Genomic DNA, 57,671 nt, shown 5'->3' on the forward strand with positions numbered 1-57,671 from the left:
ACAGCCCTCGGTGTCCGGGGTGGTCAGGAAGCACGCCGGGTACTGCACGAACGACAGCCGGTCGGCCCAGTTCGCGCCGTACAGCTCGGAGAAGTCGCTGTAGTCCAGGGCGATCACGGCGTCGCCGGTGGCCTCGGCGGGCGGGGTGACCGTGAGGGCGACGCCCTCGATGGCGGTGGTGGACAGCTCGTCCTGGCCGGCGAGGGTGACCGCCCACTCGCCCTCCAGGGCGGCGGCCTCGGCCGCGGTGGCCGTCTCCGGCGCACCCACCTCGACGGGGAGCGCCGTGCCGTCGGCCTGGGTGAGCGGGACCAGGTCGCCGGGGGCGAGGCCGGTGAGCTCCTCCGTGGCGGTGCCGCCCGCGGGGGCGGCGACCTGGCTCGGCTCGTACTCCGTGGGCTGTTCGGCCTCGGCCGTGGTCAGTTCGGCGAGCGCGCCGCCGTTCTCGCCGTCGGCCTGCTCGACGTCGGGGAGGTCGACCAGGTCGACCCCGCTGCGGTCGTCACCCGGCGGCAGCGCGTACGCGGCCGGCAGGACGCCCACCGCCAGCGCCACCACGAGCGAGCCGACGACGCCGACGCGCATCCGCGTCCGTCTGCGGCGCTCGGCTCGTGTGCTCACGAGCCTGTTCCTGCCGCTCCACGACAGAGATCCCCACACAGCGGCAGCCCCCGTGCACACAGTTCGGTCCATTGATGAGCACGAATGCTCGGGCACGTGTTCACGGAAAGTCAACAAGCCAAATATGGTGCGTGATTTAGCTCACAGGGCGAAATTCCATAGCCCGCCATAAAAGATATCCGGGCCGTTTATATGGCAAAGAACCGGCCAAAGCATGGTCAATCGGTCGCCAAGTATGCGTAAATTGCACTCGTTTGCCACTCGGCGTCCGAGACGCGAACTCGCTGATGAGACCCACTTGCTAGACGTACGGGCAGACCGGTTCGCTCCATGCCCCAGGTAACGGAACGGCAAAGGGCATCAAGCGGTGTGGCGCGATCCCGCCGCATCGGCCATGCTCTGTGCTCGCTTTCCCTGGCGACCGGAAACCGAAATTCGGACCCAGGGACCGCATAGGCATTTCACAGAATTCCGGGAGTCCCGGAATTTTAGGGGGAGGGACGCACCACCATGGAACGTCGTCGCTTCGGCCTGCCCGCGTCCGGACGCGGGAGGGCAGGGGTGGCCGCTCTGGTCGCCGGCGCACTCGGCGTCGGGCTGCTGACCGTGCCACTGTTCGACGATCCGGGGCCCGCCGACTCCCCCGGCGAAACCAAGAAGGCGGCCGCCGCCCCGCTCACCCAGGACACCGCGCAGGAACGGGCGGTCTCCACGGGCAAGCGCGTCGAGGTGACCGCGCTGCGCGACGAGACGTCCACGACGTACGCGCGCCCCGACGGCAGCTTCGAACTCGTCGCGTACGGCGCACCGGTACGGGCCGAGGTGAACGGCGTCTGGAAGCCCGTCGACACCACGCTGGCCCGGACGGCCGACGGCGGATGGGCCCCCAAGGTGGCGGCCGACCCCGTGGTGTTCTCGGCGGGCGGCGGCGCGACGAAGGCAGGCGGCGCGACGAAGGCCGCAGGCACCGGGACGGCGACCGTACGGCCGGCCGTCTTCAGCGCCGCGAGCGGCGGGAGCGGCGGGAGCGGCGGGTCCGGCGGGAGCGCGCTTCAGGTCGCCGACGCCACCGACGGCTACACCGAGCTCGCCACCATGACCAGCGACGGCCACGAGATCACCCTGAGCTGGCCGGGCGCGGTGCCCGAACCGGTGATCAGCGGCTCCAGCGCCCTGTACCGGGACGTGTTCGACGGGGTCGACCTGCTGCTGACCGCACAGGCCAGCGGCTTCAGCCATCTGCTGATCGTGCACAGCGCGGCGGCCGCGGCCGACCCGGCGCTCACCACGCTGTCCTACGGCCTGTCCTCCCCCGACCTCACCTTCCACCTGGACCCGGTCACCAGGATCGTCACCGGCAAGGACCGCGACGGCCAGGAGATCGCCGTCTCCCCCACCCCCTACCTGTGGGACTCCGCGGGCTCCTACGCCGTCACCGAGGGCGCGGACCCGGAGCCCACGGAGGAGCCCGCCGAGCCGGCCCCGTCGTACTCCGAGGAGCCCGGCGCGGAGGTCGGCGAGGAGAGCGCCCCGCCCGCGGACGGGCTGGACACGGACGCGCCGGCGGCGGAGGCGACCGAGGAACCCGAGGAGTCGGAAGAGTCCGAGGAGTCCGAGTCCCTCGACATCGAGGAGATGCCCGCCGCGTCGGCCACCGCCGATCCGTCTGCCGCCGATCCGTCTGCCGCCGATCCGTCTGCCGCAGAGACGTCCACCGCCGATCCGGCCGCCTTCCGCGGCGGGACGCGGGCAGGGACCGCCGTGTACCGCGAGACGGCCTCGGGCACCGGCGACGCCGTGTACTCCGACGCCGAACCGGCCGCCCTCACCGACGCGCAGGTGTTCGCGCTGCCCGGCCTCGCCGGGCCGGACCCCGGCACCCGTCTGGCCGTCGCCGGGGCCGAGTTGAGCGCGCCCGGCGCCGCCTCCACGGCCCTGTCGATCGTGCCCGACGCCGCTCTGCTGACCGACGAGGACACCGTCTACCCGGTCTTCGTCGACCCCACGATCTACGGCAAGACCAAGAACTGGACCACGGCCTACAAGAAGTACCCGAGCTCCAGCTTCTACGACGGCGCCAACTACAACACCGGCACCACCGAGGCCCGCGTCGGCTACGAGTCGACGACCTGGGGGTTGTCCCGCTCCTTCTTCAAGCTCGGCTGGTCCACCGACATCAAGGGCGCGCACGTGTCCTCGGCCTCCATCAAGCTGCGGGAGACCTACTCCTGGTCGTGCTCCTCGCGGGAGATGCAGGTGTGGCTGACCGGCGGAATCTCCTCCAAGACCACCTGGAACAACCAGCCGGACTGGAAGTCGGAGATCGGCACCAAGTCCTTCGCGCACGGCTACAACTCGTCCTGCCCGGACGCCTACGTCAGCTACGACGCCAAGTCGGTCGCCCAGGACGCGGCCGACGGCGGCTGGTCCTCGATGACCATCGGGCTGCGCGCCAGCACCGAGGACTCGGCGTACTCCTGGAAGAAGTTCCGCGCCGAGGGCGACAGCGCGCCCAAGCTCACCCTCGTCTACAACCGCAAGCCGAAGACGCCGAGTTCGGTGACGCAGACGCCCGGCGGCCAGTGCGACCGCACCACCCCGTACATCCACATCGGCAAGCGCGACCTCGTGCTGTCGGCCGCCTCCTCCGACGCGGACGACACCTCCACGAGGCAGGACCTGAAGTACCTGGACTTCGAGCTGTGGCGCACCGGCTACGGCGACGACAAGATCCTCGACAAGAACGTCACCGTCACCAGCGCCGGCAAGGCGTCGGCCACCGTCTCCAAGTCGTCGTTCACCAACGGCTACCAGTACTCGTGGCGGGTGCGCGCGATCGACTCCAGCGGGGCCGCCTCGCCGTACGCGCCGACCGCCGACCCGGGCGTGTGCCGGTTCATCTACGACAGCAGCGTGCCCAACGAGCCGCTGATCACGTCCACCGCGTTCCCGGCGGCGGACGAGGACGGCTCCGTCTGGTCGACGGTGAAGTTCGGCACGGCCGGCAACTTCACCATCGCGCCGGACGAGGACACCGACGTCACCAAGTTCCAGTGGTCGTTCAACACCACGACCTACGCGAGCAGCAAGACCGTCACCGCGGGCGCCTCGACGACCGTGTCGCTGTCACCGCCGCTCGCCGGGCCCAACGTGCTGTACGTACGGGCCGTGGACAGCGCCGGCAATGTCTCGCTCGGCACGAAGTACCTGTTCTACGTCACCCCGCGCGACACCGCCGACGAGGCCGGCGACACCACCGGCGACGGCGTTCCCGACCTGTTCGCGATCAGCTCGGGCGGCAACCTGCTGATGTACCCCTCGTCGTCCGCCGGTGACCTGCACGTCGGCATGGAGGCCGCCCACGACAACGGCACCGCCCTGCTGTCCGACCCGGACGGCGACGGCGCCGACCACCTGCCCGGCTACTGGAAGGGCACGGACGGCACGGCGGCGCTGATCGCCCACGGCGGCGACGCCGTCGGCGCCGACGGGATCGGCGACGTCTTCGCCCGCATGCCCGACGGCAAGCTGTACGTCTACCCCGGCGACGGCTACGGCGGCGTCGACATCTCACAGCGGATGACCCTCCGGCTGCCCTCCGGCTCCCCGGACCCGGCGACCCTCGACCAGCTCATCGTGGGCGACTACGACGCGGACGGCCGCGCCGACCTGTTCGCCACCGCCACCGGCGGCGCGATGTGGGCCTTCGAGGGGTACACCGGCGCCACCTTCCTGACCGTCACCAAGATCGCCTCGACGGCGTGGCTGGAGCGGGACCTGGTCTCGGTCGGCGACCACGACGCCGACGGAGCGCCCGACCTGCTGTGGCGCTCCGGCTCCTCCAGCCGCCTCTACCTGCGCTACGGCGTCGCGGACAGCGCCGGCGGCGCCACGATCGCCTCCCTGGCGACCGCGGCGGCCTCCAAGACGGGCGCCGACGAGGTCTACGCCGAGGGCTGGTCGACGGCCACGGTGCCCGTGACCCACCTCTACGGCACCCCGGACGTCACCGGAGACGGCATCCCCGACATCTGGGCCCTGTCCAGCGCCGGAAGCATCTACTTCCACAAGGGCGGAGCATCGGTGATCGGCACGGGAACGGCGGTGATCAGCGCGGACAGCGCCTGGGCGACGACGAAGCTCCGCTTCGGCTGACCCGCGCGAAAGCCCGCCCGTCGGCAAACCCCGGGCGCGGGGCCGGAGTCCACCACGGACTGCGGCCCCGCGCCCGTCTCCGGCACGCCGCGCCCGTCTCCGGACCCCGCGCCCGTTTCCGGACCCCGCGCCCGTTTCCGGACCCCGCGCCCGTCTCCGGCACGCCGCCCCCGTCTCCGGACCCCGCGCCCGTCTCCGGGACCAGGGCCGGTGCTAGGACTCGGCCGCCGGTACGAACACGCTCAGCCGGTACGTCGTCGGGTGGGTCGAGCGGCCGCAGAAGGTGTCCACGCGGATCGCCGTCTCGTCGATCTCCGGGTGCTCCGCTCGCAGGCGCCGCAGCTCGGTGCGGAACTCCGGCTCGTCCTGCGTCTCGAAGAGCGCCTCCCAGCGGCCCACGGCCTGTGGGGCGCCGCCGCGCTGTCGGCCCCGCCTGCGCTTTCCCTGTCCCGGCATCGCGCTCAGCGATCCTTGCCGCGCCCGGCGATCTCGCCGCTGCGGGCCGCCGTCACCAGGGCCGCCGCCAGGGGGAGGGACCAGAACACGAGGTGGGTCGACGCAGGGTAGTCGGCGAGGGTGTAGCCGTCTCCGCGGAGGAGGACCAGGGGGAGCGTCGCCAGCGGGAGACCCATGGTGAGTGCCGCCAGCAGGCCCCTCGGCAGGGGGTGGGCGAGCAGTCGGCGGGGCGCCACGGCCAGGGCGAGACCGGTGGCGGCTCCCAGGGCGAGGCACACCGTCAGGCAGGCCAGCGCGGCGCCTGCGCCGATGACCAGGATCGCCCAGGCGGTTCCCCGTAGGTCGCCGACCAGGAAGACGATCGCCGTCACCAGACACAGCGTGCCGACGATCCCCGCCGGCCAGGCGCCGATCAGCGCGCCCAGGCGTGCGCCCCGGCGTATGACGTCTCTCATGCGCGGTCCTCCGGGTCGCGCGGGGTGCGGGGCAGCGCACCCGCTCGGTCCAGCAGGCCGGTTCGGGCCGCCAGGGCGGCTGCCTCCAGACGAGAGCCCACGCCGAGTTTCATCAGGACCCGCTGGACGTGGGTGCGGGCCGTGGAGGGGGCGATGCCCATGCCGGCGGCGATCAGCCGGGTGTCCTCGCCGTCGGCGACGCGGACCAGGACCTCCACCTCGCGCGGGGTGAGCATGTGGAGCAGGCGTTGGCCCTCGTCGTCCGGTTGGGCCGCGGGGTTGAGCAGCTCGCTGAAGGCTCCCTGCAGCAGTTGCGGGGCCACCGCCGCCTCGCCCGCCCTCGCCTTCATGATGGCGCGCTCCACGCCCTCTATGCGCTCGTCATGGCGTACGTACCCGGAGGCGCCGGCCGCGAAGGCCGCCGCGATGCCGCGCGGGCTCGGCACCGGGCCGAGGACCAGGACCGCCACCTGCGGGCGCTCCCGCTTGATGCGGACCACCGGATCGAAGATGCCCGGCTCGGCCGGGGTCGCCGTGCCCAGCAGGCACACCTCCGGAGCGCGGGTGATCACCAGTTCCGCCGCTCCCGCGGTCGGCGCCGCCGCGGCGAGCACCCGGTGCCCGCGCAGCTTGAGCGCCGAGGCCAGTGCCTCCGCGAGCAGTCGGTGGTCGTCGACCACCATCAGCCGCACTCCCATCGAGCAACCCCCCAGTCCCCCCACGACAAACAAAGGGTGCCCCCCGGCACCCCGTTCTTCATGCCCCCGGAAGCTACACGCTTGTTCGACGTTGCGCTCCCCCTACTCGTGAGAAGTGCCCCGGATCGTCGAAATTCCTCGCATTCGAGGGTCATGGGCGGTAAGTGCACGGCCCCGCCCCTGAGCAGGGACGGGGCCGAGGCCGCAATTAGGACGATCAGCTGCCCGCGATCAGCTGCCCGCGCCGAACGCGACCGCCAGGTACTGCGGGTCGCCGCCCGAGGTCGCGCCGTCGTCGGCGTACACCTCCGACATGAACAGGCGGCCCTGGGCGAAGAGGACCTCCGAGTACTCCGGGGACATGGCCGTCTCCAGGTCGCGGACCGACTCCGTGGCCGGGTTCTGCAGCAGCAGGGTCTCCTTGAACGTGCCGCCGTCGATGCTGACGACCTGGCCGCCCTTGTCGTACGGGGGCCGCTTGTAGGCGATCAGATTGCTGCCGTCCATGCGCAGCGGGAAGATCGTGTAGCCGTCGCCGGCGTCCGCGCGCTGGCCGGTCTGCTTGCCGGTGGCCAGGTCGAAGGCGACGACCTCGTTGGTGCGGCTGTACTCGCCGGTGCCGTCGTGCTCCTCGGTCGGCACGTAGATCCGGTCGTTGCCGACGGCCAGCATGGTGCAGGCCTCGACCTTGGTGATGCCGTCGCAGTCGGCCGCGTAGTCGTCGCCCGGCACCGAGATGCGGGTGCGCAGCTTGCCGGTCTTGTTGTCGATGGAGAAGAAGTCCGAGATGCCGCTGCCGTCGCCGGCGCTGTCGCCGACGTCGGCGGCCACCACCAGCGGATCGGTGGACACGACGGACGCGTATTCGATGCCCGTGGCCAGCTTGTACTCGGAGATCACCTTCCCGGAGACCGGGTCGATGGTCTGGATCTGCAGCTGAGGGTTGTCGTAGTCGCCGCACTTGCGCACGGCCACCAGCTTCGGGCCGCCGCCGTAGCCGGCGTCGTAGCAGGTGTCGGCCGGCTTCGGCGACCACAGCACCTTGCCGGAGTCGATGTCGAAGGCCGCGCCGCCGTCCGTGCTGCCCAGGGCCACCGTGTTCGCGCTGACCGTGACGTTGTCGAAGTCGATCGGGTAGTCACCGGAGGCGACCGTCTTCGTCCACAGCTGCTTGCCCGCAGCCATGTCGATCGCCCCGATCTGATCGCACCGGGCCGTTTCCGCCGCGCTCGCCTGGAAGACGATCGCGGTGCGGTAGTCGTCGGTGGCGAACCGGCTGGTCTCGCAGACCGGGCCCGGCAGCTTGATCGTCCAGAGCTTGGCGCCCTTGTCCAGGTCGTAGCCGCCGATCTCGCTGACGCCGGTCTTCACATAGGCCTTGTCGGTCACCCAGGAGCCCTTGACGCCGACGCTGTCGTCCTTCTTGACCACCGGCATCGGGACCTTGAAGAGCAGCTTGGAGGCGGGGTCGGCCGGCGCCTTCTCGCTGCCGCCGGAGGACGTGCCGCCGGTGCCGCCCGAGTCGCCCTTGTCGCCTCCGCCGCCGGTCGGACCGGCCGAACTGGTCTCTTCCTTCTTGCCCTTGTCGCCGGACGCGTACCAGATGCCGCCGCCGACGATCAACGCGATCGCGACGACCGCCGCGACGATGATCAGCATCTGGGCGTTGAGCTTCTTGCCTGCCGCGCCCTGCCCCTGCCCGCCGGCCTGGCCGTACATGGGCACGGTGGGCTGCCCGGGGTAGCCGGGACCCGGCTGCCCCGGGTACCCGTAACCGGGCTGCTGCCCGTACGGACCGGGCTGCGGAGGCTGCCCGTACGCCGGGGTGCCCGGCTGGGGCTGCGGAGCCGGGTACCCGTATCCGGGCGCGGGGGCCGCAGCCTGCGGGTAGCCGTAACCCGGCTGCGGCTGCGGCGGCTGCCCCGGGGCCTGGGGCGGTTGGCCAGGTGCCTGCGGCGGCTGCCCCGGGGCCTGGGGCGGTTGGCCGGGTGCCTGCGGGGGCTGGCCCGGTGCCTGCGGGGGCTGGCCCGGGGCCTGCGGGGGCTGGCCCGGGGCCTGCGGGTAGCCGTAGCCCGGTGCCGGGGGCTTCGCCAGGTCAGGGGCGGGGGGCTGGGGCACCGCGTCCGCGGGAACGGCGTCCTGCGGCGGCGTGGACGGCGGCGGGCCGAAACCGCCCTGTTGCGGAGGCTGCGCAGGCTGCTGCGGGGGTTGGTTCGGGGGCGGGGGCGGCGGCTGGGTCATGGTGTGGGTACCTCGGGAGAACGCTCGAAAGCTCGGGAGACGGGGGCTGGGACGACGGCGGTTCGCCTCACTTGCCGTAGGCGAGCATCAACTTCTCCTTCGTGTCGTCGTTGCCCGTCAGCCGGGTCGAGGAGAGGTAGAAGCGCCCGTCGACCCAGTCGAGGTCACGCGAGTAGAAGCCGTCCTCGATGTCGACCGTGCTCTCGGGCAGCTGCATCAGCTTCGTCGTCTTGTGCGCGGACCCGGCCGTCGGGATCGACACCACCTGACCGGCCGCGTCGTACGACGGCTCGACGTACGCGACGAGGTTGCCGCCCTCGACCTTCACCGGCAGCATCGACTCGTCGGTCGGGGACTTCACCCGCCACTTCTCCTTGCCGGTGGACAGGTCGATCGCCACGATCTCGTTGGGCCCGCTGCTCGCCTCGGTCGGCAGGTACAGCGTGCCCGCGTCGGAGGCCGTGCCCACGCAGCCGGTGAGGTCGCGCTGGAGGAAGCTGGAGTCGCACTCGGGGGCGAAGTCCTCGTCGAAGCCGACCTGCGAGCGGTACGAGCCGTCCGGCTTGAACGTCGAGATGTTCCAGGTGTTCTTGTCGTCGTTGGTGCTGTAGACGACCAGCGGGTCGACGGAGTACGTCTTGGCGACCGTCCATCCGGTGTCGAACTTCTGGGTCCACTTGACCTTGCCGGTCGCCGGGTCCAGCTCCTGGATCTCGTCGTGCTCGGTGGTCTCGGAGGCGTCGCAGGACGCCACCTCGATCAGCCGGGTGCCGCCCGCGAACGCGGTCGGGAAGCACGCGTCGCCGTACTTCTGCTTGTCGTACAGCTTCTTGCCGGTGCGGACGTCGTACGCCGTCCCGGACTGCGAGCGGCCCACCATGAGCGTGTTGCCGGTCAGCGACAGCTCGATCGTGATCGCGCTGTCGAACAGCGCGCCGTCCGCGACGACGCCCTTCCAGCCCTTGGCGCCGGTGCCGAGGTCGATCTGCTGGAGCTGGTTGCACTTGGCGCGGTCGCTGGTGCCGCTCATGTACGCCACCACGACCTTGTCGTCCGCCGTCTTCTGCGGCGTGACCGCGCAGATCTCCTGCGGGAAGCTGATGGTGTCCCAGGTCGGCCTGCCGTCGCCGACGTTGTACGCGACGACGTCCTTGTAGGCCGCCTTCACCGCCGACTTGGCGGTGATCCACATGCCGGGGGCGTCGGCGCCGGAGGCGGGCGCGTCGGGCGCCTCCTTGTACCAGAGCACCTTCGCCTCGCCGGCCTGGCGGCTCGCGTTGAAGTCCTCGGTGTCCTCGCCGCCGTCGCCGCTGCCGTCACCGGGGTTGACCGGGCCGCCGCTCGACGTGGCCGTGGCCTTGGCGTCGTCGCTGGGCCCGGCGAGCGGCTTCTTGCCGCCCTCGTCGCCGCCGCTCGTGACCGCGAACACCAGCCCGCCGATCACCGCCAGCGCCGCGACCGCGGCCCCGACCACCAGCGCGGGCCGCCCCTTGAAGGGGTTGCGCCCGCCGGGCGGGGTCGCGCCGGGAGCACCGGGGGCGCCCGGGAACTGGGGCGGCTGCGGGTAGCCGTAGCCGGGCTGCTGGCCGTAGGGGCCTGCGGGCGCGCCGTACGGACCCGGCTGCGCGCCGTAGGGGCCGGGCTGACCGTACGGTCCAGGCTGCCCGTACGGTCCGGGCTGCTGCGGATAGCCGTACCCCGGCTGCGGCTGCGGCGCCTGCGCGGGCGGGCCCTGGGGCGGCTGGGGCGGCTGCGCGGACGGGCCCTGCGGCGGCTGCGGCGGCTGCGCGGACGGGCCCTGCGGCGGCTGCGGCGGCTGCGCGGACGGGCCCTGCGGCGGCTGCGGCGGCATCTGCGGCGCGCCGAACCCGCCCTGCGGCTGATCCTGCGGTGCTCCGAAACCACCCTGCTGCGGCGGCTGATTGGGCGGCTGAGCCATCAGCGTGTTCCCCCTATGTCACTGTTTTTTAGCCACGCCCCCAGGTCAGTGACCCACCCGAAGCCGTCTTCAGAAAGTTCTCAGACGGCTCTTTCTATCACCCGTGACGGACGGCTCCCGGGGCCGATCCACCCCTGTTCCCAAGGGAGGACCGGCCTGTGATGCCGTTGTTATGCGCCTTCACGCACCCTTCACGCGTCCTCGGCGAGTTCCAGCCACCGCAGCTCCAGTTCCTCGCGCTCGCCGACCAACGCCCGCAGCTCGGCGTCGAGTTTGGCGACCCGCTCGAAGTCGGTGGCGTTGTCGGCGATCTGGGCGTGCAGCTTCGCCTCTTTCTCCGACACCTTGTCCAGCTGCCGTTCGACCTTCTGGAGCTCCTTCTTGGCGGCGCGCTGGTCGGCCGCGCTCTTCTCCGCGGGCTTCGGCGCGGTCGCCGGCAGGGCGGTGGCGGCCGCGGCCTCCTCCATGCGCTGCCGGCGCTCGATGTACTCGTCGATGCCGCGCGGGAGCATCCGCAGGCTGGAGTCGCCGAGCAGCGCGAAGACCCGGTCCGTGGTCCGCTCGACGAAGAACCGGTCGTGGGAGATGACGATCATCGAGCCGGGCCAGCCGTCGAGGAGGTCCTCCAGCTGGGTGAGGGTCTCGATGTCGAGGTCGTTGGTGGGCTCGTCGAGGAAGAGGACGTTGGGCTCGGCCATCAGCAGCCGCAGGATCTGCAGGCGGCGGCGCTCACCGCCGGACAGGTCCCCGACCGGCGTCCACTGCTTGTCCTTGTTGAAGCCGAACGTCTCGCACAGCTGCCCGGCGGTCATCTCCCGCCCCTTGCCGAGGTCGACGCGCTCGCGCACCTGCTGGACGGCCTCCAGGACCCGCAGGTTCGGGTCGAGTTCGCCGACCTCCTGGGAGAGGTAGGCGAGCTTGACGGTCTTGCCGACGATCACCTTGCCCGCCGCGGGCTGGGTCTCGCCCTCGCTGCGGGCGGCGTCGGCCAGGGCGCGCAGCAGGGAGGTCTTGCCGGCGCCGTTGACGCCGACGAGGCCGATGCGGTCGCCGGGGCCGAGGTGCCAGGTGATGTGCTTGAGCAGCACCTTCGGACCGGCCTGGACGGTGACGTCCTCCAGGTCGAAGACCGTCCGGCCCAGGCGTGAGGAGGCGAACTTCATCAGCTCGCTGCTGTCGCGGGGCGGCGGCACGTCCTTGATCAGCTCGTTGGCGGCCTCGACGCGGAAGCGCGGCTTGGACGTCCGCGCGGGCGCGCCGCGGCGCAGCCAGGCCAGCTCCTTGCGGACCAGGTTCTGCCGCTTGACCTCCTCGGTCGCGGCGATGCGCTCGCGCTCCGCGCGCGCGAAGACGTAGTCGGAGTAGCCGCCCTCGTACTCGTGGACGGCGCCGCGCTGGACGTCCCACATGCGCGTGCAGACCTGGTCCAGGAACCAGCGGTCGTGGGTGACGCACACGAGCGCGGACCGGCGCTCGCGCAGATGCCGGGCGAGCCAGGAGATGCCCTCGACGTCGAGATGGTTGGTCGGCTCGTCGAGGACGATGAGGTCCTGCTCCTCGATGAGCAGCTTGGCGAGCGCGATCCGGCGGCGCTCACCGCCCGAGAGCGGCCCGATGACGGTGTCGAGCCCCTGCGGGAAGCCGGGCAGGTCGAGCCCGCCGAACAGTCCCGTCAGCACGTCCCGGACCTTGGCGTTGCCCGCCCACTCGTGGTCGGCCATGTCCCGGATGACCTCGTGCCGGACGGTCGCGGCGGGGTCGAGGGAGTCGTGCTGGGTGAGCACGCCCATGCGCAGCCCACCGGAGTGGGTGACCCGTCCGGTGTCGGCGTCCTCCAGCTTGGCGAGCATCCGGATCAGCGTGGTCTTGCCGTCGCCGTTGCGGCCGACGACACCGATCCGGTCCCCTTCGGACACGCCGAGCGAGATGCCGTCGAGCAGCGCACGGGTCCCGTACACCTTGCTGACGTTCTCGACATTGACCAGATTGACGGCCATTTCTCTCCTGCCCGGGGGGATCGATCGACCCTCCAGGGTAGTCCGGCGAGCCGCGGTGCCCCTCAGCCCGTCCGGGGGTACCCCCTCCGGGGGAGTTCGAGGACGAGGCGACGAGGCCTCTTCGGGGCCGAAGCGGGGGTCTGGGGGCGGCAGCCCCCCGCAACGCCCACACGGGCTAGTGCCGCGGGAGCCAACCCCCGGCCCTCGGCAGCATGGGGCATGTCGTCGCGCAACAGCCCCTCGGGGATCAGCACCGCCGCGGTGACACCCCCGTTCGGCGAGGAGCGCACCTCCACCCGAAGCCCCTGCCGCTCGCGCAGCCGGTTCACCACGAACAGCCCGATCTGCTGGGCGGCGAGAACGAGGTCGCGTTCTCGACGAGCTCGGCGAGCAGATGGATCACGTCGGCGACCGAGCCGCCCACCAGCGACACGCGCGGGGTCGCCCAGGTCTGGACCCGCTCGGCGCCCTCGATCTCGGCGACGGCGGCCCGCAGCACGTCGGCCAGCGGGATCGGGTCGCGCCAGCCGCGGCCGGGGGCGATGCCGGAGAGGATCAGCAGGCTCTCGGAGTGGCGGCGCATCCGGGTGGCGAGGTAGTCGACGCGGTAGAGGTCGTGCAGCTCGGCCGGGTCGTGCTGACGGCGTTCCATGGCGTCGAGCAGGTCGAGCTGGCGGTGCAGCAGCACCTGGCTGCGGCGGGCCAGGCTGACGTACACCCCGGAGATCCCGCTGAGCAGTTCGGCGCGCTCGGACGCGGCCTTCAGCGCGGCCCGCTGGACGGCGGTGAGGGCGGTGCCGACCTGGGCGAGCTCATCGCCGGCGAGGCGGCGCATGGGGGCCTCGGCGTCGATGTCGACGCCCTGTCCGGCGTGCAGCTTGCGCATGGCCTGCGGCAGTCGGCGGCCGGCCACCTCCAGGGCGGAGTTGCGCAGGTCGAGCAGTTCGACGATCAGGCCGCGGCCGACGATCACGGAGACCAGCAGCGACAGCAGCACGCCGATCAGGCCGAGCACCACGGCGATCCCGGACGCGCCGAGCGTGTCCCAGCCGAACGGGTCGGCCTTCGCCGTCTCGCCCGTGCCCGCGCCGTCCTCGGCGGCGGTGAGTCCCTTGAGGACACCGGACACGGCCGTGTCCCAGCCCGTCAGCGCGGACGCCGACACGGCCTTCCCGCCGGGGCCCGCGGCCTGCACCGCGTCCTCGACGCTCCGCACGCGCGCGTACGCGTTCGCGTCCAGTACCTCGTCGTAGGCCGACCGGTGGGCGGCCCGGAGGTCAAAGACGCCGGGGGCGAGCAGTTCGCGCTGGGTGGCGACGGCGCCGACGAACAGCGCGTACTCGTCCTTCGTGAGCTTCCCGCGGGCCTGCGCGGCCCCGAGCAGCGCCTGCTCCCGGGCCACCGCCTCGCGGGCCCGGCCCAGTTCGAGCAGCACGCGCGCCTCGGACGCCGAGTCGGTGGTGTCGTCGCCGGTGAGCGCGCCGATCGCGGCGAAGCCGTGCTGGACGATCGCCGAGTACCGGGTGTACGCGACGGAGGCCGCGGCGTCCTTGGCGGTCGCCTCGTCGCGCAGTGCGGTGAGTCCGCCGGCGTCGGCCTCCAGGGCGTCGAGCCGCTCGGGGAGCGCGGTGTCGAGGAGTGCGGCGTCGGAGCTGGAGGAGTTGATGCCGTCCACGAGGTCGGCGGCGGCCTTGTCGGTGACCGTGTCGGCCTTCCGGAAGGCGTCGGGCGCGTCGGCGTACCGCAGGGCGGCGGTCCGCTCGGCCTGCACGGCGTTGATGAACTCGCCGACCGGCTGGAGCAGTTCGGCGTTGACGTCCTTGGCCCGCTCGGTGTTCCCGATGCTGGAGGCGGTCGTCACCGCCGCGAAGCCCCACAGGGCCATCAGGGACACGAGGGGAAGCATGAGCAGGGCGACGATCTTCGCCCGCACCGATCTCGGGCGCAGACGGGCGGAGGTGCGGAGGATGCGCATGGCGCCTCGTTGGGTGGGTGAGGTGAGGTGAGGTGAGGTGGCGATGTGGGGGGGCGGGCGCGGTGTTCCGTGGGGGCGCGTGACGGGCGTGGGCACCGCTCAGGACCAGCGCGTGCGCAGGCGGTTCACGCCTGCCCCGGCTCGGTGGGCGGCCGGTGGCTCACGGTCGGCGGCGGTCGGTCGCGCGCACCGGGCGGACGGCTGAGCGCGCGCCCGCGCGCACGCTCGCGGGCGCGACCGGGTCGGCCTCGAACTTTGCTCAGGCCGTGGTCAGTTCGACCTCGCGCAGGAGTTCCGCGGCGACGGCCGCCTCATGGCGCTTGCCGGTCGGGGAGAGGGCGACGTACGCGGAGGTGAGGAAGAGGAAGGAGCCGAGCACGACGGCCAGCGGGAAGATGAACTCCGTGGCGGTCGCGCCGGGCAGGGCGGCGCTGCTGGGGGCGAGGTTGATGCTGACGGCCCACATCGCGGTGTAGTGCATGCTGCTGACCGCGAGCCCCATGACGAGGGCGGCGACGGCGGCCAGCACCGACCCGCGCACGATCAGCGTGAGGGTGAGCGCGGCGGTCGCGGCGACGACGGCGATCGCGACCGAGGCGATGACCAGGGTCGGGTCGTAGCCGATCCGGCCGTGCAGGTTGAGGGCGGCCATGCCGGTGTAGTGCATGGCGGCGACGCCGAGCCCGGCGCCGAGGCCGCCGAGGACGACCGACGTCACGCGCGAGCGGCCGTAGCCGGCGGTGAAGACGCCGGCCGCGACCACGCCGACGGCCATCAGCAGGCTGAGGACGGTGAGCGGGACGTCGAAGCGGATCGGGGTGCCGTCGACGCTGAAGCCCAGCATGGCGATGAAGTGCATGGTCCAGATGCCGGACCCGATGGCGAGGGAGGCCAGCAGCAGCCAGTTGCGTTTGGAGGCGCCGTCCGCCTCGAGTGCCCGGACGGTGCAGCGCAGTCCGAGCGCCGAGCCGACGCAGGCCATTGCATAGGAGAGGACGGGGGTGACCCATCCGGCGCTGAAGTGATCCATGTGCCCCATGGGGACTTCCTCTCGGCCGTGGCGCGAAACAGGGCGCGCTCACGCGGTACCGCCGGTAACAGCAGACGGGGGTCGGCTGATCATGCCATCCGCCACTGAGACGCAGACGGCGCGAAAGGGACCATGGAGATCAATGTTGAACATTAAGTCATCGTGACGTGGATTACACCTCTGCACGCATAAACATGCAGGTCAAAGCCATCCTCCCGCACTCCCCGAGTCCTTCACCTTGCCTTCCTCGTACCTCCACATCGCCCGCACGAGGTCTGAATCCGGCCACCCTTCGGGATCGAGCGGCCGCAGCCTGCGCTCGGCCTCCACACAGCGCGGATCGCCGCGCAGCGCGAGCCCGCGGGCGGCGTGCACCCGGGTCGCGCGCAGTTCGTCGTCGACGAGTCCGGCCAGCACGTCGGTGAGACCGGGCGCCTCCTCGCGGAGTTGCGTCAGCCAGTGGGCCGCGCGCTCGCGCACGGCGGGTTCGGGGTCCCGCGCCAGCGCGTACACGGCGTCCAGCTTGTGCCGGGGCATGCTCGTGAGCTCCCGGCGCAGGGTCTCCACCGCCTCGCGCCGCACCCGAGGATCCGGATGCCCGACGTACGACAGCCCGACGGCGTCGATCTCGTCGGACCGGTCCGAGTCCCCCGCCTCCTCGCTCAGCCCGCGCAGCACCTGGGCGAGCACCTCGGGGTCCCGTTCCTCCCGCGCCCAGGGCAGGAACACCTCGGACGCCTCCTTCTCGACCACCGTCGAGGACCGCGGGAACATCCCGCCGAACCCGATGACGAGACACCGCAGCACATCCGCGGCGAAGAGCCTGCGCAGCCGGTCGGGATGGTCGCGCAGCGCCTCCGCCGCCGCCCAGTCCTCGGCCCCTGGACAGCCGGCGAGGTGGACCACCGCATCGGTCCAGACCCCGTGGTCCCGGTCCGGACGGGTGAGCGCCCGCGCGAGCAGCTCGTCGAACGGCGCAGGCATCCGGAAACGCTCCTCCAGGACGGTCAGGACGCCGAGATGGCCGTCCCGGACGGTCCCGTCGCCGAGCGAGAAGCTCTCGTGGAAGGAGGTGCGCAGGGGCTCCTCCCACACCCGCCGCCGTTCGACCGGCCCGTCCGCGCCCGTGCTGCGGCGCAGCTCGGCCTCGATGTCGGCCTCGGCCCAGTACCGGGCGCGGGCGAGCAGTGCGGCGCGGGCGTCGGCGTCGAGGCGCACGAGTTCCGGCAGCAGCCGCACGCTCATCGTGGACGAGCCGCCGTCCACCGCCCGGGTCAGCGCGGTGTCGCCGCCGGGCAGTCCCGGATCCCCGCCCGGCACCCCGTCCAGCGGGCGCAGCGGATCGGCCCCGGCGTCCAGCAGCGCCTCGGCGACCGGTTCGTCGTAGGCGGCCACGGCCAGGCAGAGCAGCGGAACACCGTCCGCGGGGTCGCAGCGCTCGGGGTCGCCCCCGGCGTCCAGCAGCTCCCGCACCGCGTCCGCGTCCCCGCGCCGAACAGCCGCGACGAGTTCGGCCGACCCCATGCGCCACCTCCCCCACGCCGGCTCCCGACGGAACCGGCAGCCGAGGGATCCTAGGGCGCGCAGGCCCTTCGAGGCAGCCGAATCAGCGGCCGCCGCCCTCGATCACCGTCGCGCCCGGTGCCGGACCCGACGCCAGGCGCACGCTCCTGCACGTGCCCGACGCGGTCAGCGCTTCCGCGATCTTCGCCGCGGAGGCGGCATCGCGGGCGAGGTGGGCGGTGGTCGGGCCCGAACCGGAGACGAGGGTGGCGAGGGCGCCGGCCGCACGGCCCGCGGCGAGGGTGTCGGCGAGTTCGGGGAAGAGGGACAGCGCGGCAGGCTGCAACTCGTTGGAGAGGGTGGCCGCCAGGGCGTCGGCGTCGCCCTTGGCGAGGGCGTCGAGGAGGTCGCGCGAGGCGACCGGATCGGGAATGTCCCGGCCCTCGGCCAGCCGGTCGAACTCCCGGAACACCGCCGGCGTCGACAGCCCCCGCTCGGCCATCGCGAACACCCAGTGGAAGGCGCCGCCAACCTCCAGGGCCGTCAGCCGCTCGCCGCGCCCGGTGCCGAGGGCCGCGCCGCCGACCAGGCTGAACGGCACGTCGCTGCCCAACTCGGCGCAGATCTCCAGGAGTTCGTCACGGGACGCGCCCGTGCCCCACAGCGCGTCGCAGGCCACCAGCGCGCCCGCGCCGTCCGCGCTGCCGCCCGCCATGCCGCCGGCCACCGGGATGTCCTTGGCGATGTGCAGGTGCACGTCGGCCGCGCGGCCGTACCGCTCGGCCAGGGCGAGCGCGGCCCGCGCCGCCAGGTTCGTGACGTCCAGGGGGACCTGGCCCGCGTCCGGGCCCGCGCAGGTGACGCGCAGTTCGTCGGCCGGGGTCACGGTGACCTCGTCGTACAGACCGACCGCGAGGAAGACGTTCGCCAGGTCGTGGAAGCCGTCCGCGCGGGCCGCGCCCACCGCGAGCTGCACATTGACCTTGGCGGGCACCCGTACGGTGACGCTCACTCGGAATCCTCGTCCTTGTCCTCGTCGATCTGCTTGTGCTCGGCGATGGCGGCGAACTCCTCGACCGAGAGGGCCTCGCCGCGGGCCTGCGGGGAGACGCCGGCCGCCACCAGGGCCGCCTCCGCCAGCGCCGCGGAGCCCGCCCACCCGGCGAGCGCGGCCCGCAGGGTCTTGCGGCGCTGCGCGAACGCCGCGTCGACGACGGCGAAGACCTCGCGCCGCGACGCCGTGGTCCTGATCGGCTCGGCCCGCCGCACCAGCGACACCAGCCCGCTGTCCACGTTCGGCGCGGGCCAGAAGACGTTGCGGCCGATCGCGCCGGCCCGCTTGACCTCCGCGTACCAGTTCGCCTTGACCGACGGCACACCGTACACCTTCGAGCCGGGCCCGGCGGCGAGCCGGTCGGCGACCTCCGACTGGACCATGACGAGGGTCCGCTCGATGCTCGGGAACATCTCCAGCATGTGCAGCAGCACGGGCACGGCCACGTTGTACGGCAGGTTCGCGACCAGCGCGGTCGGCACGGGCCCCGGCAGCTCGGTCACCTGCATGGCGTCGGAGTGCACCAGCGCGAAGCGCTCCGCGCGCCGCGGCATGCGCGCCGTGATCGTGGCGGGGAGCGCGCTCGCCAGGACGTCGTCGATCTCGACGGCCGTGACCCGGTCGGCGACCTCCAGCAGCGCGAGGGTGAGGGAGCCGAGCCCCGGGCCGACCTCGACGACCACGTCGTCGGGCCGGACCCCCGCGGTGCGGACGATCCGGCGGACCGTGTTCGCGTCGATCACGAAGTTCTGGCCGCGCTGCTTGGTGGGCCGCACGCCGAGGACGGCCGCCAGCTCACGGATGTCGGCGGGGCCCAGAAGGGCGTCGGAGGCGGGGCTGGTACTCACGTGACAAGGGTACGGGGCCGTACGGGCGCCTCCCGTCCCTCACCCGTGCAGCCGCTTCCCGCAGTGCGGCCAGGGGCTCGCCCCGCGTCGCACGTACAGCTTCTTCGCGCGAAACGTCTGCTCGGCCGCCGGTGCGTCCTGGGGGCGGCCGCTGCCGCCGAGGCTCTGCCAGGTGCGGGTGTCGAACTGGTACAGCCCGCCGTAGTTGCCCGAGGGGTCGACGGCGTTCGGCCGACCGCCCGACTCGCAGACCGCGAGCCCCTGCCAGTCCAGGCCGTCGGCGCCCTGCACGGACATCGGCAGCGGCTTCGTGCCGACCTTCACCACCTGCTCGCGCGGCTCGCGCACGACCTCGTCCCGGATCCGCCGCGGCTTCTGCCGCACGCCGTTGACCGTGCGCAGCGAGTACGTGATCCGCCGCAGGCCGGGCTGTCCGGCCCGCTCGACCGCCTCCGTGCCCTTGAACAGCGAGGGGTCGTCGGCGCGGCGCACCCGGAACGGGATCTGCTCCTCCCGCACCTCCTCGGCGCCGGTGATCCGCAGCACGGTGACCGTCTGTCCGTCGCGCGGGAAGCTGCCGGGCGCCACGGACGTGGTGTCCTGCCCGCGAAGGGTGATCCCGGCCGCCTGCACGGCCTCCTGCACGGTCGCCGCGTTGGTACGGACGGTGCGGGCCCGGCCGTCGGCCATCACCGTGACGGAGCGCTCGGTGCGCACGTCCAGCGCGAGCCCCGCCCGCCCGATGGTCTGGGCGCGCGAGACGGACATGTACGCGCCCTCCGCCCGCACCCCCAGCTGCTGGAGCGTCTCCTCCACCGTGCTCGCGGTCGTCCACAGATCGTGCCGCTGACCGTCGAGGGTGAGCCGGACGGGACGCCCGTAACGCACCGCGATCTCGTCGCCGCTGGCGAGCTCCGTGCCGGGGGCGGGCGCCACCACGTCGTGCGCGCCCACCCGCACGCCCTCCTCGGCCAGGAGTTCGCTCACGTCGTCGGCGAAGGTGTGCAGGGCGCGCGGCTTGCCGTCGACGGTCAGCTCGACCGCCTTGTCCTCGGCGACGAAGGCGGTGGTGCCGCCGGCCAGGAAGGCGACGACGAGCGCCTGCGGGAGCAGCCGGCGCATCGTGGACTCCGGGCGCTCGGCGGAACGCGTCCTGCGCCGACGCGCGGCCCGCCCTCCCCCGCCCGCACCGGTGCTCTGCCGCGGGAACAGCGGCTCGGACAGTTGCACGGTCTCGGGCAACTGGAGCGTCTCGGGCAGCTGGAGCGTCGGCTGCGGCGGAGCCTCGTAGGCCTCATGGGCCGCGTACGCCCCGTACTGCTCCTCGTACCGCTCCTCGTACCGCTCCTCGTGCTGCTCCTCGTACGCGGGCCGATAGGTGTCGTCGTAGGTGCCGGGGGCCGCGTACACGCCGTAGGCGACCGTCTCGGCGTTGTGCAGGTCCACGTACGGCCCGCCACCGCCGTACGGCTCGTACTCGAGGTGCTGGGAGTTGCTCACGCCGACACGCTCCAGGAGTGGGGTCCGGATCGGGCCCCCAGAACCTAGCGGAGTGACGGTCACTCTCCAAAGTGGCACGGCTACCGAGAGTTGTGTTCGAGCTGGTCGCCTCGGGGTCAGTAGCCGAACGCGCGTGCCGTGTTGGCGGCGAGTGCGGTGGCCAGGACGTCCTCGTCCAGGCCCCGGGCGGCGGCCATGGCGCGCACCGTGACCGGAATGAGATACGGGGCGTTCGGCCGTCCGCGGTAGGGCGCCGGGGTCAGGAAGGGCGCGTCGGTCTCCACCAGGAGCAGCTCCAGCGGGGCCACGGCGACGGCGTCCCGGAGCTGCTGGGCGTTCTTGAAGGTGACGTTGCCGGCGAAGGACATGAAGTACCCGGCGCGGGCGCAGATCTCGGCCATCTCGGCGTCGCCGGAGTAGCAGTGGAAGACGGTGCGCTCGGGGGCGCCCTCCTCCTTCAGCACGCGCAGGACGTCGGCGTGGGCGTCGCGGTCGTGGATGACCAGGGCCTTGCCGTGCCGCTTGGCGATCTCGATGTGGGCGCGGAAGGAGTCCTCCTGCGCCTCCTTGCCCTCGGGGCCGGTGCGGAAGTAGTCGAGTCCCGTCTCGCCGACGCCCTTGACGTGCGGAAGCGCGGCCAGGCGGTCGATCTCGGCAAGCGCCTGTTCGAGCGCCCCGGAGCCGCCCGGCTCACGCGTGCCCTGCCGCGACCAGCCGTCGGGGTCGCCGTGCACGATGCGCGGAGCCTCGTTCGGATGCAGGGCGACGGCGGCGTGCACGCTGTCGTGCGCCGCCGCCGTCTCGGCCGCCCACCGGGAGCCCCGTACGTCACAGCCGACCTGGACGACCGTCGTCACCCCGACCGAGGCGGCCTTCGCGAGAGCCTCCTCCACCGTCCCCGACTGCATGTCGAGGTGGGTGTGGGAGTCGGCGACCGCCACCCCGAGAGGAGCCGGAAGCGGCGGCGCGTCGGTCTTGTCGGAGTGCGAAGGCATGCCCCGATCCTACGAAACGGGCGCGGCGAAGCCGCGCGGCGGGCACCGGCCTTCCGGCCGAGCCCTCAGCCGGCCTTGCGGAACGGGTGCAGCAGGTCCGACAGATGCCAGTGGTGGTGCTCCCCCGGCCGGTCCCCGGACCGCTCCTCGGCCGCCGTCCGCACCGGCCCGGCCGTCGGGGGCACCGCGCGAGGCCGCGCAGCGCTCTGCACCGACGACACCTGCCCCGCCCGCATGATCCGCACGACGTGCCCCTCGCAGTTCTGGCACGCCGGCTGGCTGAGCGGCGACGGCACGACGCGGCCGTTCGCCACGTAGAGGACGAACTCGTGGCCGTCGGCGTCGGTGTGGTGCTCTATCTCGTACGACTGCTCCCAGCCGTGTCCGCAGCGCATGCACGCGAAGGAGTACGACTCGTCGACGACGGCGCTCGCGCCGCTGCGGAGGCCGGTCTGCCCTGTGATCTCACTCATGCCAGCTCCTGTGGAAGCGAGGGACGGGTGCCGTCCCTGTCACCCAGTGGACTCCTCGGCCGGGGTGAACGCAGCAGGCCTGTGCACTGTTGGAGGCGATTTGGGCTTTCCTTGCCGAACGGGCCTCGCGCAGGGGGTCGGACTTTGCCTTCGGCGACAGCCCTTTGCCCGCACATGGGGCGCACGCTCAGACGGCATGCGCCCTGCTCAGAGGGGGTGTGCGCCGGGCGTGAGCCCCTTCACGACCGCGCGGTGACAGCCGTCACAGAGCCCCGGCGTTCTTCGCCGCGACCACCGCGTCGAACACCTCCCGCTTGGGCAGACCGGCCTCCGCCGCCACCGCCACGATGGCCTCCTTGCGGCGCTCGCCCGCCTCCTCGCGCACCCGCACCCGCCGCACCAGCTCCGCCGCGTCGAGCTCCTCGGGCCCGCGCTCGGGCGCCCCGGTGACGACGACGGTGATCTCGCCGCGCACGCCCTGCGCTGCCCACTGGGCGAGCTCGCCGAGCGGCCCGCGCCTGACCTCCTCGTAGGTCTTGGTCAGCTCGCGGCACACGGCGGCCCGCCGGTCCGCGCCGAACACCTCGGCCATCGCGGCGAGGGTGTCGTCCAGCCGGTGGGGGGCCTCGAAGTAGACCAGCGTCCGGCGTTCCTCGGCGACCTCGCGCAGCCGCGACAGCCGTTCACCCGCCTTCCGCGGCAGGAACCCCTCGAAGCAGAACCGGTCGACGGGCAGTCCGGACAGCGCCAGCGCGGTGAGCACCGCGGACGGGCCGGGGACGGCGGTGACCTTGATGTCCTGCTCCACGGCCGCCGCGACCAGCCGGTACCCGGGGTCGGAGACCGACGGCATCCCGGCGTCGGTGACGAGCAACACCCGCTTGCCGCCGACGAGTTCCTCGACCAGCTCGGGGGTGCGGGCGGACTCGTTGCCCTCGAAGTACGACACCACCCGGCCCTTGGGCGTCACGCCCAGCGCCTGGGTCAGCCGCCGCAGCCGGCGCGTGTCCTCGGCGGCGATCACGTCGGCGCCGGTCAGCTCCTCGGCGAGCCGGGGCGGGGCGTCGGAGACGTCGCCGATGGGCGTCCCGGCGAGGACGAGGACTCCGGGCGGGGTTCCGGGCGGGGTTCCGGGCGTGGTTCGGGGCATGGCTGTCACGTTTCCATCCTCCCAGGGGGACGGACACGGGACTCACACAGCCGTGTTCCCTACGATGGCGCGGTGACCAGTACCGCGTCCTCCACGGACTCCACGGACTACCGGCCGGGCCGGCCGCCGCACGATCAGCGGCCGACATGGCAGCAGCGACTGCGGCGTTTCGGATACACGGCGGATCCCTCCGCCGACGTCCGGGAGCGGCTGATGCCACCGTTCGCGCAGCCCAGCCCGCGGTTGTGGCAGGCGCTCGGCATCCCGCACGGGTGGGCGGACCGGATCGCGCGCTGGTCCTCCTGGATCGGCCCGCTGCTGGTCACGCTGCTGGCGGGCGTGATCCGGTTCTGGCACCTGGGCAGCCCGAAGAAGGTGATATTCGACGAGACGTACTACGCCAAGGACGCGTGGGCGGTCGTCCACCGCGGATTCGAGGTCAACTGGCCCAAGACCACCGACGCCCTGCTCGCCAAGGGCGGCGACGTCTCGATCCCGACGGACGCGGCGTACGTGGTGCATCCGCCGGTCGGCAAGTACGTCATCGGGCTCGGCGAGCTGATGTTCGGGTTCGATCCGTTCGGCTGGCGCTTCATGACGGCCGTCCTCGGGACCCTCTCCGTGCTGCTGCTGTGCCGGATCGGCCGCCGGATCTTCCGCTCCACCTTCCTCGGCTGTCTCGCGGGCGCGCTGATGGCGGTCGACGGGCTGCAGTTCGTGATGAGCCGCACCGCGCTGCTCGACGGCGTGCTGATGTTCTTCGTGCTGGCCGCGTTCGGCTGCCTGGTGGCCGACCGGGACTGGGCGCGCCGCAAACTCGCCGACGCGCTCCCGCCGGACGTGGACGGCCGCTACCGCCCCGACGCGCACCTCGCCGAGACCACCCGCATCGGCTGGCGGCCCTGGCGCTGGGGCGCGGGCCTGATGCTGGGCCTGGCCATCGGCACGAAGTGGAACGGCCTGTACATCCTGGTCGCGTTCTGCCTGATGGCGGTGTTGTGGGACGTCGGCTCGCGCAAGGTGGCGGGCGCCCAGCACCCGTACCTGGCGGTGCTGAAGCAGGACACGCCGCTGGCGTTCCTGTCGACGGTCCCGGTCGCGCTGGCCGTCTACCTGGTGTCGTGGACCGGCTGGATCCGCTCCTCGGCCGACGGCTCCGGCGGCTACTACCGCAACTGGGCGGCCACCGACGGCAAGGGCGGCAACTGGACCTGGCTCCCGGACTGGCTGCGCAGCCTGTGGCACTACGAGCACGAGGTGTACGAGTTCCACACCCACCTCACCTCGCCGCACACGTACCAGTCGAACCCGTGGAGCTGGCTCGTCCTGGGCCGCCCGGTCTCCTACTTCTACGAGTCCCCCGCCCCCGGCGTGGACGGCTGCCCGACGGACGCGGGCGAGAAGTGCGCCCGCGAGGTCCTGGCCATCGGCACCCCGCTGCTGTGGTGGGCGGCCTGCTTCGCGATCCTGTTCGTGCTGTGGCGCTGGCTCTTCCGCCGCGACTGGCGCGCGGGCGCGATCGCCTGCGGCATCGCGGCCGGCTACCTGCCGTGGTTCATGTACCAGGAACGCACGATCTTCTTCTTCTACGCCGTCGTCTTCCTGCCCTTCCTGTGCCTGGCGGTGGCGATGATGATCGGCGCCCTCGTCGGCCCACCGGGCTCGACCGACACCCGCCGGGTCGCGGGAGCCACGGGCGCGGGCGTCCTCGTCCTGCTCATCGCCTGGAACTTCATCTATTTCTGGCAGCTCTACACGGGGCAGGCGATCCCGATCGACGACTGGCGATCGCGGATGTGGCTGGACACCTGGGTCTAGTGCCGGGGCAGGCAACGTTTGCCCGTCAAGGAGCGGCGTCCGGTGCGTGCTCTCGGTGTGCCGGCCGGAAGTCCTCGTACTGGACGTACTTGGGCTTTCGGCCGGTGCGGCGAGAGTGCGTGCCGGGCGTCGCGACGGGGCGAACGTTGCCTGCCGCGGCACTAGCCCGGGGGACACGACCGACGGCTCGGGCGATGCCGGTGGGACGCGGGGCTGGGAAACACCGGGGTGTGCCTCTGATAATGCAGCCATGGATCAGGGGATTGCCGCGGTCCTCGCCGGTGTGGCGGGTCTTGCCGGAGCCGGCATCGGCGGCCTGGCCACGGCCTACGGGGCCCGCATCGGGGCTCAGAAGTCGATGGAAGCCGTGCAGGTGCAGGTGCGCAAGCAGTCCGAGGCGGAGCACCTGCACTGGGCCCGGGAACAGCGCAGGCAGACGTGCATCGCCCTCACCGACACGTTCGGCTTGTTCGCAAGGTCGGTCGTCTCCTGCAATGCGTTCATCTACGACAGACGGCCTCTCCCTCTGGAGGAGATCGACAGGATCACAGCCGAAGCGCAGTCACTGGTCATCCAGAGGGGACACGTCGAGCTGTGGGGTCCGCTGCCGCTCACCGAGGCGGCCACCGCCCTCACCGACGCGGCGGAGGAGCTGCGTCGCTCGACTCAGCAGTGGCCGGCCGTCCTCGACCGCAACCATCAGAGCGAGATGACCCGATACATCCGTGAGCATCGCAGCAGGGTGCGCCCCCTCAAGGACTTGAGGGTGAGGTTCACGAGCGTCGCCCACCGCATCCTCACCGAGCCGGCCTGAGCAGGAACCGCATGCCCTGGCGGTCGCGGCTGCGGCTGGCTAGCTTCTTCGGCATGACTGAGGGAGAGGCGGCTCTCATCGCCGCGGGGGTATCTCTGATCGTCGGGGTCGTCACCGTCGCGACATCGGTTCTCGTCGCCCGCATACAGGCGCGGCAGGCCATCGAGCTCAAGCGCGAGGATCTGCGGACCGAGTACATGGCGGAGGCGGCGATCCGGCGGCTCCTCCAGCACACCCGGTTCAGGAAGCGGTCGTTCGGAGCGATCAAGGAACGGATCGGCGACGGGTTCGACGACACGGAACTGCGCAAGCTGCTCGTTCGCGCGGGCGCGGTGCGGCTCCCGGACCCGAGGCGGGAGGGCAGGGAGCTCTGGGGGCTCGTCGAGCGCAATGAGGACGAGCTCAACTGACGGACGAGCTCGGCTGACGGACGAGCTCGGCTGACGGACGAGCTCGGCTGACCGGCCCGCGAAGGCCGGTACCGGGACGGCGATCCTGGTCGATGACCGATGTTCGCGTATGTGACTGGATACGCGGGTCTAACGATTCAGGAAACTCCTGCCTCAATCGCCGCCCCTTGCCCTTACTGTGAGCCTGAGCAGAGCTTTCTGAACGCGTTCAGAAATGCCCGGATCCGCTCAGGGCGGGGAGGGCGACAACGGGGAGGGTGCACAGCATGCGCAAGGGGGCCAAGGCAGTCATAGTCGGCTCGGTCTTCACCGTGATGGTGGGCGGAGCCGGGTACGGCGCCTTCAACATCGTCAACGCGCTGAACGGGAGCGGCGGAGGCGGCGGCACGGCCGGATCGAGCGAGCCGGCGGTCGTGAAGACCGGGCCGCCGAGCGGTTCCGAGGTCAAGGACACCAGCACCAAGTTCTTCGCCGCCTGGGAGAAGGGGCAGGCCGCGGCGGCCGCCCAGCTCACCGACAACGCGGCGAAGGCCGAACCGCTGCTGACCTCGTACGGCGAGGCCGCGCACATCACCGGAGTGAAGATCACACCGGGCGCGGCCGTCGGCGACAGCGTGCCGTTCAGCGTGCGGGCGACGGTGTCCTACGGGGGGAAGTCCAAACCGCTCGCCTACAAGAGCGAGTTGACGGTCGTACGGGGCGTCACCACCGGGAAGGCGCTGGTGGACTGGGAGCCGTCGGTCGTCCATCCCGAGCTGAAGAGCATGGACGACACCCTGGTGACGGGCGCGTCGTCGGCGCCGCCGATCGAGGCCGTGGACCGGGACGGCAACGTGCTGACGAAGGAGAAGTACCCCTCCCTGGGGCCGATCCTGGACCAGCTGCGCGCCAAGTACGGCGACAAGGCGGGCGGCACGGCCGGCGTCGAGCTGGCGATCAGACACGCCACCCCGGACACCGCCGACACCCCGCTGCTGACCCTCGCCGAGGGCAAGGCGGGCAAGCTGCCCACCACTCTCAGCGCGGGCGTGCAGGCGGCCGCGGAGAAGGCCGTGACGAAGTACGCCCAGTCGTCGGTGGTGGCCGTCAAGCCGAGCACCGGCGAGGTCCTCGCGGTCGCCAACAACCGGACGGACGGCTTCAACGCCGCGTTCCTGGGCGAGGTCGCGCCCGGCTCCACCATGAAGATCATCAGCTCGGCCACCCTCATCGACAACGGGCTCACCACCGCGAGCGGACCGGCGCCGTGTCCGTCGTCGGCCGTGTCGGAGAGTCAGACCTTCCAGAACATCAAGGGCATGAAGCCGAACGAGAACGCGACGCTCTCCGAGAGCTTCGCCCGCTCCTGCAACACCGCGTTCGTGAAGTTCGCGGACGAGGTGAAGGTCGACTCGCTGACGAACGAGGCCCGCGACCGCTTCGGGATCGGCCTCGACTGGCAGACCGGCATCCCGTCCTTCGACGGCTCCGTCCCGGCCGCCGGCGGCCCGGACACCGCGGCCGGCCTGATCGGTCAGGGCAAGGTCCAGATGAACCCGCTGAACATGGCCTCGGTCACGGCGACCGCGATGACGGGCGCCTTCCGGCAGCCGGTGATCGTGCCGCTCAGCCTCGACGACCGCACCCCGGCCAAGGCGAGCGGACTTTCGTCGGGCACCGTGCAGCAGCTGCGCTCGATGATGAACCGGACCGCGACGAGCGGCACCGCCGCCGAGGTGATGGCCGGGCTGAAAGGCCGGATCGGCGCGAAGACCGGCTCCGCCGAGGTCGACGGGAAGGCCACGTCCGACAGTTGGTTCACCGGGTACCGCAACGACATCGCCGCGGCCGCGATGACCCAGGGCGGCGGCCACGGCGTCGACGCGTCCGGCCCGATCGTGGCGCAGGTGCTGCGCGCGGGGTGACCCGGAGCCGGGGGTGGCCTGAACCGAACATGGGTGGCTGACGTCACACGTGACGTCACCCCCACAGGACGGGACTCTAGGGTGGTAGCCGTCGTTGGGGTCAGTGAGGGCAACGAGGGCAGCGGGGCTGGGGGGAAAGCCCCTGGGGATCCGGAGGATCTGGCAGTGGGCAAGAGAAGGCGTGTCGAAGAGCAGCGCAGGAAGCGGCGTCCCGCCGTGGCCGGCGGCATGATCGCCGTCGTGGTCGGCGGGGCCGGGTTCGGCGTCTACGCGCTGTACGCGGGCGGCGCGGCGGCCGACGAGGGCTCGGCCGTGGCGGCCAACGGCAGCCAGGTGCCGAGGGTCCGGGCCGACGCGCCGTCGGCGGCCGAGGCGAAGTCCGCCGCCGCGCAGTTCCTGACGGCGTGGCAGCAGGGCAAGGTGACCCAGGCGGCCGCCGCCACGGACGACACCACGGCCGCCACCGCCCTGCTGACCGGCTACACCAAGGACGCCCACATCACCGGCGTCACCCTCACCGCGGGCAAGGCCACCGGCGCCAAGATCCCGTTCTCCGTGAAGGGCACGGTCAAGTACAAGGACGTCAGCAAGCCGCTGGCGTACTCCAGCGCCCTGACCGTCGTCCGCAACGCCAAGAACGGCAAGGCGCAGGTCGACTGGCACGCGTCGGTCGTCCACCCGGACCTCCAGGACGGCGACACGCTCGTCACCGGCGAGGCCGGCACCCCGCCGGTCAAGGCCGTGGACCGGGACGGCGGGGAGCTGACGACCGCCGAGTACCCCTCGCTGGGCACGGTGCTGGACGGGCTGCGGGAGAAGTACGGCAAGAAGGCCGGCGGCAAGGCGGGCGTGGAGCTCCAGGTCGTGCGCGGCAAGGCGGCCAAGGCGAAGAAGGCCTCCGACAAGACGCTGCTGGAGCTCAGCAAGGGCACGCCGGGCACGGTGAAGACCACGCTGAGCCCGACCCTCCAGGCGGCGGCCGAACGGCAGGTGGCGGCCACCGCGCGCTCGTCGGTCGTCGTGCTGCGGCCCTCCACGGGCGAGATCCTCGCGGTGGCCAACGCGGGCAAGGGCTTCAACACCGCGTTCAACGGCTCGCTCGCGCCCGGCTCCACGATGAAGGTCATCACGTCGTCGCTGCTCATCGAGAAGGACCTGGCGTCGGCGGACAAGGTGCACCCCTGCCCGAAGACGTTCACCTACGGCGGCTGGAAGTTCCACAACGACGACGACTTCCAGATCGACGGCGGCACCTTCAAGGCGAGCTTCGCGCGCTCCTGCAACACCGCCTTCATCAGCCAGGCCCCCGAGCTGAGCAACGACAGCCTGACCAAGCAGGCGCAGCAGGTGTTCGGCCTGTCCATGAACAACTGGGCCATCGGCGTGCCGTCCTTCGACGGTTCGGTGCCGGTGCAGTCGGCGGCCCAGATGGCGGCCTCGCTGATCGGCCAGGGCGGGGTCCGGATGAACCCGCTGAACATGGCGTCGGTCGCCGCCACGGTCAAGTCGGGTTCCTTCCACCAGCCGTACCTGGTCGCTCCGTCGATGGACGGCCGCACGCTGGCGACGGCCTCGCGCACGATGTCGTCGTCGACGCTGTCGCAGCTGCGGGAGCTGATGAACTACACGGCCGCGGCCGGCACCGCCGCCGATGCGATGTCCGGTCTGGGCCCCGACTACGGCGCGAAGACGGGCTCGGCGGAGGTCGACAACCAGGACAAGCCCAACGGCTGGTTCACCGCCTACCGCGGCGACCTGGCGGCCGCGGGCGTCGTCCAGGCGGGCGGCCACGGCGGCGACACGGCGGGCCCGATCGTGGCGGCCCTGCTGAAGCTGGGCGGCTGAGCCGCGGCCGTCAGGGGTGACCGGTCAGGGGGTGACCGGTCAGGGGGGTGACCCGCTAGTGGGTCACCGGCTGCGCCGTGGCCAGATAGGTGCGGCGCAGGAACCGCAGCAGCGTCTTGGACTCGAACTGCACGACCGAGACGCCCTGCGAGGAGTGGAACTCGACAACGGCCTGTACGCGCCCCAGCGGCCACACCCGCACCTCGCCGGTGCCGGTCGGGGCGCGCAGGCCCTGTTCGAGGAGGGTGCGGGAGAACGTCCACTCATGGCGGTCGGGCAGTCCGACGCGCACCGCTCGGGGATCGTCCTCCGGGTCGTAGCGCAGGATGACGGGCACTGATTCGCGTTCGTCCTCGGCCTGATCGGCGTCGGTGACGATGTGGGCTCGCGCGTACTGTTCGACTACAGACATCGGCCGACCCTCTCACGCAGCGTTACCTGTGCGGAAGCTGTGCGTCCGCTCCCCTCCCAATGTCCCATATTCTGCGGAATACGCTTCCTCTCGCAGGCGTATCTCACATGTGCGATACGGGAGCGGCGCGGGAGCGGCGCGGGAGCGGCGCGGGAACCGGATGCGAGCAACAAGCTCCTCGCTCTTGCGAACGGTTCGCATTAAGCCACTATCATCGTCGGGTGCACGTACCCGACGGATTCATCAACGCCCCGACCTCCGCCGCCGCCGGAGTCGTCGCCGCCGGCGCCATCGCCGTGGCCCTGCGCGGCGCGCGCCGCGAGCTCGACGAGCGCACGGCGCCGCTGGCCGGCCTCGTCGCGGCGTTCATCTTCGCCGTGCAGATGCTGAACTTCCCCGTCGCCGCGGGCACCAGCGGCCATCTGCTGGGCGGCGCGCTGGCCGCGATACTCGTCGGCCCCTTCACCGCGGTCCTCTGCGTCTCCGTGGTGCTGTTGATGCAGGGCATCCTCTTCGCCGACGGCGGCCTGACCGCGCTCGGCGTGAACATCACCGTCATGGCCTGTGTCACGACGGTCGTCGCGTACACCGTCTTCCGCGGCCTGGTGAAGGTGCTGCCGCGCGCCCGCCGCTCGGTGACCGGGGCCTCCTTCGCCGCCGCGCTCCTGTCCGTCCCGGCCGCGGCTCTCGCCTTCACCTTCATCTACTGGATCGGCGGGACCACCGACATCCCGATCGGCAAGGTCGCCACCGCGATGGTCGGCGTGCATGTGCTGATCGGCATCGGCGAGGCCACGATCACCGCGCTCACCGTGGGCGCCGTCATCGCCGTACGGCCGGATCTCGTCCATGGCGCGCGCGGCCTCACGCAGAAGCTTCGGTTGCGCGTGAACGGCGACCTCGTGGACGCGCCCGCCGCCGAGGAGCCGCGCACGGCGCCCGTGGCGGCGCGCGCCTCCCGGCGCACGCTGTGGGTGACCGGCCTGGTCGCCTCCCTCGTACTGGCCGGCTTCGTCAGCTTCTACGCCTCCGCGAACCCCGACGGCCTGGAGAAGGTCGCCGCCGACAAGGGCATCGACGAGAAGGTCGAGGAGCACGCGGCCGCCGACTCGCCGCTCGCCGACTACGGCGTCAAGGACGTCGACAACGCCCGCCTGTCCGGCGGCCTCGCCGGGATCATCGGCGTCGGTGTGACCGTCGTCGCGGGCACCGGCGTGTTCTGGGCGGTCCGCAGGCGCCGGGCGGACGACGTGTCCCCGGCGAGCACGAGCGTCTGAGATGGGCGCGGGACACGCACACCGGCTCTACCGGCACGGGCACTCGCCCGTGCACGCCCTGCCGCCGCACACCAAGCTCGCCGCCGCCTTCGGCTTCGTGGTCGTCGTGGTGTCGACGCCCCGCGAGGCGATGTGGGCGTTCGGCCTGTACGCCGTCCTGCTGGCGTTCGTCGCGCATCGCGCGCGCGTGCCGGCCGGTTTCCTGCTGAAGCGGCTGCTGATCGAGGTGCCGTTCGTCGCGTTCGCCGTGCTGATGCCGTTCGTGGCGGAGGGCGAGCGGGTGGACGTCCTCGGGCTGTCCCTCAGCGTCAACGGGCTGTGGGGGGCCTGGAACGTCCTCGCGAAGGGCACGCTGGGCGTCGCCGCCTCCGTCCTCCTGGCGTCCACCACGGAGCTGCGGGAACTCCTCCTCGGCCTCCAACGTCTGAAGCTGCCCCCGCTGCTGGTGCAGATCGCGTCCTTCATGATCCGCTACGGCGACGTCATCGCGGACGAGATGCGGCGCATGCGGATCGCGCGGGAGTCGCGCGGCTTCGAGGCGCGGGGCGTTCGGCACTGGGGGGTGCTCGCGAAGTCGGCGGGCGCGCTGTTCATCCGCTCCTACGAACGCGGCGAGCGCGTCCACCTGGCCATGGTCAGCCGCGGGTACGCCGGTTCGATGCCGGTCATCGACGAGGTGACCGCGTCCCGGGCGCAGTGGTCGTACGCGCTGACCCTCCCGTTCGCCGCCGTCGTCGTCTGCGTGTTGGGATGGGCCCTGTGAGTACTGCTTCCCTCGAGGTCTCGGGCCTCGCCTTCGCCTACCCCGACGGCCACCAGGCCCTGTTCGGCGTGGACTTCTCCGTCGCGCGCGGGGAACGCGTCGCGCTGCTCGGGCCGAACGGCGCCGGCAAGACCACCCTCGTGCTGCACCTCAACGGCATCCTGACCGGCGGCGCGGGCACGGTGACGGTGGCCGGTCTGCCCGTCGGCAGGCAGCACATGGCGGAGATCCGGCGGAGGGTCGGCATCGTCTTCCAGGACCCGGACGACCAGCTGTTCATGCCGACCGTCCGCGAGGACGTCGCGTTCGGACCGGCCGCGGCCGGACTGAAGGGCGCGGAGCTCCAGGCGCGGGTCGACCACGCGCTCGCGCAGGTCGGCATGGGCGAGTTCAAGGACCGTCCGCCGCACCACCTCTCCTTCGGCCAGCGGCGGCGCGTGGCCGTCGCGACGGTGCTCGCGATGGAGCCGGAGATCCTCGTCCTGGACGAGCCGTCCTCCAACCTCGACCCCGCCTCGCGCCGCGAACTGGCCGACATCCTGAGGTCGTTGGACGTCACGGTGCTCATGGTCACGCACGACCTGCCCTACGCCCTGGAGCTGTGCCCACGGGCCCTGATCCTGAGCGAGGGCGTGATCGCGGCGGACGGCCGGACCGGCGAGCTGCTCGCCGACGACGCCCTCATGCGCGCCCATCGCCTGGAGCTGCCCTTCGGGTTCGACCCGCGCTCCGCGACAATGGACGCGTGACGAACCAGGCACCCCCCGCCGAGGCGCCCGTCGCCGACGGCTCACTGCGCCTCGACGACCAGCTGTGCTTCGCGCTGTACGCGGCCCAACGCGCCGTGACGGCCGCTTACCGGCCGCTCCTGGACGAGCTGGGCCTCACCTACCCCCAGTACCTCGTGCTGCTGGTCCTGTGGGAGCGCGGCGAGACGACCGTCAAGGAGCTGGCCTCCGCGCTGCGGCTCGACTACGGCACGATGTCGCCGCTGCTGAAGCGGCTGGAGGCGGCGGGTCTGGTGCGCCGGGAGCGCTCGGCGCGGGACGAGCGCACAGTGCTGGTCGCGTGCACCGGGCGCGGCGAGGAACTGAAGGGGCGCGCGGAACGGGTGCCCGCCGGACTGCTCGCGTCGACGGGGCTGGAGATGACGGAGGTCGCGCGGTTGCGCGCGGAGCTGCGGGGGCTCGCGGAGCGGGCGCAGGGCGCGGCGGAACGCGCCCGCTGAGCCACCCCCTGGTACCACCCTCCCGGTGTCCGCGGCCCTCACCTGAAGTTACCCGCGGTTACTACCCCCTGGTAAACAAGCGCCTCCGTACCGGCCGATACCTTGTGCACGATGTAATTCGGGGAAGAACGTGGGGGAGGTACCGCCGTGACCGAAGGCTCCGCCGTCGATGCTGCCGTCGAGGCCGTCGACACCCGTCCGACGAAGATCATGTACGTCGCCGAGGCGACCGCGCACGGAGGTCGCGACGGATATGTGACCAGCCAGGACGGCCAGATCGAGCTGAAGGTGGCGATGCCGCCGCAACTGGGCGGCGACGGCAACGGCACCAACCCCGAGCAGCTCTTCGCGGCCGGCTACAGCTCCTGCTTCCACAACGCGCTGATCCTCGTCGGCAACCGGGCCGGCTTCGACCTGACCGGGTCGACGGTGGCGGCGAAGGTCGGCATCGGCCCGAACACGACCAAGGGATACGGCCTGGCGGTCGCCCTCAGCGTCTCGCTCCCGGTCCTGGACCCCCAGATCGCGGCGAAGCTGGTGGACGCGGCCCACCAGGTCTGCCCGTACTCGAACGCCACCCGCGGGAACATTGACGTAACGATCCTGCTTGGCTGAAGGGGAGCCCGGCGGCGAGACGAGGAGTGCGGACGTGAACGTGAACGGCGTGGTGGCCGAGGGCTTCGAGCCGGTCCGGGAGGCGTTCGCGGCGAACTTCGAGACGCTCGGGGACCGGGGCGCGGCGGTGGCCGTCTACCGGGACGGGCACAAGGTCGTCGACCTGTGGGCCGGCACGAAGGACGTCGACGGCACGGCCCCCTGGGAGCGCGGCACCGCGCAGATCGTGCGCTCGGCGACCAAGGGCGTCGCCGCCGCCGTCCTCCTGCTGCTGCACCAGCGCGGTGAGCTGGATCTGGACGCGCCCGTCGGAAGGTACTGGCCGGAGTACAAGACCGCGGGCAAGGAGCGGACGCTCGTGCGGCACGTTCTCGCGCACCGCGCGGGCGTGCCCGTGCTGGACCGCCCGCTGACCCCCGCCGAGGCCGCCGACCCCGAACTCGGCGCGGCGGCGGTGGCCGCGCAGCCGCCGGCCTGGGAGCCCGGGACGGACCACGGGTACCACGCGCAGACCTACAGCTGGCTGACCGGCGAGCTGGTGCGCCGGATCACCGGGCGGCCCATCGGGGAGTGGATCGCGCAGGAGGTGGCCGGCCCGGTGCGCGCGGACCTCTGGCTCGGGCTGCCCGCGGCGGCCGCCGCGCGCGTGGGACGGGTGGGACACGTGGACGCGCCCGTCCGGGCCGGGGCCCTGCGGACCCGGCCCAAGCAGGCCGTCGCCGACGCCTACGCCGACCCCGCCTCCCTCACCCGCCGCGCCTTCGCCGCGATCACCCCGCTCCCCGACGAGAACGACCCGGCCTACCGCGCCGCCGCCCTGCCCGCGTCCAACGGCATCGCCACCGCCGACGGCCTGGCCCGCTTCTACGCGTCGCTGATCGGCGAGGTGGAGGGCGGCGGGGTACGGCTGTTCCGGCCGGAGACGGTGGAACTCGCGCGCGGGGAACAGTCGTCCGGCCCGGACCGGGTGCTCGTGGTGAACACCCGGTTCGGCCTCGGCCACATGCTGCACGGCGCCGCGTCCCCGCTGCTGTCCCCCGGCGCCTTCGGCCACCCGGGCCGCGGCGGCGCCCTCGGCCTGGCCGACCCGGAGTCCGGGATCGCGTTCGGCTATGTGACGAACGGCTTCAGGACGAGCGTGACGGCGGACCCGAGGGCGCAGGCGCTGCTGAGAGCGGTAGGGACGGCGGCGGCAGCGGCCCGCTGACGCTCCCCCGCCTCATACGTTGATCGAGTGGGACGTCCGTCCCGACGCGCCGTCGATCTCCATGTGGGCCTTGGTGAGCAGCTGCATGGCGATCTCGTTGAGGGCGCGGGCGCCGGCGATCTCCTCGCCGACCCGGGGCTGGTTGTCGTCCACGTTGTGCCGACTGGCGTGCCCCTGGGACCGGACCTCGGTCCCGTCGGGCAGCCGTACCAGCGCGGCCGCGCGCGTGTGCCGTTCATCCTCCTCGAACTCCAGCTCGACATGCCATCCGACAGTGGTGTGCATCATGACGATCGCCTCCGGAACTCCTGTGTCTCCAGGGTGCTCCTCCGCGCGGTCGCCCGCAGTTCAGGACGGGGGCGGGTCAACCCGTGTGCAGCATCAGCCCGATCCCGACGACGACAAGACCCGCGGCGACGAGCCGGGGCGCACCGAACCGTTCCTTGAAGAACAGGGCGCCGATGGCCGCGCCGACGATGATCGACGATTCGCGCAACGCCGCGATCGGCGCCAGTTCGGCGCGGGTCTGGGCCCACAGGACGAGGGCGTACGCGAGGACGGACAGGGCGGCCCCGAGAAGGCCGACGGCGGCGAAGGGGCGCAGGAGGGCGACGGTCCGGCCGCGCCAGCGGTGGACGGCGTAGGCCGGGACGACGAAGCCCTGCACCGCCATCAGCCAGGCGATGTACCCCAGGGAGGACCCCGAGGCGCGGACGCCCAGGCCGTCGACGACGGTGTACGAGGCGATGGTCAGACCGGTCGCCAGCGCGGCCCCGATCGCCGCCCAGTCGGGCCGCCGGCCGCGCAGACCCCACAGGGCGACGCCGGTCAGCCCCGCGCAGGACACGGCGATGCCGGCCGCCGCCCAGCCGTCGGGCACCTCGTGCGCGAAGACGGCGGCCAGGACGGTGACGACGAGAGGCGCGGAGCCGCGCGCGATCGGGTACGCCTGCCCGAAGTCGCCGAGCCGGAACGACCGCATGAGCAGGGCGTAGTAGGCGATGTGGATGAGCGAGGAGAGGAGCAGGTACGGCCAGGCGGCCGCCGCCGGGAACGCCGTGAACGGCGCGAGCGCGAGCCCGATGAGCATGCCGCCGCCCGCGATCAGCGTGAACCCGACGAGTTTGTCGGTGATCCGGTGGGCGATGGCGTTCCAGCCTGCGTGGGTGACCGCGGCGACCAGGACGGCCGTGGTGACCAGCGGGGTCACGCGGTGCGCTCGCGGACGTCCACGAGGGTGGCGTCGGCGTGCGCGACGAGATCCGCCGGGGCCATCGGGAACACGGTGTGCGGGGTGCCCGCGGCGGCCCATACGACGTCATGGGCGAGGAGGCTGCGGTCGGCCAGCACCTTCGTGCGGGTGCGGTGCCCGAAGGGCGGGACGCCGCCGATCGCGTAGCCGGTCGTCTCGCGTACGACGTCGGCGGCGGCCCTGGTGACCTTCGCGGCGCCGAGTTCCCCGCGCACCAGCTCCACGTCGACCCGGGAGGCCCCGTCCATCAGCACCAGCACCGGCACGCCGTCCGCCGCGAAGATCAGCGACTTGCAGATCTGACTCAGCTCGCACCCGATCGCCGCGGCCGCCTCGGCGGCGGTCCGGGTCGCCTCGGGGAAGCTGCGCGTCGGAAGGCCGGCCAGGCCGAGGGTGCGGAGGGCTTCGGCGAAACGGGGGTGCGCGGCAGACGTCGTCATGCGGGCACGCTAACGGCCGGCGCAGGGGGCAGGCGAGCGGATTGCGCGCGCGACGAAGTGCCGTCAGGCGTCGAAGCTGTGGCGTGAGGCCTCGATGTGGCCGAGGTGGCGGTGGGTCCATTCGCACATCGCGTCGACCGTCGCGCGCAGGCCCCGGCCCGCCGCGGTGAGGGTGTACTCGACGCGCGGTGGCACGGTGGGGTGCACGGTCCGCTCGACGAGGCCGTTGCGCTCCAGCATGCGGAGGTTCTGGGTGAGCATCTTGTGGCTGATGCCCTCGACCTCGTCCCGCAACTCGCTGAAGCGGAGGGTGCGTTCGCCGAGGCCCTCGATGATCAGGAGCGCCCACTTGTTGGCGACGTCCGAGAAGATCTCGCGCGCGAGGGAGTCGGCGCGCCTGAGATCCGCCATTTCCTCGGGCGTGCCCTTGAACTGCTTGGTCACCATCAGGTTCCCCAGTCACCGAAAAGTGCGTTCTTCCATGTCAGCAGCCACTCTCTTACGGTTCCCCAGTAACCACAAGAGAGCACGGAAGCAGGCGACGTCATGCCCATCACCCTGATCAACCCCGCCGGACTGCCGAAGATCGACGTCTACCGGCAGGTGTCGGTCGCGTCCGGTTCGAAGCTGGTCTTCGTCGCCGGACAGGTCTCCGGGGACGCCGACGGAGTCACGGTCGGCGAAGGCGATCTCGCGGCGCAGGTCGAGCAGTGCTACCTCAACGTCGGGACGGCCCTGGCGGCGGCCGGCGCCTCCTTCGACGACGTGGCGAAGCTGACCGTCCACGTCGTCGACTGGACGCCCGACAAGATGCCCCTGCTCCTGGAGGGGCTCAGCCGTGCGAAGGCGAAGCTGGGGGTGACCTCGGTCCCGCCGGCCACGCTGTTGGGCGTCGCGGCGCTGGACGTCCCTGACCACCTGGTCGAGATCGAGGCGACGGCCGTCGTCGACTGAGCGCCGTCGGTCAGCTGCGCCAGGTGCTGGAGTACTGGATGTGCAGACGGGCGGGTACGTGGCGGCGGGCGTAGGCGTGCGGCCAGGGCCCGGCGCCGAGCTCGACGCAGAAGTGCCCGGCACCGGCGCCGGGGTGGCGGTGCGAGTAGGACGGGGCCTCCTCGACGAGACCGCGCAGCGCGGTGCCGTGTTCCCGGAACGCGGTGGAACTGCCCACGACGAAGAGGGTGTGCGCGGCGATGTCGAAATCGAGGTGGTCGCGGTACTCGCGGTGGTGACGCCTGCCGTGGTCGATGGCCGTCTCGTCGGGGAAGTCCTGGTCAGGGGTGGTCGCGGTATGGGGCTTGCCCACACCGAGGCGCGCCCTGAGCTGCTTCCACGACGCGGCCGGGAACTGCAGGCTGTGATGGACCAGGACCACATCCAGCGAAACCGGCTCGCCCTCGCCGACGACGCCCTCGGGGACCGGGTTGGCCCGGATCGGCAGATAGACCAGCGACCGGGCGGACCGGGCGGCCAGCGCCCACAGCGCGACGAGCTGGGCCGCGCCGTCCCGGTCTGCGTACATCGACAGCCAGTGCCGGTCGTCGCGCAGCGCAAGCCGTCCGGGGGCCGGGTCCGCGCGGATCACCCGGAACTCGTCGCCGCCCAGCCGTACGTGGTGTATCCGTACCCGAGTGCTCATCGGACCCAAGGATACGAAGATCCCTTGGATTCGAGATCGGGCGGCCGTCGAAGACCGCCACCCCCACCGACGCCCGGGACATGGACGAGCGGCGCGCCCGACCCGGAAGGAAGGGTCGGACGCGCCGTCGGCTGTGCGGGTTCGTCAGTGGCGGTCCCCGCCGTGCTGACGGTCCCCGCCGTGGTGACGGTCGTGGCCCCAGGACTTCTCGTCGACGAAGCGGTCGCGGTCGTTGCGCAGGGTGGCGGTGTCGGCGCGGTTGCCCCACACCTCACGTCGACGGTCCTGGAACAGGTCGCTGCGGGTGTCGCGGCCCTCACCGGTGTGGATGCGGACGGTCGCGCGGGGGGCCAGGCGGTAGCGGCGGAACGTGTAGGTGTCGCCGCTCTCGTCCGAGAGGGTCCACCCGTGCAGGTTGATCTCGTGGCGGGTGGTGTTGGTCAGCTCCACCCACTCCTTGTTCAGGGAGCGGCCGGAGCGGTCGTCTCGGCCCGGTGCGTCGTACTGCACGGCGCTGATCTCCACCTTCGGCCGGTCCTGACGCGGGTGGTCGGCGGCGGAGGCCGGCAGCGCCACCGTCCCGACCACGGCTGCGGCGAGCGCGGCGGCGGCGAGACAGCGAGCGGAAACAGAAGCGGACACAAGGTCTCCTAGCTTGGTGCGGGTTTTGCGGCCCAACCGGCCGCACGGCCAACACTTGACCACCGACCACGCACCAAGCGCCCCATTGGCACCGCTCGTTACAAACCGCCCACATTTCGGTGACAGTAGCCTTCAATGTCCATGTATGTAACGAACGCTCCGAACCATTGCCTGACCGGCCCGCACGGCTCCGGCCGGGACCGCGCCTCACCCGAAAGTGGGTCACAGAGCGGATCACAAAGAAGAAGCCGGTGAGGGCGCCCCGTCCCCACGGAGCCCTCACCGGCGGTCTTTCGGTCGGGACGGGGCGTCAGACGCGCACCAGTTCCCGGTCCTCGTCCGGATCCGTGCGCCGGGCCTCGGCGGGCGCGCGCAGACCCTCGCCCTCGACGTCCACGTTGGGCAGGACGCGGTCCAGCCACTTCGGGATCCACCAGGCCTTCTTGCCCAGCAGGGCGAGGACGGCCGGCACGATCGCCATGCGCACGATGAACGCGTCGAAGAAGACGGCGATCGCGAGGCCGAAGCCGATCATCTTGATGATCGACTCGGTGGAGCCGATGAAGCCGGCGAAGACGGCCATCATGATGACCGCGGCGGCGGCGACCACCCGGGCGCTGTGCCGGAAGCCGGTCACCACGGCCTGGCTCGGGCTCTCACCGTGGACGTACGCCTCGCGCATCCGGGTCACGAGGAACACCTCGTAGTCCATCGCCAGGCCGAAGACCACGCCGACCATGAAGATCGGCATCATCGACATGATCGGGCCGGTCTCCTCGACGCCGATGAGACCGCCCAGCCAGCCCCACTGGAAGACCGCGACGACGGCACCGAGCGCTGCCAGCACGCTGAGCAGGAAGCCGAGGGCCGCCTTCAGCGGGACCAGGATCGAGCGGAAGACCACGATGAGGAGGAGGAAGGCGAGGCCCACGACCAGGCCCAGGTACGGGATCAGCGCGTCGTTGAGCTTCTGCGAGAAGTCGATGTTCATCGCCGTGGTGCCGGTGACCAGCACCTTCGCGTCCGTGTCGGCGCTCACGCCGACGCCTGCGGCGCGGATGGCGTGCACGACGTCCTCGGTCTGCGTCGAGGACGGCTTCGACTCCGGGATGACGGTGATCATCGCGGTGTCGCCGGCCTTGTTGAACGTCGGCGGGGTCACCGTGACGACGTCCTTGAGGCCCTTGACCTCGTCGGTCACCGCGGTGGCGGCGGCCTGCGGGTCGGCGCTGCCCTTGGCGTCGACGACGAGCATCAGGGGGCCGTTGAAGCCGGGCCCGAAGCCCTCCGACAGCAGGTCGTAGGCCCTGCGCTGGGTGGTGGACGTGGGCTGCGAGCCCTCGTCGGGCAGGCCGAGTTCGAGTTGGGTGGCGGGCAGGGCCATCGCGCCGAGGCCGACCACGCCGAGCAGCAGCACGGCGACCGGGCGACGGACGACGAAGCTCGCCCAGCGGCTGCCCACGTTGGGCCGGTCGGCGACGGAGCCGTCCGTTGCGGCCTTGGCGGACCCGGCCTGCTTCGCCTTGCGGCCGCCGAGCAACTTGCCCTTCTCACCGGCCGGCTTGACCTTGCGGCCCGCGTAGCCGAGCAGCGCCGGGACCATGGTGAGGGCGATGAGGACGGCGATGACGACCGTGCCGGCCGCCGCGAGACCCATCTTGGTCAGCATCGGGACGTTGACGACCGCGAGTCCGCCCAGCGCGATCACGACCGTGAGGCCCGCGAAGACCACCGCGGAGCCGGCGGTGCCGACGGCCCGGCCGACCGCTTCCTCGCGGTCGCGGCCCTCGGCCAGTTCGTAGCGGTAGCGGGAGACGATGAACAGCGCGTAGTCGATGCCGACCGCGAGGCCGATCATCAGGGCCAGCGTGGCGGTGGAGTCGCCGAGGTCGAACGCGCTGGCGAGGGAGGTGATGGTGGCGCCGCCGATGCCGACGCCGATGATCGCCGTCAGCAGCGGAAGTCCGGCCGCGACGAGCGAGCCCAGGGTGAGGACGAGGACGATCGCGGCGATGACGAGGCCGATGATCTCGCCGATGGCTTCCTGTCCGGGCTGGGCCTGCAGCGCGTCACCGCCCATCTCGACGGTCAGCCCGGCGTCCTCGGCCTTGTCCCCGGCGGCTTCCAGGGCCTCCCGGGTGGAGTCCTGGATCTCGACCGCGGAGACGTCGTACTTCACCGACGTGTAGGCGATCGTCCCGTCCTTGCTCACGGCGTTCGACGTGAACGGGTCGGTGGCGGAGACGACCTCGGAGCCGTCGCCCAGGTCCTTGACGGTCTTCTCGACGATCGCCTTGTTGGCGGCGTCGGTCACCTTCTGACCGTCGGGCGCCTTGAAGACGACGCGCGCGGTGGCGCCGTCGGCGCTGCCGCCCGGGAACCGCTGTTCGAGCAGGTCGAAGGCCTTCTGGGCCTCGACGCCCGGGATGGAGAAGGAGGAGGTGCCGGCGGCGGGCGCGGAGGCGGCGCCCACCCCGGCAAGGGTCAGCAGCGCCACCCATATCAGGGCGGCGAAGTGTCGTCGGCGAAAGGCGAGCCGGCCGAGCTTGTAGAGAAACGTGGCCACGGAGGCGTACTCCCGGTCAGGTCGTGTGTGTGCAGGGCAGGTTGACCAACCCGTGGGGAGAGCAGGGGTGATCGGCCCGACGACGCGAGCGGTGACGTCAGGAGGGGCGGACCGTGGGGACGGTCAGGTGGTGGGTGTGGTGGTGCGTGCGCAGAGGGCGGGGAGCACCACTGCGTCGATGTACGAAAGGAGGAACGCCTGGGTCGGCGGCTGCTCGTCGAGCATGGTGCGGGCGGCGAACGCGCCGATCATCATGTGCGGGACGAACGCGAGCGCCGGGCTGTCCGCGTGGACCTCGCCCCGGTCGACCGCCCGCTGCATGACGCGGCGGAACTCGGCCATCTCCGGCTCGACCAGGTGTTCCTTGAACGCCTTCAGGAGGTCCGGGTTGCCGTGGATCGCCATGGCCAGCCCCCGCATCAGCGCGGAGTTCTGCTCCATCTTGCAGTCGTCCGAAAGCATGGTGAGGGCGTGCAGGTCGCCTCGGATCGACCCGGTGTCGACCAGGTCGGCGGAACCGCCCGGCTTGTCGTGCCGCACCGCCCTCGCCACCAGCTCGGCCTTGCCGCCCCACTGGCGGTAGAGGGTCGCCTTGCTGGATCGCGTGCGAGCGGCGATGGCGTCCATGGTGAGGGCGTCGTAGCCGACTTCGCGGAGCAGTTCGAGCACCGCCTCGTAGAGCTCGGCCTCGCGCTCGGGGGTGATGCGGCTGCGACGCGCCGTTGCGACCTCAGTCATTCCGCTCACCTTCCCGCTCTCGACCGAACCGAACCGAACCGACACGGTTCCGTATCCGTACACGACGAATGTAGCGCACTTCTCTGCGAAACGAAACCGTTTCGTACGTGGCCTTGGTCGCAGAGGGGTTCGCAGAGGGGTTCGCGGAATGGTTCGCAGAGAGGTCGGCGGAGAGGTTCACAGCGGGGCGCGCAGCGCGGTGCGCGCGGCGGCGCACGTCGGCCGCCGCCTCGCACACATGTCACCTGTCTGCCATAAGTTGCCCCGGTCCATCCCCCGGAAAAGCATGGGGAGGTGAGCTATCTGCGTCTGCCCCACCTCAGCGGTGACCTGTTGTGCTTCGTGGCCGAGGACGACCTCTGGCTGGCCCCCCTCGACGACCCGGGCCGAGCCTGGCGGCTCACCGTCGACCGGACGAAGGCCGGGCACCCCCGCTTCTCCCCCGACGGCCGCCGGATCGCGTACACGAGCTGGCGCAGTCTCGTCCCCGAGATCCATCTGGTGCCGGTCGAGGGCGGACCGGGCCGGCGGCTGACCTACTGGGGCGGCTCCGACACACAGGTCTGCGGCTGGACACCCCCTGACCAGGACGGCAACACCGACATCCTCGCCGTCGCCTCCCACGGCGAGCCCTTCTCCCACTTCACCTGGGCCTACAAGGTCCCCACCGACGGCTGCCCCGGCCGCAAGCTCCCCTGGGGCCCGGTCTCCGACCTCCAGGTCGCCGACCTCGACGGCGAACGCAAGACCCTCCTCCTCACCGGCACCCCACCGCACGAACCGGCCGCCTGGAAGCGGTACCGGGGCGGCGCCACGGGCCGGCTGTGGCTGCACGGACAGCGGCTCCTGGCGGACCTCGACGGCCATCTGCACTCCCCCCTCTTCGCCGGCGGCCGGATCGCGTTCCTCTCCGACCACGAGGGCGTCGGCAACCTCTACTCCTGCGCCTACGACGGCTCCGACCTGCGCCGGCACACCGACCACGACGCCTTCTACGCCCGGCACGCGTCGAGCGACGGGACCCGGGTGGTGTACCAGTGCGCCGGGGACCTGTGGATCGTCGACGACCTCACCGCCGGATCCGGGCCGCGCCGCCTCGACGTCCGGCTGAACGGTCCGCGGGCCGGGCGGCGGCCGTACCAGATCCCGGCCGCCCAGCACGTGGACGGCATCTCCGTCGACGAGACCGGACGGGCGAGCGCGGTCGTCGTCCGCGGCAGCCTCTACTGGCTGACCCACCGGGACGGCCCCGCCCGGACGATCACCGACACCCCCGGGGTCCGGGTGCGGCTGCCGGAGATGCTCGGCTCGGGCGGCCAGGTCGCCTATGTGACGGACGCGGAGGGCGAGGACGCCGTCGAGATCGCCTACCTGCCGCGGGCCACCGGCGAGCGCGAGCCCCGCAGGCTCGCCTCCGGGGAACTCGGCCGGGTCCTGGAGATGGTCTGCGACCCGCAGGGCGAGCGCCTCGCCCTCGCCGCGCACGACGGCCGGCTCCTGCTCATCGACGCGACCGAGGACTCCGACAGCGAGGTCACCGAGGTCACCGAGGTCATCTCGTCCGTCAACGGACCTGTGCGCGACCTGGCCTTCTCACCGGACGGGACCTGGCTGACCTGGTCGCATCCGGGCATCGGGCGCTCCCTGCGGCAGATCAAGATGGCCCGCATAAAGGACCGGCTGATCGTGGACGTGACCAACGGCCGCTTCGAGGACGAGAACCCCGTGTTCACGCGGGACGGCCGCTACCTCGCCTTCCTCTCCTGGCGCGGCTTCGACCCGGTCTACGACGTCCACACCGGCGATCTGTCCTTCCCGCTCGGCTGCCGCCCCTACCTGGTGCCGCTCTCCTCGGCGACCCCCTCCCCCTTCGCCCTCACCCCGGAGGGCCGGCCGGCCGCCGGCGGCCTGGACCCGGTGGAGGACGACGAGGGCGGCGACGGAACGGTGACCGTCGAGATCGAGGGACTGGAGAACCGGGTCACGCCCTTCCCCGTGACGGCGTCCAAGTACTCGGCGATGCATCCGGTGGCGGGCGGCGGGCTGGTGTGGCTGCGCTGGCCGATCTCCGGCGCGCTGGGCGAGACGTTCGCCAACCCGGACGACACCAGCGGGCGGCCCACCCTCGAACACTTCAACATCAGCAAGGCGAAGAAGTCCGAACTCGTGGACCACCTCGACTTCTTCGCGCTCAGCGGCGACGGCAGCCGGCTGGTCCTGATCGACGAGGGCGAGCTGCGCGCGGTGCCGTCCAGCGAGTCCGGGGACCTCGACTCCACGGTCTGGATCGACCTGCGGCGCATCCTGCACGAGGTGGACCCGGGCGCCGAGTGGCGGCAGTCCTACGAGGAGGCCGGGCGGCTGATCCGCGCCTACTTCTGGGACCCGGGAATGTGCGGGATCGACTGGGACGCGGTGCTGGACCAGTACCGGCCGCTGGTCGAACAGGTCGCCTCGCCGGACGAGTTCGCTGACCTGCTGCGCGAGGTGCTGGGCGAACTGGGCACCTCCCACGCGTACGTCACCGCCGCCCGGCGAGGCGAGGGCCCGCCGCACTACCAGCGCCTCCAGGGCCTGCTGGGCGCCAACTTCGTGCACCGGGAGGGCGGTTGGGCCGTCCGGCGGATCCTGCCCGGCGACTCCTCGGACTCCAAGGCGCGCTCCCCGCTGGCCGGGACCGGGATCCGGGAGGGCGCGGTGCTCACCCACGTGGACGGCCGGGAGGTCGACCCGGTGACCGGCCCGTACCCGCTCCTCGCCGGAGCGGGCGGGACGACGGTCGAGCTGACCTTCACCCCGGCAGAGGACGAGGCGGGCCGCTCCCGCCGGGTGGCCGTGGTCCCCCTGACCGACGAACGCCCCCTGCGCTACCAGGACTGGGTGGCCAAACGGCGTGCCGTGGTACGGGAGTTGAGCGGCGGCCGGTGCGGCTATCTGCACATCCCCGACATGGGCGGCTCTGGCTGGGCCCAGTTCAACCGCGACCTGCGCATGGAGGTGTCCAGGCCCGCGCTGATCGTGGACGTGCGCGGCAACGCGGGCGGCCACATCAGCGAACTGGTGGTGGAGAAGCTGACCCGCACGATCCTCGGCTGGGACCTGACGCGGAACGCCCAGCCGGTGTCCTACGCGTCGAACGCGCCGAGAGGCCCGGTCGTGGCCCTCGCCGACGAGGCGACCTCCTCCGACGGCGACATGATCACCGCCGCCTTCAAACTCCTGAAACTGGGCCCGGTGGTCGGCCAGCGCACCTGGGGCGGCGTGGTCGGCATGACCGGCCGCCACCGGCTGGGCGACGGCACGGTCATCACCGTCCCGATGAACGCGGCCTGGTTCGACGCGTACGGCTGGTCCGTGGAGAACAAGGGCGTCATCCCCGACCTGGAGGTCCTGCGCACCCCCCTCGACTGGGCCGAGGGCCGCCACGCCCAACTCGACGACGCGATCCAACTGGCCCTGGACCTCCTCGCCACCAGCCCCCCGGCCACCCCGCCCGACCACACCGACGTCCCCGACCGCAGCCGCCCGAAACTGCCGCCGCGGGCTTCTCCTTGAGCGCTGCCATCGCTCTCCACCCGTCCTTGTCTACCCTTGCTCCCGCAGCCGCCGGTCCAGCGCCAGCGACAGTTCCGCGTCCATCACGCTCGTGGCCAGGGGACGCAGCCGGGGCAGGTCGTCCTCGGTCGTGTGGCGCAGGATCAGGGCGGTGAAGAGGTCGGCGAGGGCGTCGGCGTGTTCGCGCACGCGCACGCCGGCCGCCAGGACCTCGGCGAGCGGGATGCCCTCGCGGACCAGGGCGGCGGAGACGTCCAGCAGCCGTCGGCTGACGTGGACGATCTCGTCGCCGTCCGTGCCCAGATAGCCGAGTTCCAGGGCGGCGGCGAGGTTCTCCGGGGTGACCTGGCCCTCGAAGCGGGCGGCGAGCTCCTCGGGGGTGAGCCGGACCGGCTCCTCCTCGGTGGGGCCGCCGACGCCGAGGAGGTCGGCGACGTCCCGGCCGTGGTCGAGGGCGTCGGCCAGCTCCGCGATGCCGTTGAGGGTGTGACCGCGCTCCAGCAGCGCGGCGATCGTGCGCAGCCGGGCCAGGTGATGGTCGTCGTACCAGGCGATGCGGCCCTCGCGGCGGGGCGGGGCGAGCAGTTTGCGTTCGCGGTAGAAGCGCAGGGTGCGCACCGTGATGCCGGCCTCCCCGGCCAGCTCCTCCGTCCGGTACTCCCGCTTCTCCGTCACGGGCGAAGCCTATGTTCTACCGCCGGTAACTCTCCCTCTCCCGGCCCTACCCATCGGTACGGAGCTGCTCTACGCTCCCATTGCGCCAGTGTTCACTGGCGCGGTCCGTAGAGTCGCACGCACGGCTGGGAGGTGTCGGGATGACCGAACACGTACGGGTGGCGGTGATCGGATCCGGCTTCGGTGGGCTGGGGGCCGCCGTGCGGCTGCGCCGCGAGGGGATCACCGACTTCGTCGTCCTGGAGCGGGCGAGCAGCGTCGGCGGGACCTGGCGGGACAACAGCTACCCGGGGTGCGCCTGTGACGTGCCCTCCCACCTGTACTCCTTCTCCTTCGCACCCAACCCGGACTGGCCGCGCACGTTCTCCGGGCAGGAGCACATCCGCGCCTATCTGGAGCACGTCGCGGACGTCTTCCGGCTCCGGCCGCATCTGCGCCTCGACTCCGAGGTCCTGCGGATGACCTGGGACCCGCAGGAGCTGCGCTGGGACATCGAGACGAGCGGCGGGCGACGCTACTTCGCCGACGTCGTCGTGTCGGCGACCGGGCCGCTGTCCGATCCCAAGGTTCCGGAGATCCCCGGGCTCGGCTCGTTCCCCGGCAAGGTGTTCCACTCCGCTCGGTGGGACCACGGCCACGATCTGCGCGGCGAGCGGGTCGCCATGGTCGGCACGGGCGCGTCCGCGATCCAGATCGTGCCGGCCATCCAGCCCGACGTCTCGCGGCTGACCCTCTTCCAGCGCACCCCGCCCTGGGTGATGCCCCGCGTCGACCGGGCCGTCAGCGGCGCCGAGCGCGCCCTGCACCGAGCCCTGCCGGTCACCGCCCAGCTGCGCCGCGGGCTCCTTTGGGGCCTTCGGGAACTCCAGGTCCAGGCGTTCACCAAGCATCCGAACGAACTCGGCCTGGTCGAGCAGATCGCGAAGCGGAACATGGCCCGCGCCATCAAGGATCCGGCTCTGCGCGCCAAGCTCACCCCCGACTACCGCATCGGCTGCAAGCGGATCCTGCTCTCCAGCGCCTACTATCCGGCCCTCGCGCAGCCCAACGTGGACGTCGTCGCGAGCGGGCTGAGCGAGATCCGGGGGTCCACGCTCGTCGCCGCCGACGGGAGCGAGGCCGAGGTCGACACGATCGTCTTCGGCACCGGGTTCCATGTCACCGACATGCCGATCACCGACCGGGTGGTGGACGCCGACGGGCGGACCCTCGCCGAGAGCTGGAAGAACGGCATGGAGGCCCTGCGCGGCGCCTCCGCCGCGGGTTTCCCCAACTGGATGACGATCATCGGCCCCAACACCGGCCTCGGGAACTCCTCCATGATCCTGATGATCGAGTCCCAGCTGAACTACATGGCCGACTTTCTGCGGCAGTTGGACGTCCTCGGGGGGCGCGCGGCGCTGGACGCCCGGCCGAGCGCCGTGCACGCCTGGAACGCGCGGGTCCAGGAGCGGATGCGGCGCACGGTGTGGAACACGGGCGGCTGCACCAGCTGGTACCTGGACGCGAACGGCCGCAACACCACCGTCTGGCCGGGCACGACCGCCGAGTTCCGCAAGGCCACGCGACGCGTGGACCTCGCGGAGTACGAGGTCCTGCGGGCCCCCGCCGTCACGGCCGGGAAGGACGACGAGAGGGACGAGGTGACGGCGTCGTGACGGCCTACCGCGAACTCACCGCCGTCTCCGCCGACGGCGCCCCGCTGCACGTCGAGATCCACGGCCCCGATCACGGCCCCGAACCCGATCACGGGACCGCGCCCGCCGTCGTCCTCGCGCACGGCTGGACCTGCTCGACGGCCTTCTGGGCGGCCCAGATCCGCGATCTCGCCGTCGACCACCGCGTCATCGCCTACGACCAACGCGGCCACGGGCGCACCCCGGCGAGCTCGGTGTGCAGCACGGACGCCCTCGCCGACGACCTGGAAGCCGTCCTCGACGCGACGCTCGCACCCGGGGAGAAGGCCGTCATCGCCGGTCACTCCATGGGCGGCATGACGGTGCTGGCCGCGGCCTCGAGAGGCGGGTTCCGGGAGCATGCGGTGGCCGTCCTGCTGTGCAGCACCGGCGCCTCGCGGCTGGTCGCCGAGTCCACCGTCGTGCCCCTGCGGCCGGGCCGGCTGCGGACCTGGCTGACCCGGCACGTCCTCGGGTCGCGGGCGCCGCTCGGCCCGGTCACGCCGATCGCCAAGCGGATCCTGAAGTACGCGACGATGGGCGCCGGTTCGGCCCCGCACATGGTGGACGCCTGCGCCCGGATCGTGCACGCCTGTCCGCGCCGGGTGCGGTACGCCTGGTCGCATGTGCTGAGCCTGCTCGATCTCGACCACGGGGTACGGGAGTTGCGGGTGCCGACGGCGGTGCTGGTCGGCACCGGCGACCGGCTGACCCCGCCGGTGCACGCCCACCGGATCGCCGCGGCCCTGCCCCGGTCGCTCGGGGTCACCGAACTGCCCGGCCTCGGCCATATGACGCCGGTCGAGGCGCCCGACCTGGTCACCCGCAGAATCCGGGAACTCGTCACCACGTACGCACAGTTGAAGGAGGGCGCATGAGCAGCAGGGGCGGCAGGGTCGGTCTGGAAGGGCAGGTGGCCGTCGTCACCGGGGCCGCGCGGGGCGTGGGCGAACTGCTCGCCCGCAAGCTCTCCGCGCGCGGGGCGAAGGTCGCGTTGGTCGGCCTGGAGCCGGACGCGCTCAAGCAGGTCTCCGAGCGGCTGCACAGCGACAGCGACCACTGGTACGCCGACGTCACCGACCACGAGGCGATGACACGGGTCGCGGCGGAGGTGAAGGAACGCTTCGGCAAGGTGGACATCGTGGTCGCCAACGCGGGTGTCGCGTCCGGCGGGCCCTTCGCCGACTCCGACCCCGAGTCCTGGCGGCGGGTCGTCGAGGTCAACCTGATCGGCTCGGCGGTCACCGCCCGCGCCTTCCTGCCGCTGCTGAAGGAGAGTCGCGGCTATCTGCTCCAGATCGCCTCGCTCGCCGCGATCGCCCCGGCGCCGATGATGACCGCGTACTGCGCGTCCAAGGCGGGCGTGGAGGCGTACGCGCACAGTCTGCGCGCCGAAGTCGCGTACCAGGGCGTCCGGGTCGGCGTCGGGTACCTGTCCTGGACCGACACCGACATGGTGCGCGGGGCCGATCAGGACGAGGTGATGCGGGAGTTGAGGCAGCGGCTGCCGTGGCCGTCGAACAAGACGTACCCGCTCGGACCGGCCGTCGACCGGATCGTGGCCGGCATCGAACGGCGCTCCTCGCATGTGTACGGACAGTGGTGGCTGCGGGGCATGCAGGGCGTGCGCGGCTACCTTCCCGGGATCGTCGGGACGATCGGCGGACGCGAGATGAAACGGTTCGCGCCCAGGCTGCAGGGGATCCGGACGGGGCTGGTGGGCGCGGGCGGCACCGCAGACGAGCAGGCCAGGACGGCGGGAACCACGCAGCGTAGTTGATCGACATGCGCGCCGTGACCGCCCATGTGAATCTGGTCGAGGCCCCACCACGGGGCCCCACCCCCCTCATCTCCCACAGGAGTGAACCCACATGGGTATGAAGGACAAGTTCCAGGACCAGTCCGAGCAGTGGAAGCAGCAGGCCAAGCAGAAGGCCGAGCAGGCCAAGGAGCAGGCTCAGCAGCGCGGCAAGCAGCGCCCCGGCGAGCGTCCGGGAGAGCGGCCGAGCGAGCGGCCGAGCGAGCGGCCGGGTGCGCACCAGGGTGCGCGGCCGGGTGCGCGGCCGGGCGCGCGGCCGGGTGAGGGCGACGCGGAGCGGATGCGGCGCGAGCAGGAGGACCGGCTGAGCCAGGACTACGACATGTAGTCGTGTTCCCAGGCGTAGCCGCAACGCCCGGCTTCTGCCGGTGACTCAGGGTGCCCTTCTCGGAGGGCGCCCTGAGTTCGTTCCGGGTTCCGTGCGGTTTCCGGTTCCCTCACATGTCGAACGTCACGGTGACCGGAGCGTGGTCGGACCACCGCTCCCCATGGCTGGCCGCCCGCTCCACGACCGCCTTGAGGGCCCGCGCCGCCAGTCCGGGCGAGGCGACGGCGAGGTCGATCCGCCATCCCGAGTCGTTGTCGAACGCCCGCCCCCGGTACGACCACCAGGTGTACGGCCCCTCCACGTCCGGATGCAGCTCGCGCACGACGTCGACGTAACCGCCGTCCGTCGGGGCGAGGACCCGGCTCAGCCAGTCCCGCTCCTCCGGCAGGAAGCCGGAGTTCTTCTGGTTGGCACGCCAGTTCCTGAGGTCGGCCTGCTGATGGGCGATGTTCCAGTCGCCGCAGACCAGGACCTCGCGGCCGTCGGCGGCGGCGCGGACGCGCAGGTCCTTCAGGTGGGCCAGGAACTCGGTCATGAAGCGGACCTTCTCGTCCTGCCGGTCGGTGCCGACCTCGCCGGAGGGAAGGTAGAGGGAGGCGACCGTCACACCGGGCAGGTCGGCCTCGACGTAACGGCCGCTGCCGTCGAACTCGGCCGAGCCGAAGCCGATCCGGACGGCGTCCGGTTCGCGGCGGGTGTAGAGGGAGACACCGGCGCGGCCCTTGGCGGCGGCCGGGGCGTGGGTGACGTGCCAGCCCTCGGGGGCACGGACCGCCTCCGGCAGTTGCTCGGGCTCGGCGCGCACCTCCTGGAGGCACAGCACGTCGGCGGAGGTGTCTGCGAGCCACTCCACGAAGCCCTTCTTCGCGGCGGCACGCAGTCCATTCACGTTCACGGAGGTCACGGTCAGCACCCGGGCACGATACCGGCACACTGGACCAGGTCCAGTTCCCGCCTTCACGATCGTGTACAAATATACTGTGAGTGACATGAATATACGCCGGGTGCCCTTCGACCACCCCGACGCGGTCAAGCTCAACGACGAGGTCCAGGCCGAGTACCACGAGCGCTACGGCGACGGCGGCGACGCCACCGTCCTGGAGCCGTCCGACTTCCTCCCGCCGCGCGGGGTGTACCTCATCGCCTACGACGAGACCGATCGCCCCGTGGCCACCGGCGGCTGGCGCAGCCAGGACGAGAACGGCGAGGGCAACCGGGACGGCGACGCCGAGCTGAAGCGGATGTTCGTCGTGCGGGACATGCGCGGCCGGGGCCTGGCACGGCGGATGCTCGCCGAGTTGGAGACGGACGCGCGGGCGGCCGGGCGGATCCGGATGGTCCTGGAGACCGGCACCGAGCAGCCCGAGGCCATCGCCCTGTACACGGCCACCGGGTACGAGCCGTGCACGAAGTTCGGCTACTACCGCGAGTTCGACTCCAGCCGCTGCTTCGCCAAGCCCCTCGGTCTCTGAAGCCCCTCAGCTTCTGAAGCCCCTCAGTTGCTGGAGCCACGTATTTGCTGAAGCCCTCAGCTTCTGAGGTAGGCCAGTACCGCGAGCACCCGGCGGTGGGTGTCGTCGGCCGGGGGCAGGTCCAGCTTCGTGAGGATGCCGCCGATGTGCTTGCCGACGGCCGCCTCCGACACCACCAGCGCCCTGGCTATCGCCCCGTTGGACTTCCCCTCCGCGACCAGCCCCAGCACCTCCCGCTCGCGCGGGGTCAGCCGGGCCAGCGGGTCGCGGCGCCGACGCAGCAACTGCCGTACGACCTCCGGATCGACGACCGTGCCGCCGGCCGCGACCGCGCGCAAGGCGTACACGAACTCCTCGACCTGGCCGACTCGGTCCTTGAGCAGATAGCCGACGCCGCTGCCGTCCCCCGAGTCGAGCAGTTCGGCGGCGTACGCGCGCTGGACGTACTGGCTGAGGACGAGCACCGGAAGCCCCGGCCGCTCGGCGCGCAGCCGGACAGCCGCGTGCAGCCCTTCGTCCTGGAAACCGGGCGGCATCCGGACGTCGGTGACGACGACGTCGGGCGCGTGCTCCGCGACCGCCGTGAGCAGCGCCGACGCGTCGCCGACCGCCGCGACGACCTCGTGGCCGAAGCGGGTGAGCAGGGTCGTCAGGCCGTCGCGGAGGAGGACGCTGTCCTCGGCGAGGACGACACGAAGTCCTCGTTCATCGGTAGGGGCGTCGGTGGGGGCGTCGGGGTCGGCTCGCAAGGGATCTCCACACGCAGCAAGGTCGGTCCGCCGGGCGGGCTGGTCACGGACAGTGTTCCATCCAGCACCGACACTCGGTCCGCGAGACCGGTGAGCCCGGTGCCGCGCGTGCGGTCGGCGCCGCCGCGGCCGTCGTCGGACACCTCCAGCACGAGCAGCCGGCCGTCCCGGTGCTCGACGCGCACGCGCGCGCGTGCCGCCCCGCTGTGCCGGGCCACGTTGGCCAGGGCCTCACGGACCACGAAGTGGGCCGCGGCCTCCACCGCCTGCGGCAGCCGGGCCGCCTCCGGCAGCGCGCACTCCACGTCCACCGGGACCGGCGACCGGTCGGCCGCGTCGGCGACGGCCGCCGCCAGGCCGTGGTCGGCGAGCACCTTGGGGTGGATGCCCTGGATCAGCTCCCGCAGCTCGGCGAGCACGGCGCCGGCCTCGTCCTGGGCGCGCGCGAGCTGCTCGGCGAGCGGGCCGCCGGGCGGGGCGTCGAGCCGGGCCAGGCCCAGAGCCATGCTGAGGGCCACGAGGCGCTGCTGGGCGCCGTCGTGCAGATCGCGTTCGATGCGTCGCCGCTCCGCCTCGAAGGCGTCGACCAACCGCGCCCGGGACCGGGTCAGTTCGACGACCCTGGCCTCCCGGCCGCCGTCGCGCGGGGCGACCAGCCGACGGGTCAGCGCGGCGCGCGCCCCGGCGGCGGCGCCGAGGACGTACGCGCCGCCCGCCAGCAGCAGCACGCCCAGCACGGCGGAGCCGAACGCGCCGGGCTGGCCGGTGACCGTCCACAGTTTCACCACCCGCACCTCCCGCCCGCCGCCGACCGTCGCCAGCAGCAGCGGGGTCGCGGCCATCGCCAGCGGCAGGACCAGGGCGACCGTGAGCAGGACCGCCTCGGCCGGCCAGAGCAGGCAGGCGGCGAGGAGGGTGTGGCCCAGCTCGCGCCAGGTGGCGCGGTCGCGCAGCCGGGTGGTGAGCCAGGCGCGCACGCCGGGCGTACGGACCTCGGCGTGCGCGCCGGGCGCGGGTTCCCCGTCGACCCACCGCAGCCTGTGCCGCTCCAGCGCGCCCACGGGCAGCCCGACGAGCACGGTGACCGCAAGCAGGGGCAGCCCGACGACCACGACCGCCAGAACCCCGCCGACGACCACCCACACCCCCAGCCCCACCAGCGCGATCGCCCCGCCGACGGCCCCCGTCAGCAGATAGGCGACGGCCCGCCAGGGCCACGACGAGCGCAGATAGCCTGGCCGGGACAGCGCCTGCCACACGTCTCGCGGCTCCGAGGGCTGCAAAGGATGCAAGGGCTGCAAGGGCCGCAAGGGCCGCAAAGGATGCATACGGATCACCGTAGGAGCGCGGCCGACGGCCTGGCCATCCCCCTGGCCCGAGCCCTCGGGGTATGCCCAGCACTACCCCAAGTCTCGTTCCTGCCCGACAGACCGACCGGGGCGGCACCCGCTTTGGTTGAGCCATGACCGCAGCGACGACCGCAGCCACCACCGCACCCACCACCGCACCCACCGTCCAACTGACCTCCGTGAGCAGGCGATACGACTCCGCCGGCACCGACGACCGCACCGACGACCGCACCGGCGTGACCGCCCTCGACGACGTCACCCTCGCCCTCCCCCACGGCTCGTTCACCGCCGTGATGGGGCCGTCCGGCTCGGGCAAGTCGACGCTGTTGCAGTGCGCCGCCGGACTCGACCGGCCCACCTCGGGGTCGGTGCGGATCGGCGGGACCGAGCTGACCGGGCTGAGCGAGCGGCGGCTGACGCTGCTGCGCCGGGAGCGGATCGGCTTCGTCTTCCAGGCGTTCAACCTGCTGCCGGCCCTCACCGCCGAGCAGAACGTCGCCCTCCCGCTGCGCCTGGCGGGCCGCCGCCCGTCGAAGGCGCGGGTGCGCGAGGCCCTGCGGCAGGTCGGACTCGCCGACCGGGCCCGCCACCGCCCCGCCCAGCTCTCCGGCGGCCAGCGACAACGCGTCGCCCTGGCCCGCGCCCTGATCACCCGCCCGGAGGTCCTCTTCGCCGACGAGCCGACCGGCGCCCTGGACTCCACCACCGGCCGCGAGGTGCTCACCCTGCTGCGCTCCATGGTCGACGGGACCGGCCAGACGGTCCTCATGGTCACCCACGACCCGCTCGCCGCCTCCCGCGCGGACCGGGTCGTCTTCCTGGTCGACGGCCGCGTCCACGACGAACTCGCCTCCCCGTCCCCCGGGGCGATCACGGCGCGGATGACGGGACTGGAGCGTGCCGCGTGCTGAGCGTCGCCCTGCGCACCCTGCGGGCCCGGTGGGCCGCCTTCGTCGGCAGCTTCGTCGCCCTCGCGCTCGGCGTCGCGCTGCTCACCGTCATGGGGCAGGCGCTGGCCGCGTCGCAGAACGCGCCCGCGCGCGCTCCGGAGCGTTTCGCGACGGCGCCGATGGTGGTCAAGGGCCAGGACACCCTGCGGGTCCCGACCCCGACCGGCGAACGGACGTCCCCGCTGGCGCACCCGCGCCCGCTGCCCGCCACCACCGTCACCGCCCTGCGCGCACTGGGCCCGGTCACCGAGGACCGCTCCTTCCCGGTCACAGCGGAGAGCGCCCCCGACGACCTCGTCGGCCACCCCTGGTCGACAGCCCGCTTCGCCCCGTACCGCCTGAGCACGGGCCGAGCACCCGAGGCGGCGGACGAGGTGGTGGCCTCCGGCGACTGGACGACCGTCGGCACCCGACTCCGCACACCGGACGGCCCCTTGAGGGTGGTAGGAACGGCAGACGCCCCCGTCCGCTTCGAGAACGCCCTGTTCTACACGGACACCCGAGCCGCCCAACTGGCCCCTGTATCCCTCCAGTCGGTGGTGGAGACGACGGACGAGGCGGCCCTGCGGGCGGCGATCGCGGACGACGACGTCCGCGTCCTCACCGGGGACGACCGTCGGCTGGCCGACGCCGACCCCGGCCGGGACGCCGAGTCCCTGACCGCGCTGAACGCCCTGTTCGGCACGGCCGGCGGCGTGACCGCCTTCGTGTCCGTCTTCGTCGTGGCCTCCACCTTCGCCTTCGCGGTGGACCGCCGACGCCGCGAGTTCGCACTGCTGCGCACCGCCGGCGCCACCCCGGGCCAGGTCCGGCGGACGGTCCTGACGGAGGCCCTGCTCATCGGCGCCCTCGCCTCGGCGACGGGCTGCGCGCTGGGCGCGTACACCGCCCCGCTCCTGGCCGAACTGGTCGTCGACGGCGGGCTCGCCCCGTCCTGGTACGCGATCGGCGGCCAGGACGAAGGGGTCTGGCCGTACCACCTGGCCTTCTGGACGGGCCTGCTGGTCGCCCTCGCCGGCGCGGTCGCCGCGTCCTGGCGGGCCGGGCGGACCGCCCTGGCCCAGGCGCTGCGCGAGGCCGCGGCCGACGGCCGCGCCCTGACCCCGGGCCGGCGCCTGTGCGGCACCGCGCTGCTGCTGACGGCCGTCGCGACCCCGGCGTACGCGCTGCTGACCGACCCGGGCGAACTGCTGCACCGCAAGACGTACATCAGCCGCCCCATGCTGCTCATCACGGCGACAGCGCTGCTCTCGCCCGTGCTGGTACGCCCCCTGGTGCCCCGACTGCCGGGCACGACAGGCCTGTTGGTCCGAGCGAACGCCGTCACCGGGGTCCGCCGCACCGCCGCCGTGGCCGCGCCGGTCCTGGTGACCGTGGCACTCGCAGGCTCGTTGCTGGGCGCGACAGCCACCCTGGACAGGGCAAGAGCGGCGGAGGTGCGCCACCGGACAACCGCGGACTTCGTAGTGACGCCAAGTACCGGAACCAAGACCGGAACCAAGACCGGAGCAACGCCGGAAACACTGCAACCACTGGAAACACTGGAGCCAAAAGCCGTCGAGCAGTTGCGACAGCTACCCGACACGATCGTCTCCGCGGTCTCCTCCACCACGGTCTACACCCTGGAGGACGGCGTGGCGCTGGTGAAGTCGGAGGCGAGGGCGGCCGATCCGGCACGGCTCGCCGACACCGTACGACTCCCGGTGAAGGCCGGTCGCCTCACGGACCTCGACGACGACTCGATCGTCGTGACGGAGGAATGGGCGCACCACCGGGTGGGACAGCAGGTGCGGGTATGGCTCGGCGACGGCACCCCGAAGACCCTCCGCATCGCCGCCGTACTGGCCACCGGCACCGGCGACAACGGCGCCTACGTCACCCCGGCCAACGCGGGCGGAGCGGGCGTGGACCGGGTGGACGTACGGGTACGGGGTGGTGCGGACAAGGCGGCCGTCGCGGCCCGGCTACGGGCCATGGACGGGGTGAGGTCGATGACCAAGGCCCAGTGGGTTCGGGCCGCTTACCCGGAGACGAACCGGACGACGCGCCTCGGCGTACTGCTCGTCCTGGGCATCGCGCTCCTCTACACCGGCATCTCGCTCGCCAACACCCTGGCCATGGCGGCCGCCGAACGCCGCCCCGCCCTGACGGCCCTCCGCCTGGCCGGCGCCACCAACGCCCAGGTCCTCCGCCTCGCCACCGCGGAAGCCGTGACGGTCGTCACCCTGGGCAGCCTGCTCGGCCTCCTGGTGACGACCGTCAACCTCGCCGGCATGACCACAGCCCTGCACCGGCTCTCGGCCCCGACGCCGATGGTCCTGCCCTGGCCGACCCTCGCCTGGACAACAGCGGCATGCGCCCTGCTCGCGACGACCACGACACTCGCCTCAACGGCGCTGGCCCTGCGCCCCAGAAGGACATGAACACCGGGCCACGAA

At 72.2% G+C, this 57,671-nt stretch carries 50 protein-coding genes (1 of these 50 cut by a window edge); 21 read left to right on the plus strand and 29 right to left on the minus strand.

All coding sequences use genetic code 11. The features are described 5' to 3' along the window. Positions 1-621: the beginning of a ricin-type beta-trefoil lectin domain protein gene (locus tag AB0J04_RS01155; RefSeq protein WP_363166260.1), read on the minus strand. It extends 7,092 nt beyond the left edge of the window; only the first 621 of its 7,713 coding nucleotides appear in the window; the start codon lies at positions 619-621; the stop codon falls past the left edge of the window. Positions 622-1,131: 510 nt separating this feature from the next. Between AB0J04_RS01155 and AB0J04_RS01160 the strand changes: the two genes are divergently transcribed. Continuing rightward, positions 1,132-4,776 carry a DNRLRE domain-containing protein gene (locus tag AB0J04_RS01160; RefSeq protein WP_363166261.1) on the plus strand — a complete coding sequence of 1,215 codons (3,645 nt, stop codon included), beginning with the start codon at positions 1,132-1,134 and terminating at the stop codon, positions 4,774-4,776. Between the two features lie 213 nt (positions 4,777-4,989). Here AB0J04_RS01160 and AB0J04_RS01165 read toward each other — a convergent pair whose 3' ends face one another. From AB0J04_RS01165 to rsmI, 15 genes are all read right to left on the minus strand, one after another. Continuing rightward, positions 4,990-5,232, minus strand: a complete 243-nt coding sequence (locus AB0J04_RS01165) for a hypothetical protein (RefSeq protein WP_363166262.1) — start codon at positions 5,230-5,232, stop codon at positions 4,990-4,992. A gap of 5 nt (positions 5,233-5,237) precedes the next feature. Continuing rightward, entirely contained in the window at positions 5,238-5,687 is a 450-nt protein-coding gene (locus AB0J04_RS01170; RefSeq protein ID WP_363166263.1) for a hypothetical protein, read from the minus strand. Continuing rightward, positions 5,684-6,385, minus strand: a complete 702-nt coding sequence (locus AB0J04_RS01175; RefSeq protein ID WP_363166264.1) for a response regulator transcription factor — start codon at positions 6,383-6,385, stop codon at positions 5,684-5,686. Before AB0J04_RS01175 ends, AB0J04_RS01170 begins: the two co-directional genes overlap by 4 nt. Before the next feature lie 231 nt (positions 6,386-6,616). Continuing rightward, a complete protein-coding gene (locus AB0J04_RS01180; RefSeq protein WP_363166265.1) occupies positions 6,617-8,626 on the minus strand; it encodes a PQQ-binding-like beta-propeller repeat protein in 2,010 nt (669 codons plus the stop codon). Between the two features lie 67 nt (positions 8,627-8,693). Next, entirely contained in the window at positions 8,694-10,565 is a 1,872-nt protein-coding gene (locus AB0J04_RS01185; protein WP_363166267.1) for a PQQ-binding-like beta-propeller repeat protein, read from the minus strand. A gap of 191 nt (positions 10,566-10,756) precedes the next feature. After that, positions 10,757-12,562 carry an ABC-F family ATP-binding cassette domain-containing protein gene (locus AB0J04_RS01190; RefSeq protein WP_363166268.1) on the minus strand — a complete coding sequence of 602 codons (1,806 nt, stop codon included), beginning with the start codon at positions 12,560-12,562 and terminating at the stop codon, positions 10,757-10,759. A gap of 325 nt (positions 12,563-12,887) precedes the next feature. Beyond that, positions 12,888-14,537: a nitrate- and nitrite sensing domain-containing protein gene (locus tag AB0J04_RS01195; protein WP_363166269.1), complete on the minus strand. Its 1,650-nt coding sequence runs from the start codon at positions 14,535-14,537 to the stop codon at positions 12,888-12,890. A gap of 259 nt (positions 14,538-14,796) precedes the next feature. Continuing rightward, on the minus strand, positions 14,797-15,576 hold the full coding sequence (locus AB0J04_RS01200) for an MHYT domain-containing protein (protein ID WP_363166270.1): 780 nt from the start codon (positions 15,574-15,576) through the stop codon (positions 14,797-14,799). A gap of 192 nt (positions 15,577-15,768) precedes the next feature. Beyond that, positions 15,769-17,091 (minus strand): hypothetical protein, encoded by a 1,323-nt coding sequence (locus AB0J04_RS01205; RefSeq protein WP_363166271.1) that lies wholly within the window; start codon positions 17,089-17,091, stop codon positions 15,769-15,771. A gap of 82 nt (positions 17,092-17,173) precedes the next feature. After that, positions 17,174-18,082, minus strand: a complete 909-nt coding sequence (locus AB0J04_RS01210; protein WP_363166272.1) for a 4-(cytidine 5'-diphospho)-2-C-methyl-D-erythritol kinase — start codon at positions 18,080-18,082, stop codon at positions 17,174-17,176. Next, positions 18,079-18,972, minus strand: a complete 894-nt coding sequence (gene rsmA, locus AB0J04_RS01215; RefSeq protein WP_363166273.1) for a 16S rRNA (adenine(1518)-N(6)/adenine(1519)-N(6))-dimethyltransferase RsmA — start codon at positions 18,970-18,972, stop codon at positions 18,079-18,081. Before rsmA ends, AB0J04_RS01210 begins: the two co-directional genes overlap by 4 nt. A 39-nt stretch (positions 18,973-19,011) precedes the next feature. After that, positions 19,012-20,472 carry a ubiquitin-like domain-containing protein gene (locus AB0J04_RS01220; protein ID WP_363166274.1) on the minus strand — a complete coding sequence of 487 codons (1,461 nt, stop codon included), beginning with the start codon at positions 20,470-20,472 and terminating at the stop codon, positions 19,012-19,014. Between the two features lie 116 nt (positions 20,473-20,588). Further along, positions 20,589-21,467, minus strand: a complete 879-nt coding sequence (locus tag AB0J04_RS01225) for a TatD family hydrolase (protein ID WP_363166275.1) — start codon at positions 21,465-21,467, stop codon at positions 20,589-20,591. Between the two features lie 65 nt (positions 21,468-21,532). Next, positions 21,533-21,940 carry a hypothetical protein gene (locus AB0J04_RS01230; RefSeq protein ID WP_363166276.1) on the minus strand — a complete coding sequence of 136 codons (408 nt, stop codon included), beginning with the start codon at positions 21,938-21,940 and terminating at the stop codon, positions 21,533-21,535. A gap of 262 nt (positions 21,941-22,202) precedes the next feature. Then, positions 22,203-23,090 (minus strand): 16S rRNA (cytidine(1402)-2'-O)-methyltransferase, encoded by an 888-nt coding sequence (rsmI, locus tag AB0J04_RS01235; protein ID WP_363166277.1) that lies wholly within the window; start codon positions 23,088-23,090, stop codon positions 22,203-22,205. 72 nt (positions 23,091-23,162) lie between these two features. Between rsmI and AB0J04_RS01240 the strand changes: the two genes are divergently transcribed. From AB0J04_RS01240 to AB0J04_RS01260, 5 genes are all read left to right on the plus strand, one after another. Beyond that, positions 23,163-24,908: a phospholipid carrier-dependent glycosyltransferase gene (locus tag AB0J04_RS01240; protein ID WP_363166278.1), complete on the plus strand. Its 1,746-nt coding sequence runs from the start codon at positions 23,163-23,165 to the stop codon at positions 24,906-24,908. A gap of 250 nt (positions 24,909-25,158) precedes the next feature. Continuing rightward, positions 25,159-25,722 (plus strand): hypothetical protein, encoded by a 564-nt coding sequence (locus AB0J04_RS01245; RefSeq protein ID WP_363166279.1) that lies wholly within the window; start codon positions 25,159-25,161, stop codon positions 25,720-25,722. Between the two features lie 11 nt (positions 25,723-25,733). Continuing rightward, the gene (locus AB0J04_RS01250; protein ID WP_363166280.1) at positions 25,734-26,132 is read left to right on the plus strand and encodes a hypothetical protein; all 399 of its coding nucleotides are present in this window, start codon (positions 25,734-25,736) and stop codon (positions 26,130-26,132) included. 266 nt (positions 26,133-26,398) lie between these two features. Further along, positions 26,399-28,036, plus strand: coding sequence for a penicillin-binding transpeptidase domain-containing protein (locus AB0J04_RS01255; RefSeq protein ID WP_363166281.1), 1,638 nt, complete (start codon positions 26,399-26,401; stop codon positions 28,034-28,036). Positions 28,037-28,201: 165 nt separating this feature from the next. Continuing rightward, entirely contained in the window at positions 28,202-29,881 is a 1,680-nt protein-coding gene (locus tag AB0J04_RS01260) for a penicillin-binding transpeptidase domain-containing protein (RefSeq protein WP_363166282.1), read from the plus strand. A 55-nt stretch (positions 29,882-29,936) separates the two neighbouring features. Here the strand turns inward: AB0J04_RS01260 and AB0J04_RS01265 are convergent, their stop codons facing one another. Next, positions 29,937-30,293 carry an SsgA family sporulation/cell division regulator gene (locus AB0J04_RS01265; RefSeq protein WP_363166283.1) on the minus strand — a complete coding sequence of 119 codons (357 nt, stop codon included), beginning with the start codon at positions 30,291-30,293 and terminating at the stop codon, positions 29,937-29,939. Between the two features lie 221 nt (positions 30,294-30,514). On the opposite strand from AB0J04_RS01265, the gene AB0J04_RS01270 reads away from it, so the two are divergent. From AB0J04_RS01270 to AB0J04_RS01295, 6 genes are all read left to right on the plus strand, one after another. Beyond that, a complete protein-coding gene (locus AB0J04_RS01270) occupies positions 30,515-31,570 on the plus strand; it encodes an energy-coupling factor ABC transporter permease (RefSeq protein ID WP_363166284.1) in 1,056 nt (351 codons plus the stop codon). A gap of 1 nt (position 31,571) precedes the next feature. Next, a complete protein-coding gene (gene cbiQ / locus AB0J04_RS01275; protein ID WP_363166285.1) occupies positions 31,572-32,333 on the plus strand; it encodes a cobalt ECF transporter T component CbiQ in 762 nt (253 codons plus the stop codon). Continuing rightward, positions 32,321-33,082 carry an ABC transporter ATP-binding protein gene (locus AB0J04_RS01280; protein WP_363166286.1) on the plus strand — a complete coding sequence of 254 codons (762 nt, stop codon included), beginning with the start codon at positions 32,321-32,323 and terminating at the stop codon, positions 33,080-33,082. The genes cbiQ and AB0J04_RS01280 overlap by 13 nt, the downstream gene beginning before the upstream one ends. Next, positions 33,079-33,561, plus strand: a complete 483-nt coding sequence (locus tag AB0J04_RS01285; protein ID WP_363166287.1) for a MarR family transcriptional regulator — start codon at positions 33,079-33,081, stop codon at positions 33,559-33,561. Before AB0J04_RS01280 ends, AB0J04_RS01285 begins: the two co-directional genes overlap by 4 nt. 210 nt (positions 33,562-33,771) lie before the next feature. Continuing rightward, positions 33,772-34,176, plus strand: a complete 405-nt coding sequence (locus tag AB0J04_RS01290) for an organic hydroperoxide resistance protein (protein WP_363166357.1) — start codon at positions 33,772-33,774, stop codon at positions 34,174-34,176. Positions 34,177-34,210: 34 nt separating this feature from the next. After that, the gene (locus tag AB0J04_RS01295; RefSeq protein ID WP_363166288.1) at positions 34,211-35,383 is read left to right on the plus strand and encodes a serine hydrolase domain-containing protein; all 1,173 of its coding nucleotides are present in this window, start codon (positions 34,211-34,213) and stop codon (positions 35,381-35,383) included. A gap of 12 nt (positions 35,384-35,395) precedes the next feature. Here the strand turns inward: AB0J04_RS01295 and AB0J04_RS01300 are convergent, their stop codons facing one another. The 4 genes from AB0J04_RS01300 to AB0J04_RS01315 form a co-directional block, all read right to left on the minus strand. Then, entirely contained in the window at positions 35,396-35,671 is a 276-nt protein-coding gene (locus AB0J04_RS01300; RefSeq protein WP_363166289.1) for a DUF1876 domain-containing protein, read from the minus strand. Between the two features lie 76 nt (positions 35,672-35,747). Continuing rightward, a complete protein-coding gene (locus AB0J04_RS01305; RefSeq protein WP_363166290.1) occupies positions 35,748-36,593 on the minus strand; it encodes an EamA family transporter in 846 nt (281 codons plus the stop codon). Further along, positions 36,590-37,075, minus strand: a complete 486-nt coding sequence (locus tag AB0J04_RS01310; RefSeq protein WP_363166291.1) for a YbaK/EbsC family protein — start codon at positions 37,073-37,075, stop codon at positions 36,590-36,592. The genes AB0J04_RS01305 and AB0J04_RS01310 overlap by 4 nt, the downstream gene beginning before the upstream one ends. A gap of 63 nt (positions 37,076-37,138) precedes the next feature. Continuing rightward, a complete protein-coding gene (locus AB0J04_RS01315; RefSeq protein ID WP_363166292.1) occupies positions 37,139-37,522 on the minus strand; it encodes a helix-turn-helix domain-containing protein in 384 nt (127 codons plus the stop codon). 99 nt (positions 37,523-37,621) lie between these two features. Between AB0J04_RS01315 and AB0J04_RS01320 the strand changes: the two genes are divergently transcribed. Further along, positions 37,622-38,029 (plus strand): RidA family protein, encoded by a 408-nt coding sequence (locus AB0J04_RS01320; RefSeq protein WP_363166293.1) that lies wholly within the window; start codon positions 37,622-37,624, stop codon positions 38,027-38,029. 10 nt (positions 38,030-38,039) lie between these two features. Here the strand turns inward: AB0J04_RS01320 and AB0J04_RS01325 are convergent, their stop codons facing one another. The 4 genes from AB0J04_RS01325 to AB0J04_RS01340 form a co-directional block, all read right to left on the minus strand. Further along, positions 38,040-38,714, minus strand: a complete 675-nt coding sequence (locus AB0J04_RS01325) for a hypothetical protein (protein ID WP_363166294.1) — start codon at positions 38,712-38,714, stop codon at positions 38,040-38,042. A gap of 144 nt (positions 38,715-38,858) precedes the next feature. After that, positions 38,859-39,356, minus strand: coding sequence for a lamin tail domain-containing protein (locus AB0J04_RS01330; protein WP_363166295.1), 498 nt, complete (start codon positions 39,354-39,356; stop codon positions 38,859-38,861). Positions 39,357-39,666: 310 nt separating this feature from the next. Continuing rightward, the gene (locus tag AB0J04_RS01335) at positions 39,667-41,922 is read right to left on the minus strand and encodes an MMPL family transporter (RefSeq protein ID WP_363166296.1); all 2,256 of its coding nucleotides are present in this window, start codon (positions 41,920-41,922) and stop codon (positions 39,667-39,669) included. A gap of 123 nt (positions 41,923-42,045) precedes the next feature. Then, a complete protein-coding gene (locus AB0J04_RS01340; RefSeq protein WP_363166297.1) occupies positions 42,046-42,660 on the minus strand; it encodes a TetR/AcrR family transcriptional regulator in 615 nt (204 codons plus the stop codon). Positions 42,661-42,954: 294 nt separating this feature from the next. Here AB0J04_RS01340 and AB0J04_RS01345 point away from each other — a divergent pair, with 294 nt between their 5' ends. Beyond that, on the plus strand, positions 42,955-46,215 hold the full coding sequence (locus AB0J04_RS01345; protein WP_363166298.1) for a S41 family peptidase: 3,261 nt from the start codon (positions 42,955-42,957) through the stop codon (positions 46,213-46,215). A gap of 30 nt (positions 46,216-46,245) precedes the next feature. Here the strand turns inward: AB0J04_RS01345 and AB0J04_RS01350 are convergent, their stop codons facing one another. Beyond that, on the minus strand, positions 46,246-46,890 hold the full coding sequence (locus AB0J04_RS01350; RefSeq protein WP_363166299.1) for a MerR family transcriptional regulator: 645 nt from the start codon (positions 46,888-46,890) through the stop codon (positions 46,246-46,248). A 140-nt stretch (positions 46,891-47,030) separates the two neighbouring features. Between AB0J04_RS01350 and AB0J04_RS01355 the strand changes: the two genes are divergently transcribed. From AB0J04_RS01355 to AB0J04_RS01370, 4 genes are all read left to right on the plus strand, one after another. Beyond that, positions 47,031-48,548: an NAD(P)/FAD-dependent oxidoreductase gene (locus tag AB0J04_RS01355; protein ID WP_363166300.1), complete on the plus strand. Its 1,518-nt coding sequence runs from the start codon at positions 47,031-47,033 to the stop codon at positions 48,546-48,548. Next, positions 48,545-49,444, plus strand: a complete 900-nt coding sequence (locus tag AB0J04_RS01360) for an alpha/beta hydrolase (protein WP_363166301.1) — start codon at positions 48,545-48,547, stop codon at positions 49,442-49,444. The genes AB0J04_RS01355 and AB0J04_RS01360 overlap by 4 nt, the downstream gene beginning before the upstream one ends. Then, entirely contained in the window at positions 49,441-50,346 is a 906-nt protein-coding gene (locus AB0J04_RS01365; protein WP_363166303.1) for an SDR family oxidoreductase, read from the plus strand. Before AB0J04_RS01360 ends, AB0J04_RS01365 begins: the two co-directional genes overlap by 4 nt. A 91-nt stretch (positions 50,347-50,437) precedes the next feature. Further along, positions 50,438-50,713, plus strand: a complete 276-nt coding sequence (locus AB0J04_RS01370; protein WP_363166304.1) for a hypothetical protein — start codon at positions 50,438-50,440, stop codon at positions 50,711-50,713. A 109-nt stretch (positions 50,714-50,822) separates the two neighbouring features. Here AB0J04_RS01370 and AB0J04_RS01375 read toward each other — a convergent pair whose 3' ends face one another. Beyond that, positions 50,823-51,626, minus strand: coding sequence for an exodeoxyribonuclease III (locus AB0J04_RS01375; protein WP_363166305.1), 804 nt, complete (start codon positions 51,624-51,626; stop codon positions 50,823-50,825). A gap of 76 nt (positions 51,627-51,702) precedes the next feature. On the opposite strand from AB0J04_RS01375, the gene AB0J04_RS01380 reads away from it, so the two are divergent. Further along, positions 51,703-52,185 carry a GNAT family N-acetyltransferase gene (locus tag AB0J04_RS01380; protein WP_363166306.1) on the plus strand — a complete coding sequence of 161 codons (483 nt, stop codon included), beginning with the start codon at positions 51,703-51,705 and terminating at the stop codon, positions 52,183-52,185. A gap of 56 nt (positions 52,186-52,241) precedes the next feature. On the opposite strand, the gene AB0J04_RS01385 is transcribed toward AB0J04_RS01380, so the two are convergent. Both AB0J04_RS01385 and AB0J04_RS01390 read right to left on the minus strand, forming a co-directional pair. After that, entirely contained in the window at positions 52,242-52,934 is a 693-nt protein-coding gene (locus tag AB0J04_RS01385; RefSeq protein ID WP_363166307.1) for a response regulator transcription factor, read from the minus strand. Then, positions 52,835-54,181, minus strand: coding sequence for a sensor domain-containing protein (locus tag AB0J04_RS01390; RefSeq protein ID WP_363166358.1), 1,347 nt, complete (start codon positions 54,179-54,181; stop codon positions 52,835-52,837). The genes AB0J04_RS01385 and AB0J04_RS01390 overlap by 100 nt, the downstream gene beginning before the upstream one ends. A 215-nt stretch (positions 54,182-54,396) precedes the next feature. On the opposite strand from AB0J04_RS01390, the gene AB0J04_RS01395 reads away from it, so the two are divergent. Together AB0J04_RS01395 and AB0J04_RS01400 are read left to right on the plus strand one after the other, a co-directional pair. Further along, positions 54,397-55,194 carry an ABC transporter ATP-binding protein gene (locus AB0J04_RS01395; RefSeq protein ID WP_363166308.1) on the plus strand — a complete coding sequence of 266 codons (798 nt, stop codon included), beginning with the start codon at positions 54,397-54,399 and terminating at the stop codon, positions 55,192-55,194. Then, positions 55,188-57,656, plus strand: coding sequence for an ABC transporter permease (locus AB0J04_RS01400; protein ID WP_363166309.1), 2,469 nt, complete (start codon positions 55,188-55,190; stop codon positions 57,654-57,656). Before AB0J04_RS01395 ends, AB0J04_RS01400 begins: the two co-directional genes overlap by 7 nt. The last annotated feature ends 15 nt before the right edge of the window (positions 57,657-57,671 follow it).

The sequence above is a fragment of the Streptomyces sp. NPDC050263 genome (assembly GCF_040655955.1).
Lineage (GTDB): Bacteria > Actinomycetota > Actinomycetes > Streptomycetales > Streptomycetaceae > Streptomyces.

Excerpts from the sequence above, each read along its gene's own strand:
- AB0J04_RS01160 (WP_363166261.1), top strand. The coding sequence starts at position 1,132 with ATGGAACGTCGTCGCTTCGGCCTGCCCGCGTCCGGACGCGGGAGGGCA.
- AB0J04_RS01165 (WP_363166262.1), bottom strand. The coding sequence starts at position 5,232 with ATGCCGGGACAGGGAAAGCGCAGGCGGGGCCGACAGCGCGGCGGCGCC.
- AB0J04_RS01170 (WP_363166263.1), bottom strand. The coding sequence starts at position 5,687 with ATGAGAGACGTCATACGCCGGGGCGCACGCCTGGGCGCGCTGATCGGC.
- AB0J04_RS01175 (WP_363166264.1), bottom strand. The coding sequence starts at position 6,385 with ATGGGAGTGCGGCTGATGGTGGTCGACGACCACCGACTGCTCGCGGAG.
- AB0J04_RS01180 (WP_363166265.1), bottom strand. The coding sequence starts at position 8,626 with ATGACCCAGCCGCCGCCCCCGCCCCCGAACCAACCCCCGCAGCAGCCT.
- AB0J04_RS01185 (WP_363166267.1), bottom strand. The coding sequence starts at position 10,565 with ATGGCTCAGCCGCCCAATCAGCCGCCGCAGCAGGGTGGTTTCGGAGCA.
- AB0J04_RS01190 (WP_363166268.1), bottom strand. The coding sequence starts at position 12,562 with ATGGCCGTCAATCTGGTCAATGTCGAGAACGTCAGCAAGGTGTACGGG.
- AB0J04_RS01195 (WP_363166269.1), bottom strand. The coding sequence starts at position 14,537 with ATGCGCATCCTCCGCACCTCCGCCCGTCTGCGCCCGAGATCGGTGCGG.
- AB0J04_RS01200 (WP_363166270.1), bottom strand. The coding sequence starts at position 15,576 with ATGGGGCACATGGATCACTTCAGCGCCGGATGGGTCACCCCCGTCCTC.
- AB0J04_RS01205 (WP_363166271.1), bottom strand. The coding sequence starts at position 17,091 with ATGGGGTCGGCCGAACTCGTCGCGGCTGTTCGGCGCGGGGACGCGGAC.
- AB0J04_RS01225 (WP_363166275.1), bottom strand. The coding sequence starts at position 21,467 with ATGCCTTCGCACTCCGACAAGACCGACGCGCCGCCGCTTCCGGCTCCT.
- AB0J04_RS01230 (WP_363166276.1), bottom strand. The coding sequence starts at position 21,940 with ATGAGTGAGATCACAGGGCAGACCGGCCTCCGCAGCGGCGCGAGCGCC.
- rsmI (WP_363166277.1), bottom strand. The coding sequence starts at position 23,090 with ATGCCCCGAACCACGCCCGGAACCCCGCCCGGAACCCCGCCCGGAGTC.
- AB0J04_RS01245 (WP_363166279.1), top strand. The coding sequence starts at position 25,159 with ATGGATCAGGGGATTGCCGCGGTCCTCGCCGGTGTGGCGGGTCTTGCC.
- AB0J04_RS01250 (WP_363166280.1), top strand. The coding sequence starts at position 25,734 with ATGCCCTGGCGGTCGCGGCTGCGGCTGGCTAGCTTCTTCGGCATGACT.
- AB0J04_RS01255 (WP_363166281.1), top strand. The coding sequence starts at position 26,399 with ATGCGCAAGGGGGCCAAGGCAGTCATAGTCGGCTCGGTCTTCACCGTG.
- AB0J04_RS01265 (WP_363166283.1), bottom strand. The coding sequence starts at position 30,293 with ATGTCTGTAGTCGAACAGTACGCGCGAGCCCACATCGTCACCGACGCC.
- cbiQ (WP_363166285.1), top strand. The coding sequence starts at position 31,572 with ATGGGCGCGGGACACGCACACCGGCTCTACCGGCACGGGCACTCGCCC.
- AB0J04_RS01280 (WP_363166286.1), top strand. The coding sequence starts at position 32,321 with ATGGGCCCTGTGAGTACTGCTTCCCTCGAGGTCTCGGGCCTCGCCTTC.
- AB0J04_RS01290 (WP_363166357.1), top strand. The coding sequence starts at position 33,772 with ATGTACGTCGCCGAGGCGACCGCGCACGGAGGTCGCGACGGATATGTG.
- AB0J04_RS01300 (WP_363166289.1), bottom strand. The coding sequence starts at position 35,671 with ATGATGCACACCACTGTCGGATGGCATGTCGAGCTGGAGTTCGAGGAG.
- AB0J04_RS01310 (WP_363166291.1), bottom strand. The coding sequence starts at position 37,075 with ATGACGACGTCTGCCGCGCACCCCCGTTTCGCCGAAGCCCTCCGCACC.
- AB0J04_RS01315 (WP_363166292.1), bottom strand. The coding sequence starts at position 37,522 with ATGGTGACCAAGCAGTTCAAGGGCACGCCCGAGGAAATGGCGGATCTC.
- AB0J04_RS01320 (WP_363166293.1), top strand. The coding sequence starts at position 37,622 with ATGCCCATCACCCTGATCAACCCCGCCGGACTGCCGAAGATCGACGTC.
- AB0J04_RS01325 (WP_363166294.1), bottom strand. The coding sequence starts at position 38,714 with ATGAGCACTCGGGTACGGATACACCACGTACGGCTGGGCGGCGACGAG.
- AB0J04_RS01340 (WP_363166297.1), bottom strand. The coding sequence starts at position 42,660 with ATGACTGAGGTCGCAACGGCGCGTCGCAGCCGCATCACCCCCGAGCGC.
- AB0J04_RS01355 (WP_363166300.1), top strand. The coding sequence starts at position 47,031 with ATGACCGAACACGTACGGGTGGCGGTGATCGGATCCGGCTTCGGTGGG.
- AB0J04_RS01365 (WP_363166303.1), top strand. The coding sequence starts at position 49,441 with ATGAGCAGCAGGGGCGGCAGGGTCGGTCTGGAAGGGCAGGTGGCCGTC.
- AB0J04_RS01370 (WP_363166304.1), top strand. The coding sequence starts at position 50,438 with ATGGGTATGAAGGACAAGTTCCAGGACCAGTCCGAGCAGTGGAAGCAG.
- AB0J04_RS01380 (WP_363166306.1), top strand. The coding sequence starts at position 51,703 with ATGAATATACGCCGGGTGCCCTTCGACCACCCCGACGCGGTCAAGCTC.
- AB0J04_RS01395 (WP_363166308.1), top strand. The coding sequence starts at position 54,397 with ATGACCGCAGCGACGACCGCAGCCACCACCGCACCCACCACCGCACCC.